Here is a 46,401-nt window from a genome sequence, read left to right as displayed (position 1 = left end):
GTTTGCAACCAATAAAAGGCGCACTTTCTATTGCTATTAAAGCCAAAGAAGAAGGTTTTAAAGGTTTTTTTCTTCCAATTCAAAATGTAAAAGAAGCTGCAATAGTTACCGGTTTAGAAGTTTACGGTGTGGAAAATGTGTTGCAGGTTATTGATTTTTTTGAAGGAAATGGCACTTTGGACCCTACAGTAATTGACACCAGAGAAGAGTTTAATAAAACACTGGATTTCATGGAATTTGATTTTTCGGATGTAAAAGGACAGGAAAGTATTAAACGCTGTATGGAAATTGCGGCGGCTGGCGGACATAATATCATCTTGATTGGCCCGCCAGGTTCAGGAAAGACGATGTTGGCGAAGCGTTTGCCAAGTATCTTGCCACCTATGACACTTCATGAAGCATTGGAAACCACTAAAATTCACAGCGTTGCAGGGAAAGTAAAAGATTCAGGATTGATGAATCAACGGCCATTTAGGAGTCCGCATCACACCGCGTCGAGCGTTTCTTTGGTTGGCGGCGGAAGTTATCCGCAACCGGGAGAAATTTCATTGGCACACAACGGTGTTTTGTTTTTGGATGAATTGCCTGAATTTAAAAGAGAAGTTTTGGAGGTAATGCGCCAACCTTTGGAAGACAGGGAAGTAACTATTTCGAGGGCAAAATTCACGATTACTTATCCATCATCGTTTATGTTAGTGGCAAGCATGAATCCAAGTCCGAGTGGTTATTTCAATGATACAGATTCTCCCGTAAGCTCGTCGCCGGCAGAAATGCAACGTTATTTGAGTAAAATTTCCGGGCCATTATTAGACAGGATTGACATTCATATTGAAGTTACGCCTGTTCCATTTGACAAACTCACTGAAACCAGAAAAGGCGAAAACAGCAACGAGATTAGAAAACGTGTCACATCAGCAAGAGAACTTCAGTCAAAGCGTTTTGCAGCCTTTGAAAACATACATTATAATGCCCAAATGAGTACGAAACAAATTCGGGAGTTTTGTCCTTTGGACGAAGCATCATTGCAACTTTTAAAAACCGCTATGGAACGTTTAAATCTGTCAGCGAGAGCTTTTGATCGAATCCTGAAAGTATCGAGAACGATTGCTGATTTAGAAAACACAACCATTGTAAATTCCAATCATATTGCGGAAGCAATTCAATATAGAAGTTTGGATAGGGATGGTTGGCTGGGTTAATTAGCGGTGCTTTTTCCAATACTTTTTGCCATAGCTGCAAAAAATTTCCTCGTAAGATTTGATGTTTTTTGTGGCAATAATGCAGACATTATTTTCATCGTCTAATGTAATTTTTGCATTGTTTTTGAATTGTGATTTTCCAAAAGCTTCCGCATCATTTGCATATTTTGCATAACAAGAAATATTCATTGAATCCATAATTGTTCCATCAATCATATTGATGAAATATTTGTCTAAATTTCTATCAACACGATTTTTTGTTTCAATCTCAGTTAAAATTTCTCCTTTAAAAATTGAAATAATTTCATCTCTATAGATTTTAATTGCCGAAAATAAACCTTTACCAGCATTGGGTATTTGGGAAGTTTCAATATAAAGATAATCTGCTTCCGATGCTTCTATTTTTAAAGGTGAATGTTGCAGTTTTAAAGTTTTACTGGTGGAGTACGAATATAAGTAAAACTATCTATTTTAGGAATTTTAATGAACCATTGTAAATTCAAATTACATTGGAAAGCATTAAATATAGAAGTTTAAATAGAGTTGGTTGGTGTTGGGTTAATTCAGCAACGCTGAAAAAGTATCGCCCTGTTTGATATCACCAGAGTTAAATCCTTTTTTAAACCAGTACATACGCTGCTCTGATGTTCCGTGGGTAAAAAGTATCCGGTTGTACTTGTCCGCTCACTTTACTTTGAATAGCGTCATCACCAACAGCATTGGCTGCACTCAACGCTTCTTCAATATCACCGGCTTCAAGGTATTTTTGATTGTAATGTGCCCAAACTCCGGCATAAAAATCAGCTTGTAATTCCAAACAAACGGATAATTTATTGGCTTCGGCTTCACTTTTTTCTGATTGCTGTTGGCGTACTTTATCAGAAGTACCAAGCAGTTTTTGAATGTGATGTCCTACTTCGTGCGCAATTACATAAGCAGTTGCAAAATCTCCACCTTCGGCGCCGAATCGTGATTTTAATTCTTTCATAAATTCCAAATCAACATATACTTTTTGATCACCGGGGCAATAAAACGGTCCGGAAGCCGATGTGGCGCCACCACAACCTGTTTCTACAGACTCAGAAAACAAAACCATTTTGGGATTTTCATATTGCATACCGTTTTCCTGAAATATTGTTCCCCACGTATCTTCTGTATATGCCAGCACTGTTTTTGCAAAATCCCCAATCTCTTTTTGTTCCGCAGTTAATGCTACGGGTTCTGCTGATTGTTGCGTTTGTTGATTTTGTATTGTATCCACAAATGGTGCGGCTTCTGGAAAAAAAGCCTTTATTAAAAAGAATACAACAGCAATGACGCCACCGCCTGCTGCTAATTTACCACCAGACATTCCTCTTCTGTCTTCTACGTTGTCACTTTGACGATTACCAATCCATTTCATAATAACAAATTTAGTTAATAGTTATCCATTTGCTTATAATTTTAACTAAAAAATCTTTATCGATTGGTTTTGGAATGTAATCATTCATTCCAAACTGTATGCATTTTTCTTTTTCGCCAAGAATAGTTCCGGCGGTTAAAGCAATTATAGGGACATTTTTAGCTTTTGGAATTTTTCTGATTTCAACAGTAGCATCATAGCCATTCATTACAGGCATTTGGATATCCATTAAAATCAAATCAGGAATAACGATTTGTATTTTTTCGAGTGATTCTTTTCCGTTTTCCAGTTCAAAAATTTGGGCATTGGGCAAAATCTGTTTCATTAAAGTTTTTGCCAAAAGCATGCTTATTTTATTGTCTTCCACTATAAAAACTATCTTTTCTTGGTTGGTGACAATCGTATCTACCGAAACAGTTTTTAAAATTACTTTTACATTTTTATCGGTTGTTTGTTGGTTTGAATAGTTAACTTCAAGTACAAAACTAAATTCACTTCCTTTTCCAAACTCACTTCCAAGTTCCAATTGGCTATTCATTAAAGTCAAAAGTTGGTTCGAAATAGTAAGTCCTAAACCAGTCCCACCAAATCGTTTGGTTGTTGATGTGTCTTCCTGAGAAAATGCTTCAAAAATTCGCAATTGGTTTTTCTTTTTTATTCCAATTCCGGTATCTTTTACCGAAAATTTCAATTTTATTGTGTTTTCACTTATAATCTCAAAAGCACAAACTGATATGTCAATTGTTCCTTCTTCTGTGAACTTTACCGCATTGCTTAACAGATTGATTAAGACTTGTTTTACTCTAATATAATCTATATCTATATATGTTGGAACGTTTTCCTCCATGATTAAATTAATCTTGAGGTTTTTTAGATTGGCTTCGTATTTTACTAAATCAACAACCTGTTTCATAATTTCGGACAGACTGACTTTTTCTATGTTGAGTTCTAATTTACCCGATTCTATTTTTGAGAAATCCAAAATATTATTGATAACTTCCATCAACGAGTTCGCTGATTGGTTGATGGTATCCATGTATTTTTTTTGGATTTCTTCTAAATTTGAGTTCATTAAAAGTTCGGTAAACCCAATGATACCGTTTAATGGCGTTCGGATTTCGTGACTCATATTTGCCAAAAATTCAGATTTTGCCTTGTTTGCAGCCTGTGCATAATTTTTTTCCTTTATGGCTTCTTCTGCCTCCATCCGTTTGGTAATATCAATGAAAATACCAACAATAAATTCTATTTTTCCATCTTTAAAAACGGGTTCTCCAAATTCTTCAACCCAAACATAGTGTCCGGCTTTATTTATTATTCTATAAACTAAATGAATTTTTTGCTTGCTTTTAAATAATTCGTCAACTTCGACTTTTACAATTTTTAAATCGTCAGGATGTACCAGATCAATGTAGAAAATTTTATTTTGAAGAAAATCATTTTTAGGGTAGCCTGTCAACTTTTCAATTTCATCGTTCAAGTATATTTTTGACCATCGCTCATCATATTCAGATAAGTGTACTGTTCCCGGAATATTATTGGCAAGAAGCCTGAATTTTTCTTCACTTTCTTTGATGATGGCTTCATTCAAATTGCGTTCTATAGCATAGGATATGTTGTTCGCCAAAGTTTGAAGTGTACTAATTTCGTCATTTGTCCATTCCCTTTCATTTTGAGTTACAATAAATCCAATCGTACCAAATAAATTTTTCTTGACAAAAACGGGTAACAATAGAATGGATTTTGTATCCAGCGATAGAAATAATTCTCTGGTAGATTCGTTTTTTATTTTTCTTACAGAAGAAAAATAGGGTTTGTTTTGCAACAAATTGTCAACAATGTCTTGAATTTGGGTGTAAGGAACTTCCAAAATCAATGGATTTAATTCTGTAAGGGATTTTGTTTCGCCAGACCATCGGTATTTTTGAATTAACGATTTGGTTTCAGGGCTGTTTTCAAAAAACGACAATTTGTCGACTTGTATAACATCACCAATGGTTCCTAAAATTCCGTGGAATATTTCATCCGTGTTTTTCGACATCAAAAACTTCTGGGTGTTTTTACTGATAACAGTCAAAATATCACTCTTATATGAAAGTTTTTTATCAGACTCTAAAAGCAACTGTGATTCTATTGCAATTGCAATCAAATCAGCAACCGACCTAGAAAAATTTATGTCTTCGCTCTCCCATTCTACTGGTTTTTCTATTTTTTCAAAGCATAGGACTCCAATAATTTTGCCGTTTATTACAAGCGGTGTATCTAATAATGATTTTATGTTATGTTTTGGAAAATAGTCATAACATAATTCCTGTGTAATAGTATTGTCATACACATTTGACGCAACAATTTGCATTCCGGTTTCTATGTTTGTAAAGTAGTTGGGATGGTTTGCTTTATCAATAAAAAAGCTTTTTTCATAACGATCACTTTCTAAATAATAAATGCTTTCGCACCGAATACCGTCTGGAAAAGATGCCCAGTAGCTCACCCGATCGATACTACAGTTTGTACTGGCTACTTTCAGAATGTTTTTTAGTATTCCGTTAAATGTATCTTTGTTAGAATAACTTTGAGAAGTTAATTTTTTTAATGTTTCGTTGTGTACCCTAACTTTTTTACTTCTGTTATAATGTTCTATTTCGAGATTTTTCACAAGGGTAACATCTCTTGCAATAGCCGAAAAACCTATGATTTCATCATTTTGGGTTTTCTTCATCGTTACTTTTTGGGAAACCCAAATAGTATCTCCGGATTTTTTAAGTAACGGAAAAACAAGGTCGGCGTATTGATTGCTTTCTTTTGGAATATCTTTATAGAAATCAACTACAAAGTCTAAATAGTCATTTCTGATAAATTTATAAAAAAGCTTATCTACAATTTCATCTTTAGAATAACCAAGGGTTTTTTCGGTAAATTGATTGATATAAGTGATATTACCATTTAAATCAATTTCATAAATCAAATCGGCGGCAGATTCGATTAGGCTTCTATACTGGTTTTCAATATTAATTTGTTCTGTCACATCCTGACCGATACCGATAACAATATCTTCGGAATACATTTTGTCTTTCCACTGAATGTGCTTGTAGTCTCCATTTTTACATTTTAATTTTCTGATGTACAATCTATCATCGACATAATCATTATGATAGGCTTCGCCAACAAATTCAGGATCTTCTGTTAAATTCCAAAAACCCATTCCCATAACTTCATCGGACGTATATCCTAAAATATACTTAATCGAATCACTACAAAAAGATACTTCTCCAACTCGGTTTGTGGTTATGATCAATGAATTTCCATTGTTTACTACGATGTTTGCAAAAAGGAATTTATTTTTTGTTTCAATTAGCGCCAAATGTCGGGCGGTGTGAATGGTAGTTGTTAATATAAAAGAACAAATAAGAATGATGGTATAATTGTGCGGAATAAGTTCAAAACCATACGAACTAATAAGAAGCATCAAGCAAGTTATCACGAACAGCCAATAATGTAAAATGTTCTTTAAGACAAAATAGGACAGGAAATAAATAATGATAAGGCTAACATAACAAATCAGTTCAAAATCCTTAAAAAATAGATAATATAGAACGAGTCCAAAATATCCGAAATAACATAATAAAAAAACTGCTTTAATATTTTTGGCAAAAAAAGATGTTCTGGTGCAAAGCAGGTAAAAAGTTATTAACGCTATTCCAATTGAAATATTGGGAACCAGGAAACTTGTTGCGCGCACCTTAAAAATCTCAAGGATAGATTCGACCAGGGGAATGGTAATTCCAAAAAAGAGAAGGTATAATTCATATTGTTGTTCTTTTGGCTCAAACTCGGAATGATTTCGCAGATTTAATTTCTTTTTCAAAGACTTACTTGTTGCGAAATAGGCACCGTAGAGTAACAATAGCAAAATGGCTATGATTATTAAATTATTTGTATTAGAGAAAGTAAAAAAATTGTTCAACGTACTTCAGATTTATGGGGTTCTTTTGTTTTTGACATTCTCAAAAATAAATAAATTTAGTTCAGCCATTTTAATATTTTCTTTAAATTATTTAATTTTCCTTTATAAGGAGCATACCTAATCGGGATATCCAACCAATTGCCTTTTTTTATAATGCCTTTCTGATGTGTGAAAGTGTCAAAACTTAATTTGCCGTGATATGCGCCAAGGCCACTATGACCAACGCCACCAAAAGGTAATTTTTTGTTGGAAAAATAAACTAAAGTATCATTGATACAACCACCCCCAAAAGAATAATTCAAGATTATTCTTTTGGCGAAAGCTTTGTTATTACTAAAAACATAAAGTGACAATGGTTTTTCGTATCTTGAAATAACGGAAGCTATATCCGCTTCACTTTCGAAGGATAAAACAGGAAGGATTGGTCCAAATATTTCCGCTGCCATTACAAGGCTATCCAAGCTCGGTTCTTCCATCAGAGTAGGAGCCAGATAAAAATCCTGACTATTGGTTTTTCCGCCAGCAATGAGGGTTTCCTTTTCTAACATTGCTGTTAGCCGGCTGTGATTTTTTTCGTTTATGATTCGAGAATAATCAGGAGAAGTTTCTGGATTTTCGCCGTACGCATCGGTAATTTCTTTTTTTAATAATTCGATGAAAGTTGCTTTTATTTTACCAGAAACTAATAAATAATCGGGCGCAATACACGTTTGTCCCGCATTGAGAAATTTACCCCAAACAATTCTTTTGGCTGCCAACTTTAGATTAGCCGTTTCATCCACAATGCATGGATTTTTTCCGCCAAGTTCCAATGTTACCGGCGTTAAATTTTCTGCAGCAGCTTTAGCCACTATTTTGCCAACAGCAACACTACCGGTAAAGAAAATATAATCCCAACGTTGTGCTAATAATTGCTGGGTAATTTCAACACCACCTTCAACACATTTTACATGATTTTCATCAAAAGTTTCGCTTATTATTTTGGCAACAATTCCAGAGGTGTTTGGTGTTAATTCAGAAGGTTTAACTACAACCTCATTTCCCGCTGCAACAGCTGCTATTAATGGACATAATGCCAATTGATACGGGTAATTCCACGGGGCAATAATCAATACTTTGCCATATGGTTCTTTATAGATATAATCGGTTGAAGGAAAATTTAAAAGAGAAGGCAAAACCAGTTGCGGTTTTGCCCATTTGTGTATATTTTTAATCGTATGATTTAGTTCTGAAACGATATATGCAGTTTCACTTAAAACCGCTTCAAATTCTGGCTTTTTGAAATCATCAAAGAGTGCTTTTATAACTTCCTTTTCATATAACTGAACACAATTCAGCAACTTTATCAGTGATTGTTTTCGGTAACTTATATCGGACTTAAAATTCATAACTCAACCAAATTGGTTCAGCAAGTTACGTTTTTAACCATTACCATTTAACTTTATTATTTATAAAAAAGCATAGCGATATCCGGTGTAAATGTCTGCTTGTTTACCATCTGCCAATGAAGTGAAAATTGAACTGGAGCCAAGGTAAAATCCAGCCAATCTAAAGCCAACACCAACATTTGTCCCTGAAATATCATCATGGGAAAGTGGAAGATAGGTTTCAAAGAATCCTAAATTAACCCTTGGTGTTACCGAAAAAATATTTCGGGCAGTAATTTGTCCGTTAGTGTCATCTTTTTTCATCCGTTGCTGTAAATATCCTGTCACATATACTTTTGGCACAATTTTAAAATCAGCATACAATGATAGCAGTGTTGGTAAATTTACTTTAAAATCTTTTTCACCCGATGTCTCCGTAAGATAACCACTGTCTAATAAAATTTGTTCTACTTCTCTCAAATTATTAACATTTTGAAACTGATTTAAATTTAAACCCGGATTTGAAAGCGTGCCTTGAGGTATACTTAACAGATAAGATGTTGAAGCATTATTATCATTTTTAAAAGTCATACTTCCTAGGTTTCTAATGGCGAGCCCGGCTTTGATTTTATACTTTGTTTTTTCATCTTTCCATTGATAAGTTACACCAATATCAGTAGCAACTCCGTGTAAGCCACCAAAAATAGATTTAGTATAATCATTAAAATTGGTAAAGCTGTTGGCTAAATTTCCGGAATAGGCAATGTTTAAATTCGCTGTTGTACTGTGAAGATATCCATCTCCAGTTGCGGTTGTAGTGATTGTTCCGTTAAATTTATCCGCACCAAAATTAGAATACGAACCAGGAAACAAGAATTTGAAAGTAACACCGGCACTTAGACTGTGTTCGCTGTTATCGAAAAGTTCTCTCGCTGCCGAAAGCCCAACTTCTCCCCACGCCGTCCCACTCATACGTTGGTTGTAATTATTGCTAATTTGGGTATTACCGATAAGCGCCAAACCACTGTTGGTAATAGCATCTCCTAAATGTGTATCAACATCAACAACGTCAAATTTAACATTAGCTTTTGTGGTAATTCCAAATCCCCATTTCATCCATTTCATGGCAAAACTTGGCCCTAAAATAGTACCATCAAAACGCATATTTACAGGTTCACTTCCTTTAAAAATCAATTCTTCAAAATTGGAACCCGAAACCAAATCGCTAAACCCAATTTTATTATTGGCAACGTCAAAGCTTAAACCCGAAACATTGATTTCGAATTTTTTTGAAAGGTTTGAAAATTCGGCTGGATTAATAATACCATTTAAAATCCCGACACGATTGGAAGTGCTAATTCCGGAAAAATGGTCTTGCGCAAATGCACTAAAACCAACCAGCAAACTAAAGGTTAAAACAATTTTTTTCATAGTAGTAATAGTTATTTGGGTTAGATTATACTATATATAAACGTAAAAATACACTTTTTAGATTATATCAAACTCCAAATTGCATCTTTTGGAGTTTGGCCGATGATTTCTATAAGTTCTTTTGAAACGGGATGAATGAATACCAATTTTCTTGCATGAAGATGAATGCCTCCGTCAGGGTTGCTACGATCGAAGCCATATTTCAAATCGCCTTTGATTGGACAACCAATAGCAGCCAATTGTGCTCTTATCTGATGATGTCTTCCTGTATGAAGATTGATTTCAAGCGCAAAATAATTGTCCAGTGTTTTGATGATTTTATATTCCAGACTGGCTTTTTTGCTTTCGGGAACTTCTTTTATATGTGCTTTGGAAGTATTGTTTTTCTCGTTTCTTTTCAGATGATGAACTAAAGTGTCGTTGTCTTTTTCAGGACGATTTTTAACAATTGCCCAATAGGTTTTTTGTGTTTCCCGATTGCTAAACATTTCATTTAATCGGGTCAATGCTTTAGAGGTTCTGGCAAAAACTACGATTCCGGTTGTTGGTCTGTCCAATCGGTGAACCACGCCCAGAAAAACTTCTCCGGGCTTGTTGTATTTTTCCTTTATAAATTCTTTTACAATTTCGGATAACGGTTTGTCTCCCGTTTTATCGCCCTGAACAATATCACCGACGCGTTTGTTTACGACTATAATGTGGTTGTCCTCATGAAGAATTTGGAGATTTTCCTTTGTAGAAACTATTTTTTCTGCCAATTTATTTAAGTCTATTATTTATCATTTGCCTTTAGCTTTCTTTCAAAAGCAGACTAATATTGTTCATTCTTATTTGGGAAATCTTTCGATTTAACATCAGCTACATAATTTCCGATAGCTTTTGTCATTTGTTCGTATAAATCCAAGTAACGGCGTAAAAATCTGGGACTGAATTCGTTATTCATTCCAAGCATGTCGTGAATTACTAATACTTGTCCGTCAACACCGCCGCCGGCACCAATTCCGATTACAGGAATAGAAATTGTTTTGGCAACTTTCTCTGCCAATGAAGCTGGAATTTTTTCCAAAACCAAAGCAAAACATCCCAGCTTTTCCAACAATTGAGCATCTTCCAGCAATTGTTCTGCTTCTGCTTCTTCTTTGGCTCTAACAGTATAAGTTCCAAATTTATATATAGATTGTGGTGTTAAACCCAAATGTCCCATAACTGGAATTCCCGCATTCAAAATACGTTTGATACTTTCTTTAATTTCGCTTCCACCTTCCATTTTTACTGCGTGTCCACCACTTTCTTTCATAATTCTGATAGCAGAACGCAAGGCTTCCTTTGGATCCGATTGGTAACTTCCGAAAGGCAAATCAACCACAACTAAAGCTCTTTCAATAGCACGAACAACACCCGAAGCATGATAAATCATCTGGTCTAAAGTAATAGGCAAAGTTGTTTCGTGGCCCGCCATGACATTACTGGCAGAATCCCCAACCAAAATCACATCAACACCTGCACTATCAACAATTTTTGCCATGGTAAAATCATATGCGGTAAGCATTGATATTTTTTCGCCATTGGCTTTCATGTCAAATAATGATTTTGTGGTAATTCTTTTGTAATCTTTTTTTGCAGTTGACATAGTTGTTGGTTTTGAAATACAAAAGTATTAAATCTATTTGGATGTTAATTATTTTTAGTTTGATTTGAATTTGAAACTAAATTTATTGAAATAACGCATTACATGATTAACTTTGCAATCTTATAAAATCATCGAAATGCCCAAAATTTTAATCATTGAAGACGAAGTTTCTATCCGAAGGGTATTGACCAAAATACTTTTAGAGGAAAGCGACACATATATAGTTGAAGAAGCTGAAGACGGGAAAATCGGTTTTGAAAAAATCAAGAACGAAGATTTCGATTTGGTACTTTGCGACATCAAAATGCCAAAAATGAACGGTGAAGAATTACTTGATGCTGTTAAGAAAATCAAGCCCGAAATTCCGGTAGTGATGATTTCCGGCCACGGAGATTTGGAAACTGCTGTGAATACAATGCGTCTTGGAGCGTTTGATTATATTTCCAAACCACCTGATTTAAATAGACTATTGAATACCGTCCGCAATGCTTTGGACAGGAAACAATTGGTAGTGGAAAATAAAATCCTAAAGAAAAAAGTTTCCAGAAACTACGAAATCATTGGTGAAAGTGAAGCTATCAATCAAATCAAACTGATGATTGAAAAAGTAGCTTTGACAGATGCCCGCGTTTTAATTACGGGACCAAACGGTACCGGGAAAGAATTAGTGGCGCATCAATTACACGAAAAAAGCGAAAGAGCAGAAGCTCCAATGATTGAAGTGAATTGTGCTGCTATTCCATCTGAATTGATAGAAAGCGAATTGTTCGGACACGTGAAAGGGGCGTTTACTTCTGCTGTGAAAGATAGAGCCGGGAAATTTGAAGCTGCAGATGGCGGAACAATTTTTCTGGACGAAATTGGAGATATGAGCCTTTCGGCGCAAGCCAAAGTATTACGTGCGTTGCAGGAAAGTTTAATTCAAAGAGTTGGTGCCGACAGAGACATAAAAATAAATGTACGAGTAGTAGCTGCAACCAATAAGGATTTGAAAAAAGAAATCGCCGAAGGAAGATTCAGAGAAGATTTGTACCACCGGTTAGCCGTAATTTTAATTAAAGTTCCATCGTTGAATGACAGGCGCGATGATATTCCGTTATTGATTGAGCATTTTACCTCAAAAATAGCAGAAGAACAAGGAAACATCACCAAATCATTCTCTGAGCAAGCCATTTCATTATTGCAGGAATACGATTGGACAGGAAATATTCGTGAACTTCGAAATGTAGTGGAGCGTCTGATAATTCTTGGTGGAAGCGAAATCTCGGAAACTGATGTAAAATTATTTGCAAGTAAATAATGAACCTAAAAAAAATAAACCCAAACCTTCAGAAAGCGCTCATTGAAAACGGTTTGTCCGAAGCCAATGAAATGCAACAGGAAACATTTTCCACCATCAAAAGTGGCGCAGATGCTGTGATTCAGTCCGCTGGCGGAACAGGAAAAACAACGACAATAGTTTTAAATGTAATACAAAAATTAGAAAAAACTTTGGACGAAATTACCAGAGCTTTAATCATTGTTGAAAACAAGGAAAAAGTATTGGAAATGGAAGAACTATTTTTAAAGTACGGAGCTTATACCGACTTGAGCATTTTGGGAGTTCATGATAAAGGCGATATTGATTATGATAAAAATGTTGTTTCGATGGGATTGGATATTTTAATTGGAACACCCAATAAAATCAACGCCATGTTTTCATCCGCAGGGTTTAACAGCAATACAATTAAATTGATGATTGTTGATGACGCCGATGTATTATTCAGAAGCCGAATGGATGCTGTTGTTCTTCGTCTGTCAAACAGTATTGAAAAAACACAGCGCTTGTTCTTTTGCTCACAAATAACCGAAAGGGTAGAATCGCTGGCTGATAAAATAATGATTGAACCCGTTTTCTTCGAAATGGAAGGGGAATAGATTCGTAATTCGTAATTTTTAATTCATAATTAAAACAATGGGCTTAATAAAAATATTTTCAGGAGAAGAAATGCTGGCCATTGGCTTAAAGGAAAAACTGGAAGATGCTGCTGTAAAGGTTGTCATCCGAAATAACAATCAGGCGAATGTGCTGCCTAGCATTCAAACGGCAAAGGCGGTCGAATTATTTATTCAGGAAATCGATTTTGGTAAAGCAAATCCTGTTATTGAGGAGTTTCGCTTAAGTATTTAAGCCCAGATGAAAGCCTTCAGAATCCAGAATGACAGTTTGGGAAATTCCTACTTCGAAGAAGGGTATCTACCCGAATATTTAAGTATAAAAAGCGAGCGCTTTATTATCCAGACGAAAATTGAAGAATATCAAAAGCATCAACATCCTGCGCCACGTGTGCAATATGTCGTAACGGTTAGAGGAAAACTCAGGTTTACCACTTCAGACGGAAAACAATTTATTATCGAGCCGGGAATAATCCTGATAGCAAAAGATATTGTTGGGGAAGGACATTCGTGGGAAATTATTGAAGGCGATGAATGGCACCGAATTTATATCGTGCCAGATCAAAATAGTAATGATGAGTTTTTGATTCTCAATGGTTAACCTCTATTTTTAATCCCGAACAACACCTCAAATTGACCATACTACCAGCCAAATTGATGGAAGATAATTGACACGTCTTTAAATTAAACTATCTTTGCCGCTTCAAAAAATGCTATATGATTACTGTTAATGACATAGCCGTTGAATTTGGCGGCACAACACTATTTAGCGAGGTAACTTTCGCCATCAATGAAACTGATAAGATTGCCCTTATGGGTAAAAACGGCGCCGGAAAATCGACACTGCTAAAGATTGTAGCCGGAGAAAACAAGCCGTCGCGTGGTTCAATTTCTGCGCCAAAGGAAGCCGTGATTGCTTATTTGCCACAGCATTTATTGGCTGCCGACAATTGTACGGTAATGGAAGAAGCTTCAAAAGCCTTTGCTGAGGTTTTCAAAATGAAAGATGAAATTGATGAAATTAATGAGCAGTTGACCATTCGCACCGATTATGAAAGCAATGCGTATATGAAGCTCATTGAGCGTGTATCGGAGCTGAGTGAGAAATACTATTCGATTGAAGAAGTGAATTATGAAGCCGAAGTAGAGAAGGTGTTGAAAGGATTAGGATTTGAAAGAGAAGATTTTAATCGTCCAACTTCTGAGTTTTCCGGAGGCTGGAGAATGCGTATCGAATTGGCCAAAATTCTTTTAAAACAACCCGATTTAATTTTGCTCGATGAGCCTACGAATCACCTGGATATGGATAGTATTCAGTGGTTGGAGGATTTTCTCATCAATCAGGCGAAAGCCGTAATGGTAATCTCCCACGACCGTACGTTTGTTGATAATATTACCAATCGTACGATAGAAGTAACGATGGGAAGAATCTACGATTACAAAGCAAAATATTCGCATTACCTGGAGTTGAGAAAAGACAGAAGGGTTCACCAGCAAAAAGCCTATGACGAGCAACAGAAATTTATTGCGGATAATCAAACTTTTATCGATCGTTTCCGTGGTACCTTTTCAAAAACAGATGCCGTTCAATCACGAGTTAGAATGTTGGAAAAGATTGTTCCGATTGAAGTGGACGAAATTGATACTTCGGCACTTAAACTAAAATTTCCGCCATCAGTCCGCTCAGGACAATACCCTGTCATTGTTCGTGATTTGCAGAAATCCTATGGCGATCATTTGATTTTTAAGGATGCAAATATGGTTATTGAACGTGGTCAGAAAGTTGCTTTCGTGGGGAAAAACGGTGAAGGAAAATCAACAATGATTAAAGCCATCATGAAGGAAATAGGAATCGATAGTGGAAATGTTGAGGTAGGACACAATTCCCAGATTGGTTACTTTGCACAAAATCAGGCATCATTACTAGATGAAAACGCAACCATTTTTGAAACGATTGATAATATTGCCGTTGGTGATGTTCGAACGCAAATCAAGAATATTTTAGGTGCTTTTATGTTCCATGGCGATGATATTCAGAAGAAAGTAAAAGTGCTTTCAGGTGGAGAGAAAACGCGTCTTGCCATGATAAAGTTATTACTGGAACCGGTTAATCTATTGATACTGGATGAGCCGTCCAATCATTTGGACATGAAGACAAAAGATATTATTAAAGAGGCTTTGAAAGATTTTGACGGAACCTTAATTTTGGTTTCGCACGACAGGGATTTCCTTGACGGATTGGCAACCAAGGTATTCGAATTTGGAAACAAACGCGTTAAGGAACATTTTGAAGACCTCAAAGGTTTCCTTGAACATAAAAAGATGGAAAGCTTAAAGGAAATTGAAAAGTAATTTACAACGCAACAATAAGTTTATAAATAGTTGATGACAATTCTTCGGTGTCATTATCCTCGCAAAGCAGCAATTCAATTAGGGTTGCTGTTTTTTTATACAATGCCAATCCTTCAAACTTTTGTTTGTCAGTGATTTGAATTGCACTTTTAAGTTCCATTGTTTTCAAATCGATGGTTCCAATAATGCTTCCCGTAATTTCGCCGTCGTTGTAGGTTGACGTTGTATTTTCGGCTGCAGCCAAAAAGTAAATGGTTTCATCGATCAAAATTGCATCGGTAAAAGTACATTCGATGCCATTAATCTGTGGAAGTGCAATTATTTTAAATTGAACAGTTTTACTTTTTCTGTTATAACAAAAAATACCATTTGGCGTATTCGAGCTATTTCCGCGTTGAAAGAAATAGATTGTTTCATCTGTAATAATTACGCCTTCAATATTCAGATCATTGTCGGCAATCGAAATCGATTCAATAAGTCTTTTGTAAATTTTGGATAAATCTTTTTCCTTTATTTCGTTGTTTAACAGATTAAAGGAAACTCTTGTATTTCTTTTTTTGGTTGAACCGGAACCAAATATATAAAGTTTATTATCGAATAATGTTATGGCTTCAAAATCGGGTTTGTCCTTTTTAGCAAGAATTTCCAAACGGTTTTCAAAAAGCTTTATCTTTTCGTATGCTTTTTTAGTAAGGTTATAATGATAAAGTAATGTGCTATTATCTGAAATGATAAACAGTGAATTGTTTTGGCAGACGATACCCGATGCAGCGCCAATTCCATCGATTTCCAGGAATGGTATAAGTTGAAATTTTTCCATAGTTTTACAAATATAAATACTTACGTTATGAAAAGCATAAATCCTGATGATTTTAGAGTGTCAGATAAAATTAAATTGTCAAAAATACCAACTGAATTAAACATTGATGCCGATGATGATGAAAAAGAAGAAATGCTGGAAAAGGTTCAAAAGAAACTGAGTAAGTTACAAGATGTAATGTATGCACACAATCGCTATAGTGTTTTGATTTGCCTGCAGGGAATGGACACGAGTGGGAAAGACAGCCTGATTCGAGAAGTTTTCAAGGAATTCAATTCACGTGGCGTAGTGGTTCATAGTTTTAAGACGCCAAATTCAGCCGAGCTCGAACACGATTACTTATGGCGTCATTATTTAGCGTTGCCCGAAAAAGGAAAGTTTACCGTTTTTAACAGAACGCATTACGAGAACGTTTTGGTAACGCGGGTTCATCCCGAATATATTATGTTTGAGAATATCCCGGGGATTGAAAAAGTGGAAGATATCACACCAAATTTCTGGGAAAACCGAATGGCGCAAATCAATAATTTTGAAAAGCATATTTCTCAAAATGGAACCGTTGTTTTAAAGTTTTTCTTGCATATGAGCAAGGAAGAGCAGCGCAAGCGATTGTTAAAACGATTGGAAAGCGGCGAGGATAACTGGAAGTTTTCTATCGGTGATTTAAAGGAGCGTGAATGTTGGGATGATTACATAAAGTATTATGAAGAGGCGATCAATAATACCTCTAAAGAAAATGCGCCTTGGTTTGTAATTCCGGCCGACGACAAAGAAATGACACGTTATATTGTAGCCAAAATAATTTGGGAAGAAATGCAGAAACTGACAGATATTAAAGAACCTGAATTAGACCCAAAAGTGAAAGCCAATATTGATTTGTATAAAGAGCAATTAAGTAAATAATAAAAAAGGCACTAATTTTTCAGTGCCTTTTTATAAAGTATTATTAGACTATTTTACAATTATTTTTTGAGTGAATCGTTGATTGCTGCTACTAGTTATTTTAACAATATAAACACCAGAGTTATGAATAGGATTGATAGTAACATCATTAATGTTTTCTGCTAAAGATATTGTTTTGCTCTCAATTTTTCTACCTTGAATATCATAGATGCTCAATAAAGCATTTTCTAATGTAATACCAGATTTAATATTTAAAACACCATTGCTAATTTCACTAGTTGAAACAACAAAATTAGTTTTTTCAAAAGTCTCATTTGCTAATGTTGGAAAAATTAATCCTGTCCAAGAACCGGATACACTTATTAAGCCAACTCTACCAGTTGGTAGACCAAGAGAAGCATTTTGTCTTATACACATTCTGTCAATACTTCCTATTGCATCTGTACCAGTTATAGTTGCCATATCTGGAGTAGCAGGCTCTCCAAGACTTAATACAGGGTCAACATATAGCCTAACGGCATCATCAGTTGTTCCAGCTGCTCTTGTGTATTTTAATATTATTAAATGATTTGTATTATAACTAATAGCTTGAGAAAAATAAAAAACAGAACCACTCGCCTTGCTAATTCCTACATAAAATCCACCACCAAAAGATTGTAAAGTAATTCTAAAAGCAACATTAGAATTGCTTCCACTCATAACTCTGAAAAAATCTGTTGGAGATGTGCTAACTGCATTTGAAATGTTTAGTACCATTCCAACATACAAATTTGTTGAGTTTGATGCTGTAAAAGCAGTGCCACATCCATCCTTGTCAGGTGAAATTTGAATTGAATTTGGAGAAGAACCATATTGATTGTAACTTATTGCGGTTGATAAGACTTGAGCATTTGTACAAATTGCACCTGTACAATTTCCTAAACCACCTGGATTAGAAGAATTATTTGTCCAAGTTCCTTGGCCACTCAATTGAGTTCCTGTAGTGTAAGTATTAAAATAATCTCTAAAAATATTTTGAGATTGTGAAAAACCGAAAAAGAATAAAGAAATTATTAGTAGTACTTTTTTCATGACCTTTTTTTGCAAAGATAACGTAATTTTAAAATAAATATATTCAATTCATTATAGATAATTTTAAACTCATTATTTTTGCACACTTAAAAAAAATCACCGTGAATTTATCTTTATACACCAAAGAGTTCTCGTATAACTTACGATTGGCATATCCCGTAATCATTGGAATGCTTGGCCATACTTTAATAGGTATTGTAGATAATATCATGGTCGGGAAATTGGGAAGCACCGAGTTGGCCGCCGTTTCTTTGGGTAACAGTATGATTTTTGTTGCGATGTCACTAGGCATTGGATTTTCAACGGCGATAACGACAATTGTTGCCGAAGCTGTTGCTGAAAAAGATACTTCAAAAATCCGTTCTGCTTTTCATCACGGATTGTTTTTGTGTGTTATTCTAGGCTTTTCCCTTTTTGGATTAGTGGTTTTGGCAAAGCCAATAATGGAATTATTACACCAACCCAAGGAAGTAATTGCACTCGCCAAACCTTTTGTTGACTGGGTTGCTTTTTCGTTGGTTCCACTTATCATTTATCAGGGATACAAACAGTTTGCTGATGGTTTGTCAATGACTAAAGTATCAATGTATGCGATTGTCATGGCAAATATTTTACACGTAATCATTAATTATTGTTTGATTTATGGCGTTTGGATTTTTCCAAAAATGGGAATACTTGGCGCTGCATTGGGAACGGTGATTTCAAGGATTGCAATGGTAGTTTTTATGCATATCATTTTATCAAGAAAAAAACAACTCAAACAGTATTTCCACGATTTTAGTTTTGATGAAATCAAGAAAGGAATGATTAAAAAAATTGTCAACCTTGGCTTTCCATCAGCCATGCAGATGCTATTTGAAGTGGTGTTGTTCACAGCCGGAATCTGGCTTTGCGGCAATATTGGAAAAACAAGTCAGGCAGCCAATCAAATAGCATTAAGTCTGGCATCAATGACCTTTATGGTTGCTATGGGTTTGAGCGTGGTTTCTATGATTAGGATTAGTAATCAAAAAGGATTAAACGATTATAGACAACTGATTATCGTCGCACGCTCGATATTTTTATTGGCAATACTTATTGAAATTCTATTTGCCATAATGTTTGTTTCGTTGCATCAAATTTTGCCGTATTTGTTTCTGAATATGGAAAACCAATCCCAATTGTTAGACAATCAGGAGGTAATTGCTATTTCGGCGAAATTGCTTTTGATTGCGGCTTTTTTTCAGATTTCTGACGGAATTCAGGTCGTTGTTCTGGGCGCTTTACGAGGCTTGCAGGATGTGAAGATTCCAATGTATATTACTTTTGTAGCGTATTGGATTATTGGGTTTCCCATTTCATTTTATCTTGGAGAATATACTTCGTTAAAAGCTGTAGGTGTCTGGATTGGATTATTGGCAGGCTTGACCGCTGCAGCAGTTTTTCTGTTCATCCGATTTCATTACCTGACTAAAAAATTGTTTTCAGAAAATACTTCCCAATAATTTGTAACTTCCAATTGCCTGTTGCGTATAATCACCGTATAATTTAAAAACTTAAAAAATGATACTATCACTTATTCTTGGTGTTATCTTAATTATTATCGGCTTTACATTAAAAAACCACGAAAATCCCTTGTCAAAATTTGCAAACCTCTTTAGGATTTTTGGATTTGCAGTCATTCTTATCGGTTTATTATCTTCAGTATTCAAACAAATTGACGCAGGAAAAGTAGGCGTCAAATCGCTTTACGGAAACGTGCAGCCAGACATTTTAGAAAGTGGTTTGCATGTTATTAATCCACTTTTAGACATCACTGTTTTCGACGTTCAAACCCAAAACTACACCATGTCAGCCATTCATAATGAAGGCGCACAGGAAGGCGATGATGCCATCAGGGTTTTGTCAAATGATGGTTTGGAAGTCGTAATCGATTTAACGGTTTTGTATAGAGTGTTGCCAACAGAAGCACCAAAGATTTTAAAAGGAATCGGACAGGATTATACCGATAAAATTGTGCGTCCAGTAACCAGAACACGTATTCGGGACAACGCTGTTTATTACGATGCAGTGGCGCTGTATTCCACCAAAAGAAATGAATTTCAACAGCGAATTTTCAAATCAATTGAGGAAGATTTCAAAAAAAGAGGTTTGGTTTTAGAGCAACTTTTAATTAGAAATATTAATCTTCCCACATCAGTAAAAGCGTCTATCGAAAGTAAAATTAATGCCGAACAGGATGCCCAAAAGATGACATTCGTTTTGCAGAAAGAAAAACAGGAAGCGGAACGTAAACGAGTAGAAGCACAAGGTATTGCTGATTACCAACGAATTATTTCATCCGGCTTGACCGATAAACAATTACAATACGAACAAATAAAAGCACAAAAAGAAATAGCCACGTCGTCTAATACCAAAATTATCTTTATGGGCAAAGGAAGCGCTCCCGTAATTTTGTCTGATAAATAACTTTTTAGATAATAGATGTCAGACGAAGAGATGAGCGACTTTGAAATTAATTCTTTACTTTTGTCTATTATCTTTTAGTCTATCATCTATTATCTTCTCTAAATCCAAACTATGGAATTACCAAAATTTTTACTAGCAGACAACTCTGATTTACAAGAGGATATTTTTGTTATTCATCTTGATTTTCCTCGTTTTATTATCAATTTAAAAGATGATGAAGTTGAATTTCTTGAAGATTTAGAAGGCGAAGACGAAACCGAATTGGAAAGCGAAATGGAACATCTAATTACTTTGGCGGGCGAATTCTATGACAGGGAAATGGAACGTTACGAAGAGTAACGCCAGTCTAATATATTATTTAACAGCTGTTTGAATTTTCAACAGCTGTTTTTTTGTGAATTGAAATGAAGGTTGCTATTAAGAAATAAACTAATTTTAAGCCATTATTAAATCCTTCAACATTTAAAATTATGAGAACTTTTACTAAATCAATTTTTGCGGCTATTTTAATTCTGGTATGTTTAGTTTCTCTACAAGCTCAGGAATCCCAAAAACTAAACTCAATTAATAATGGTATGCCCAATCGAATTTCGATGAATGTTACAGTGGGGAAACAAACACAAGGAGCCACATTTGGGGATAAAGTTAAAAACGGAAATATAAATGTAAGTTTAGTTGATGACGGTTGTGTAATTTTATTTCCAACGGGTGAAGGATACAGAGTCAGTAGTACTAACAATAGTATAGTAGCATTGTCTGAGGATGAGGCACAAACTTTTGGCGAAAAAGTAAATCAGGGTTTGCATGCGGCTGGAGGTATGTTAGCGCAGCGAACTGCTAAATTGGGTGGCGCTATACCAGGAGGTGAGATACTCTCAGCTGCAGTTTCCAGTGTTGGTAATTTAGCTGGTGGTACAGGAGGTGGCGCTGCTGCCGCTTCGTATGCAAGAACGAAAAGCAAAGTGTATAAAATTCAGGATACTGCTGCCGATACTACAATGCAATTAAATGACGGGGAATATGAATTGCGTTTCATAATGCTAAAAGATACTCTGAAAACTCAAGTACGTGTGGGTTTCAGTATAGAAGATGGCATATTTAAAATGAGACATGATACCGTTAAGAATTCGGTGGGCAATATTAGATAGTGTTGGTGTCAGCTACTAAAGGGAAATTTCATTATTAACTGCTAGGTTTTATTCTTATAAAAGGATTTTTCGCAATTAATCAGATAGTTATGAATTTATTAATTACTTTGGTTCAGTATTTAACAAGTATAAAAATGAAAAAAAATCTATTTTATTACGTTCAGGTCTCTTTTTTATTGCTTTTGTCCTTCACAATGAATGGTCAGGAATCTATTAATGCTTCAGGACAAAATGCAGTAGGAACAGGTGGTTTGGTGAGCTATTCTGTTGGGCAAATTGTTTATACTACAAATTCTGGAACGAATGGAACAGTTGCCCAAGGCGTTCAGCAACCTTATGAAATTTCAGTAGTTTTAGGTATCGAAAACCCAGAAATAAATCTTCTAATGACCGTTTCTCCTAATCCCACTACTGATTTTGTAACTCTAAAAATTGATCATTACGAATTTGAGTCATTGACCTATCAACTGTATGACCTTAACGGAAAACAGTTTCTTACGGGTCAGACTACTACAACTGAAACACCAATTTCAACAGGACATTTGCCATCTGCCATCTATTTTCTTAAAATAACCGACAAGAACAAGACAATAAAAACATTCAAAATTTTAAAAAACTAAGCTTATGAAACCAACTTTACATTCTTTTAGCAAACAGCTTCTTATATCGATAATGTTTCTCTCCATGAGTGCTATTTTTGGACAGGCACCTCAGAAAATGAGTTACCAAGCTGTAATCAGAAATAGCAGCAGCGTGCTAGTTGTTTCAGCACCAGTTGGTATGCGACTCAGCATTTTGCAGGGTTCGTCTTCGGGTTCGTCTGTATATACTGAAACACAAACAGTAAGTACAAATGCTAATGGTTTAGTTAGTCTTGAAATTGGAACAGGAAGCGTTGTTTCTGGCAACTTTGCTACCATCAACTGGGCAAACGGTCCTTATTTCATTAAAACAGAAACCGATCCAACAGGTGGAACATCTTATACAATCACAGGAACTTCACAGTTAAGTAGTGTCCCTTACGCATTGTTTTCGGCAGGAAGTGCTAATGGAGAAACTCCCGGAACTACTGTAGGTGATATGAAATATTGGAATGGTACTGCTTGGACAATGATTCCTATTGGCACTCCCGGACAGTTTTTACAAATTAATAATAGCAATATTCCAACATGGATAGGAGGATCTTTCCCGACATTAACAACAATTTCTAATCCATCGCAAACTTATTTTGATCCCAATCCAGCTGGATTTTGGGGAAATGTTACTAACATAGGTATAACCAGTTCTGGTGGTTCTCTAATCAGTAGTTATGGCGTTTGTTGGAACACAGCTATAAACCCAACTGTTGGAGGAAATTATTCTTTAATACCTTCATCAACTGGCCTGGGAAATTTTTATACTCAACTTACAGGTTTAGCACCAAATACAACTTATCATGTTAGGGCATTTGTAATTAATAGTACAGGGGTAACGTATGGTAATGATGTTGTTTACACCACTTTTAATCCTACTTTAGCAGCTCTAACAACTACTGCAATAACTTCAATTACTGGAGGAACGGCTAGTTCAGGTGGAACTATAAGTAGTGATGGAGGTAGTGCTATCACACAAAAAGGAATATGTTGGAGTACTTCAACATCACCTACAATTGCTGATAACATTACTACAAACGGTGGAGGTAGCGCAACCTATTCAAGCCTGGTTTCAGGGCTCTTAACCAATACAACTTATTATGTTAGAGCTTATGCAACCAGTATTGCCGGAACTGCATATGGAAATCAAATTAGTTTCACGACCACTTCAACACTTTCTATTGGTAGCTTTTACCAAGGAGGTGTGATTGGTTATTTCTTGCAACCTGGCGACCCTGGCTACAGTTCTTCGGTTCAACACGGAATAATAATTTCACAGAATAATATAGGAACAGCTGACTTCGGGTGTTACAATGTAACTTACCCAAATCCATTTGGTACTGCAATTGGTGATGGAATAAACAATACTACAAATATTGTGGCTGGTTGTTCTACACCGGGTATTGCAGCAGAGGTTTGTTTGAATTTAGTTTTAAATACTTATTCTGATTGGTTTTTACCTTGCACAGGAGAGTGGACAGCTGTCAACACAAATTATTTATTATTACCGCTGGATACAGGAGGTTATTATTTAACTTCTAATACCAATGGCTCTTTGAATCAAAACGTTTTAATTTATTATGTAGGAGGAGGTTTTGGAAGTGGAGTTGGAGCTTTCCCTTATAAGGCATTTCGAATATTTTAAGATTTTAAATATTTTTCTAACAAAATCATAGCAGCGGCAAAAGGTGAAACTTCATCATTTGCAACTGCTTTTTTATTTGCTTCTAATAGTTCTATAATTTCAGGATGGTGATAGAAGTTGGATTTCAACTGCTCGTTGATGGTTTCCATCATCCAGTATTGGTTTTGCTCTTTGCGTTTTTTTTCAAAATAGTGATTGTTTTTTACCAATTCAAAATAATTGGAAATCGTTTCCCAGACAGCATCAATTCCGTCTTTGGTAATTGAACTGCATGTTGCTGTTGTTGGAATCCAGCCCGATATTTTTGCTGGGAACATATGTAGCGCGCGATTGAATTCGGTCTTTGCTAATTTCGCCTTATTGATATTATCACCATCGGCCTTATTGATTACAATCGCATCCGCCATTTCCATAATACCACGTTTGATTCCCTGTAATTCATCTCCGGCACCGGAAATTTTAAGCAATAAAAAGAAATCAACCATCGAATGCACTGCGGTTTCACTTTGTCCCACGCCAACCGTTTCAATAATGATAGTATCAAATCCTGCTGCTTCGCAAAGGATAATGGTTTCTCTGGTTTTTCGCGCTACACCACCCAATGTTTCTCCCGAAGCAGATGGTCGGATATAAGCGTTTTCGTCTTTTACCAATTCCTCCATTCGGGTTTTGTCACCCAAAATACTACCATGTGAAATAGTACTGCTTGGGTCAATTGCTAACACCGCCACTTTTTTGCCCAAGGAAGTCAGGTATTTTCCAAAAGCTTCTATAAAAGTTGATTTTCCAACACCCGGAACACCAGTAATTCCTATTCGTACCGATTTATTAGCACAAGGCAAACAACCATTAATTATTTCATTGGCTTTCGCCAAATGATTGGCATTCGTACTTTCAACCAATGTTATTCCCCTACTCAAAGCTACTTTATCATGCGCTAAAATCCCGGAGATTAATTCAGCCGCGGAAGGTTGTAGTTTCCTGCTTTTGGAAATTTTCTCCAATGAAGAAGCGCTGAAACTTTCCGGTTGCGAAATACCTTCTTTTTCGTTTAGTGCCGATTTTTTGTTTTGCTTTTCGTTCAAGGGAAAATCATTTGGGTAAATTTAGTAAAATATTGTTAGCCAATAATTCTTTTCCATTTTTTTGCCGTTCCTTTGTATAACCAAATTTTACCTCGAATGGATAACATTCTGTTAGTTTTTCTTTGTCTGATAATGGGTTTGGGAATGCAACGATTGGCCGCTTTTCCGAAAAATGGACACTTAGCACTTAACCAATTCGTAATTTATATTGCTTTGCCGGCGCTGGCTTTGTATTATATTCCTAAAGTTTCGATTTCTCCCGATTTGTTGTATCCGTTAGGCATTGCCTGGATTGGATTTATGCTGTCATTTGCTTTTTTCTATACAATCGGAAAGAAATTAGGCTGGCCCAATAGATTGATTGGATGCTTGACAATAACTGCGGGTTTGGGGAATACTTCCTTTGTTGGTTTTCCGATAATTCAGGCGCTTTATGGGGAAGAAGGTTTGAAAACAGCAATCATTGTCGATCAGCCAGGTTCATTTGTGGTCATGGCGACGCTGGGAATTATTACAGCCGGAATTTTTGCCAAAGGCGATGCAAATCCAAACGAAATTGTTAAAAAGATTTTGCTGTTTCCCCCTTTTATTGCTTTTGTTATTGCGGCTGTTATGAACGTTTTAAAAGTTGATTTTAATGAACATTTTGAAACTGTTTTTCAAAAACTGGGCGCAACGGTAACACCGGTGGCTTTGGTGGCCGTGGGGCTGCAATTAAAAATCGACAAACGAAGTCAACACTGGAAATTTCTTCGGTTAGGATTGTTTTTTAAATTAATTATCACACCCGCTATTTTCTTTTTGCTTTACAAAATTATATTGGGAGGCAAAGGTCTGGCAGTAGATGTTTCCGTAATGGAATCGGCAATGGCGCCAATGATTACGGGAGCAATTTTAGCCTCAAATTACGGATTGAAACCAAAATTAAGCAGCATGATGGTTGGAATTGGTATACCGCTATCTTTCCTGACACTGGCTTTTTGGTATTTTATTTTAAACACATTTTAAATGGAAACGACTATTGACACGACTTCACAAAGTAAGGAATTGTTGCAAAAAACTATATATACCATACTTTTTTCGATAAGTTTTGCCCATTTGCTGAACGATTTGATTCAAGCTATAATACCTTCGGTTTACCCAATCTTAAAGCAAAATTATCACCTTTCATTTTCACAGATTGGATTGATTACTTTTGCTTTTCAATTGTCAGCCTCGTTACTTCAACCTTTCGTTGGTTATTATACAGACAAATATCCAAAACCTTTTTCCCAGATTTACGGCATGTTGTTTTCCATGGCGGGAATTGTTTCCTTGTCGTTTGCCGATAATTTCTATTGGATTTTACTTTCCGTAGTTTTGATTGGCATTGGTTCTTCTATTTTTCATCCTGAATCAGCGCGGATTTCAAACATGGCATCAGGCGGGAAAAGAGGTTTGGCACAATCTATATTTCAGGTTGGCGGTAATTTTGGAACCGCACTTGGACCACTATTGGTAGCTTTAATCGTAGTTCCAAATTCCCAAAAGTACATTCTTTGGTTTGTAATAGCGGCTGTAATTGCGCTTGGGATTATCAGCAAAATTGCTTTTTGGTATCGCGATCATTTGATTTTCAGGAAGAATAAGAAAACGGTATTTATAGATTATCACAATTTGTCAAAAAGCAAAGTGAAATGGGCAATAGCGGTGTTGTTAATCGTGATTTTCTCCAAGTTTTTTTATACGGCAAGTTTATCAACATATTATACTTTTTATATTATGGATAAATTCCATCTTAGTATAAAACAGGCACAGTTTCATATGTTTATTTACCTGATTGCGTATGCACTTGGAACCATTCTCGGCGGACCTTTAGGCGATAAAATCGGACGCAAGCATGTAATCTGGCTTTCTGTTTTTGGCGCTACGCCATTTGCATTGATGTTGCCGTATGTCAATTTATTTTGGACAGATGTTCTGATGATTACCATCGGAATAATAATGTCATCCGCTTTCCCTGCAATATTAGTTTATGCCCAGGAATTAGTACCAAAAAAACTCGGAATGGTTTCAGGATTGTTCTATGGTTTTGCTTTCGGAATGGGCGCTTTAGGTTCTGCTCTGCTTGGTAAACTTGCAGATTTTACATCCATTCAATATGTCTATCATGTTTGTTCCTATCTTCCCTTAATCGGAATTATTTGCTATTTTCTTCCTAATTTGAAGAAGAAATAAAAGTTGTAATTACTATATTTACTTTCAATTTTTAGCTTATGTCACTTAGTCCTGAAATACTTCAAAAATTATCTAAAATAGTAGGGGATTCTTTTATTTTCACTGACAAAGAAATCCTTAATCATTATGGTCACGACGAAACTGAAGATTATGTTTTTCCGCCAAGCGTAGTTGTAAAACCAGCCAACGCACAAGAGATTTCCGCCATCTTGAAAATTGCAAATGAATTTAAAATCCCAACTACACCTATTGGAGCCAGAACAGGTCTGAGTGGCGGCGCTTTATCAATTTATGAAGGAATTGGTCTGTCAATGGAACGCCTTGATAAAATATTGGAAATAGATGAACTAAATCTGCAGGTTACTGTTGAACCAGCGGTTATCACCCAAGTTTTGCGCGAAGCTGTTGCAGAAAAAGGATTGTTCTATCCAGTCGACCCAAGTAGTATGGGAAGTTGCTGGATTGGAGGCAATATTGCTGAAAATGCCGGTGGAGCAAGAGCGGTGAAATATGGTGTGACCAAAGATTATGTGCTTAATTTAGAAGTGGTTTTGCCTAATGGTGAAATCATCTGGACAGGAGCAAACACTTTAAAAAACTCTACGGGCTACAATCTGACACAATTGATGGTTGGCAGCGAAGGTACGTTAGGAGTTATCACAAAAGCTGTTTTAAAGTTGTTGCCCAAAAACAATCATAACGTTCTGATGTTAGTTCCTTTTTTTGATGCTGCTCAGGCATGCGAAGCGGTTTCTGCTATTTTCCGAGCCGGAATTGTTCCAAGCGCTTTAGAGTTTATGGAGCGTGAAGCGATTGATTGGACATTGCGATTGGTAGAAGGTATCAGCGTGGATGTCAAACCCGAACATCAGGCGCATTTGTTAATTGAAGTCGATGGCAATTATCCTGAAATCCTGATGTTGGAAGCCGAGAAAATCATGACCGTTGTTGAACAGTTTGATATTGATGAAGTTCTATTTGCCGATACCGAAGATCAGAAAGCCGCTTTATGGAAAATGCGCCGTTCTGTAGCTGAAGCGGTTAAATCTAATTCAATTTATAAAGAAGAGGACACCGTTGTACCAAGATATATGCTTCCTGAATTATTATCGGGAATCAAGAAAATAGGAGAGAAGTATGGATTCAAATCTGTGTGTTATGGTCATGCCGGAGATGGAAATTTGCACGTTAATATAATTAAAGGAAATATGACGGACGACAACTGGGAAACTCAGGTTCCGTTGGGAATTCGCCAAATATTTGAATTGACGGTTTCATTAAAAGGAACGCTTTCCGGTGAACACGGAATTGGTTATGTACAAAAGAACTTTATGGATATTGCTTTCTCCAAAGCGCATTTGGAGTTAATGGAAAGTATTAAGCGTGTCTTTGATCACAATAACATTCTCAATCCCGGGAAGATATTTCCGGATGAACTTTAACTACAATTTTTAACCACTAAGTTCACTAAGAATGCACAAAGCTCACAAGGGATAATGTCTTTGTGAGCTTTGTGATTTTACACTTCGTGTCTTTGTGGTTAAAAAATCAATCTCTTTTTGGAGTTTGTTTCTTATCGCGCTTTTCAGCTTTCTTTTCTTTTGCCGTCTTCAGAGGTTCTTTTTTTGCGGCTTTCTGAACGTCTTTTCCTTTTGCCATGATATCTATTTTGATTAGTTGGTGATAGTGTGATAAAGGTAAATACTATTTTTTATAAACCCAATTCTTTTTTCACGTTTTCACCAAAAATTGTTTTAAAATAATCCAACTGATTAACATCATCCATGTTGAAAAACCGCCATTCATTGTTGGTTGTTTCGTCGATGACTGCTATATACGTTGTAATTCTTCTAACGTTAAAGCTGTTTCTTTGTGGTTCGAAAGTTACTTCTTTGGTTTTGTTGACTTGCTTTAACCAAATGGCTTTTTCTGCAGCCGTTTCTGCCGTTAATTTGGTTTCAAAAAAATAGCGCATCGGATTTCGAAATGTAATTACACAAAACGATTTTCCTTCTCTTTTCCTAATTATTCCATTTTGAAAAGGTAAAGTTTCTAATTGTTCACGCAAACGGTAGTCATCGTTTCCATAATATTTATCAAGCTTTTCGAGCATCAAATCTTTGCCAATAATCTTTACTATTTCTGGATGTAATAATGAGACAATAGTTTCAAAATCCATAAGGTAATTGGCTTCATAAAATTTTTTGGCAGCTACTTTCAAACTTTCAGATGATTGCGAAAAACCGGTAATGCTGAAGAGAAGTAAGAGAATTGAGAATTGCTTTTTCATTTCATTTTAATTAGATATTCAAATATAAAAAATCCCCAACAGTTTTAACTAATTGAGGATTGTATTTATATCGGGATTTATTTTACAATTCTTCAAGCTGAATCCGTTTTTTATATTGTTTGATTTGTTTGAAATAGGTAGGAGTCAGTCCGGTCACTTTTTTAAATTGGGTTGACAAATGAGAAAGGCTGCTGTATTCCATTAAAAAACTTATTTCAGTAAGTGATAATTCATCATACAAAAGCAATTCTTTCACCCGTTCTATTTTATTTAGAATGATATAATTCACGATGGTTGTTCCTGTAACTTCTGAAAAAAGGTTCGCAAGATGGGTATAATTATAGTCTAATTCTTTGCTTAGATATTCTGAAAAATTAACTTTTGGATGTTTTTCGGAGTAATGAACCAGTTCAATAATGACATTTTTGGTTCTTTCGATAAGCATCGATTTTTTATCATCCATCAATTCCAACCCTTTTTTTAGCAGGCCTTTACGGAGCAGTTCTCTCTCCTCACCGTGAAGGTTTTTTTTGAGCACAACTTCGCCTAAATCTATTGTAGTGTGCTCTAATTTTAATTTGTCTAATTCCTCTTTCACTGCCAGTTTGCAACGAAGTGAAACCATATATTTAATATGTATTTTCAAGGTAAATCAATATTGGGTTATAAAAGAAAACAGCTTTCGAAATCAACAGTTTTTCTGTCTTAAATTCCGTTAAAGGTACTCTAATTTAGTGCGCAAAGGTAGTTTACTTTATAATTATTTTTTTATATAATTTTAAACTGAATTTATATATTTCACAGTTTTAATAACTACAAAAAAATCCCCAATGGTTTGTACCATAGAGGATTGTATAAAGATAGTATTAGATTTATTAATGAACCAAAACCCACTCACCGGAAGCCACCATACTTTCTGCTTTTTTGAATTTCATGGTCTCCGTTTTACCACTCATCACATGTTTAATGGTGACAGTATCGTTGCGGTTAATTTTTGGAGTTTCGCGAACAATTGTTTCGGTTATTTGCGGACGCTGTTGCATTTGACCTGCTTCACGATTCGCACTTTCACTACTTTGGATTTCATCCTTGCTCTCTGTATAATTTTGTTTCTCACGCACTTGTCGCGCTTCCTTAATGTTGTTGTTTTGCTGTGGCAAATCGCCTTTAAATAAGAACGAAATCACTTCTTTATTGACGCCATCAAGCATTGTTCGGAACAAGTTAAAAGCTTCTAATTTATAAATAAGCAACGGATCTTTTTGTTCGTGAACAGCCAATTGAACAGACTGTTTCAATTCGTCCATTTTACGCAAATGCTTTTTCCAAGCTTCATCCACAATCGCTAACGTAATATTTTTTTCAAAGTCAGCCACTAATTGTGTGCCTTGAGAATCATATGCTTTTTTTAAATCGGTAACAACGTTCAACGTTTTGATACCATCAGAAAATGGAACGATGATTCGCTCAAAAGTATTTCCTTCTTTTTTATAAACGTCGGTAATTATCGGCAAGGCTTCTCGGGCACTTCTTTCGGTTTTTTCGGTATAATAGGCCAAACCTGCCTTATACACTTTACCTGTGATTTCCATTTCTGATAATTTCTCAAATTCGGTAACAGAGATTGGAGAAGTTATTGAAAAGTAACGAATCAATTCAAATTCGAAGTTTTTGAAATCGTTCCTGCCTTTATTCTCGCTTACGATTAATTCGCAAGTATCGTACATCATGTTGGCAATGTCCAGTTTCAGACGTTCTCCGTGCAAAGCATGACGGCGACGTTTGTAAACCACTTCACGTTGCGCGTTCATTACATCATCATATTCAAGCAAACGTTTACGTGTACCGAAGTTGTTTTCCTCTACTTTTTTCTGAGCACGCTCAATAGATTTTGTCATCATAGAATGTTGAATAACTTCGCCTTCCTTTAATCCCATTCTGTCCATGATTTTCGCCACTCGGTCTGAACCAAACAAACGCATCAGGTTATCTTCCAGTGACACATAAAACTGGGAACTTCCGGGATCACCCTGACGACCGGCACGACCACGCAACTGACGGTCAACACGTCGTGAATCATGGCGTTCTGTACCAACTATAGCCAAACCTCCCGCAGCTTTTACTTCTGGAGTTAACTTAATATCGGTTCCACGACCAGCCATGTTGGTTGCAATTGTAACGACGCCTGGCTTTCCTGCTTCCTCTACAATTTGTGCTTCTTGTTTGTGCATTTTTGCATTCAATACATTGTGGTTTACACCCCGTATTTTCAGCATTCGACTCAATAATTCTGAAATTTCGACAGAGGTTGTCCCAATCAAAACAGGTCTTCCGGCTTGTGATAATTGGGTTACATCTTCAATAACAGCATTGAATTTTTCACGAACTGAGCGGTAAATCAAATCTTCCTTATCATGGCGTGACATTCCGCGGTTGGTTGGAATTTCAACAACATCTAATTTGTAGATTTCCCAAAGCTCACCAGCTTCTGTTACTGCGGTTCCTGTCATACCAGCTAATTTGCTGTACATACGGAAGTAGTTCTGTAACGTAATTGTAGCAAAAGTCTGGGTTGCTGCTTCAATCGTAACCTGCTCTTTGGCTTCAATCGCTTGGTGCAATCCGTCAGAATAACGACGACCGTCCATGATACGACCCGTTTGTTCATCTACAATCAAAATTTTGTTGTCCATGATGACGTATTCTACATCTTTTTCAAAAAGCGTATAGGCTTTCAATAACTGTGTAAGCGTGTGGATTCTTTCTGATTTGATTCCGAAATCCTGAAATAATTTTTCTTTGGCTTCAGCCTCTTTGTCTTTTTCAAGATTTTGTTTTTCGATGTTTGCAATTTCGGTTCCAATATCCGGAAGAACGAAGAATGTTGCATTGGTATCTTTAGAAAGAAATTGAATTCCGTTGTCCGAAAGTTCAACCTGATTATTTTTCTCTTCGATTACAAAATACAATGCCTCATCAACTTCCGGCATCTTGCGATTGTTGTCTGACATGTATTCGTTTTCTGTTTTTTGAAGCAGTTGTTTTACCCCTTCTTCACTCAAGAATTTGATTAAAGCTTTATTTTTTGGCAACGACCGGTATGCTCTTAATAATTGAAATCCGGCATCTTTCATGTTTCCTTCTTTGAAGATACGTTTGGCTTCGGTCAAAAATCCGTTTGCCAATTGACGCTGTAGATTGTAAAGGTTTTCGATTTTTGGTTTCAATTCAGTGAATTCGTGACGATCGCCATCAGGAACCGGACCGGAAATAATCAACGGGGTTCTCGCGTCGTCAATTAATACAGAATCCACCTCATCTACAATCGCATAGTTGTGTTTTCTTTGCACCAAATCCTCAGGAGAATGTGCCATATTATCTCTCAGGTAATCAAAACCAAATTCGTTATTGGTTCCATAAGTAATATCAGCTTCGTATGCTTTTCTTCTTGCATCAGAGTTTGGCGAATGATTATCAATACAGTCAACGGTTAATCCATGGAACTCAAATAATGGAGCTTTCCATGTGCTGTCACGCTTTGCTAAGTAGTCATTCACGGTTACCAAGTGAACACCGTTTCCGGTCAAAGCATTTAAGTAGAGCGGAAGCGTGGCTACCAAAGTTTTACCTTCACCTGTTTGCATTTCGGCAATTTTACCTTCGTGGAGGACGATTCCGCCAATCAACTGAACGTCGTAATGAATCATGTCCCAGGTGATTTCTTTTCCGGCGGCATTCCATTGGTTTGCCCAATTGGTTTGGTCGCCAACCAAAGTAATATAAGGCTTTGTAGCCGAAAGCTCTCTGTCTTTCTCTGTTGAGGTAACAGTAATTGTTGAGTTTTCTTTGAAACGACGTGCAGTTTCCTTTATTACGGCAAAAGCATCAGGAAGGATTTCCAACAATACTTTTTCTGAAATTTCATAAGCTTCTTTTTCCAAAGCATCAATAGCGTTGTAGATATCTTCCCTTAAATCAATATCGGCTGTGTTTTCAGCTTCTTGCTTTTTAGCTTCAATTTCCGCATCCTGTTTGGCACGCGCTTGTTTTATGGTTTCTTTAAACTCGTTTGTTTTAGCTCTTAACTGATTATGGGAAAGTGAGGCTAACGAAGATTCTAACGCTTTTATTTTGGTTATATAGGGTTGTGTAGCTTTGACATCTTTTTGAGATTTGTCGCCTACAAAAGTTTTGATAATGCTATTTATGAAACTCATAATTGGGTTGGTATTTTATATTTTTAACGGTGCGCAAATTTAAACAAAAAAAAAGCCCTCAATGGACTTTTCTCTTTTGTGTGTTTTTATTTTTTAATATTCATCCTCGTTCCAAAGGTAATCTTCGTCTGTTGGATAATCTGGCCAAATTTCTTCCATAGATTCGTATATTTCACCTTCATCTTCTATAGATTGTAAATTCTCAACTACTTCAAGAGGAGCGCCGGTTCTGATGGCGTAATCTATAAGTTCGTCTTTGGTTGCTGGCCAAGGTGCATCACTTAAATACGATGCTAATTCTAATGTCCAATACATCTTCTATCGATTTTTAATTTAATGCAAAAATAAATTTATTACTGAAAAAGTCAAGTTTTTTTTCATTTATTTTTAAATATGTTTAAGAACGTCTTTTTGCAATTGGTCAGTATTCCTTTTTTAGTGTTAAGTTACGCTGTTTAATAAGAGTTTCTTCACACCTAAAATTTTCTGAATAGTGCTAACTGAATAGTGAACACTATTTCCTCGGTATCCATTGCACTTCATCAGCTTGCAGCTCCGAAGACAACTTCCGTGCCAAGACAAAAAGGTAGTCAGAAAGTCGGTTTAAATATTTTATTGCTATTTCGGCTACGGTTTCTGTATGGCTTAAATGCACGGCTAAACGCTCGGCCCTGCGGCAAACACAACGGGCAATGTGACAATATGACACAGTTGTATGCCCACCAGGTAAAACAAAATGTGTCATTTGTGGTAATGAATCCTCCATTGAATCAATTTCTTTTTCAAGAAGTTCAATGTCGCTTTCGACAATCCCTAGGTTTTGCAACCGTTTTTCCCCATTTTTAAGTATTTCTTTTTCCGCAGGAGTCGCTAGTATGGCACCAACTGTGAATAATCTATCCTGAATTTCGATTAGAATGTCTTTGTAATGCTGATTTATTTCCTGGTCGCGAATCAATCCAATATAGGAGTTTAATTCATCAACAGTGCCGTAGCTTTCAATTCGTGCGTGGTCTTTTGGAACGCGGGTTCCACCAAATAATGCTGTAGTTCCTTTGTCGCCGGTTTTGGTATAGACTTTCATGATGAATTTTAAATATTATATTTTAGATTTTAAATATCCAAAGTAAAATTGGAGACCAAAGATAACAAAAATCAAATGGATTGCGGTTTAGCCCCGATAGAAGCGGCATCTCGTCTTTTGGGACGAGGTATAGCGGATAGCGGGAAAATGGATTACAGATAAAGCCCTAACCATTCGCTCCTATAAATGATCAACATTTGGATTATCACTTTCTATCATTCCGTCTTTTAAACGAATGACCCTGTGAGCATATTTTGCAATGTCTTCTTCGTGGGTAACTACGATGACCGTATTTCCGTTTTTATGAATTTCGTTGAAAAGATTCATGATTTCAATCGAAGTTTTGCTATCAAGATTTCCGGTAGGTTCATCGGCTAAGATAATCGAAGGTTTGTTGACCAACGCTCTGGCAATTGCGACACGCTGGCGTTGTCCGCCGGAAAGTTGGTTGGGCTGATGATCCATTCTGTCGGAAAGATTTACCTGTGTTAAAACTTCCGTGGCACGTTGGTTTCTTTCAGACTTGGAATAGCCCGCATAAATCATTGGCAATGCTACGTTATCAAGTGCGGTTGTCCGTGGCAAAAGATTAAAAGTTTGAAAAACAAAACCAATTTCTTTGTTTCGGATCTCGGCTAACTCATCATCGTGCATTTTGCTGACATCATTTCCGTTTAAAATATACGTTCCCGATGTTGGCGTATCCAAACAACCCAATAAATTCATCAAAGTTGATTTTCCGGAACCTGATGGTCCCATTAAAGCCACATATTCTCCTTTATTAATTTGTAAATCAATGCCTTTTAAAACATTTATAGTTTCATTTCCGAGTTGAAAATCACGTTTTAACTTTTTAATGTCGATTAATGGATTTGCCATTTTTTAATAATGTATTTTGGTAAAAGTATAAAAAATTAAATTATAAGATGTCTCACCATAAGTAGGCACAACTGTCAAGATGTTACAGTTTTTATGTAGGAATTCTGTAAATCCTTTTTAAAAATATGTAACATTTTAAGAATAAAATGGGAGTAATTTTACCATAAATTAATTAATAACTAATAATCAATATCATGAAAAAAAATGTATTTTCTGTCGGAATTCTGGCAGTTACGTTTTTAGCCTTTACATCCTGCAAGGATGATAAGCAGGCTAAATCAGAAGAAACTATCAATAATTATGTAACCTATGTCGACTCGGTTGGTAATGTATCAGAAGATGATGCAAAAGCAAATTGGGATGCTATTGATGCCGGATACCAAACCAGAGTTACCGTTGTGGATAATTCAACGACTGATAATGAAGAGCTTAAACAAAAGTTAGCTGAGAGCAAAGCAAAATACGAAGCTTTAAGAGCAAAATATCATGCAGACATGCAACCGGAAAAAGAAGTTGTAGCTACAACAAATCCAAATCAATTAGTGAGAGACAGATTTTTTGGTGAAGGAAAAGTTGGTGAAGACATGAATTTTGCGTGGGTAAATAAAGACAATATTTTGAAAGTGTATCAGGATTTTTACGATTCCTATAAAGCTAATAAAGAGGATTTCAGCCGTGAAGATTATGATGAAGTTAAATTACTTTATGAAGCATTGGATAGCAGAAAAAACACCGTTGAAAAAGAAGGATTATCTTCTGAAGACAATAATAAAATAGCTTCTATAAAATTCAAATTTTCTCCAATGTTTAAAATGAACAGAATTGGCGCAAAAGCAAGAGAAAACAAAGAAGCGAAAGAATAAAAAATAAAAAGTTGGTTTTTAATGAAGAGATGGTAATCAGGGATGGTTGCCATCTCTTTTTTTATGTCCTAATGACAAAATGCTCTTTTGGTTGCTCTTTACGAAAGAAAACAAATCCCCATTGAAACGTATCAATTGTTATGCTTACTTTCGGATGTTGCTTTATGGTTTTCCAGGCTTCCTCCATATTCTGAGACCAATGAATATCATCAAAAATCCAAACGCTTTCGTTAGTGATTGTTGGCAACAATAATTCAAAATACTCTAAAGTTGCTTGTTTGGAATGATTGCCGTCAAAGTAGATAAGTTGGAAGTTGGAAGTTTGAAGTTGTAAACTTTTTGAAAATTCACCAACTACTGTCTCAATATTTTTTAAATTAAATTTTTCAAATTGTTTTTTTGCAATTGCGCTTGTTTTGGGACAACCTTCAAGCGTAGTGATTTTAGCTTTTGTACCAAGGCTGCCCAATGAAATGGCAGAAGTTGCCAGGCCCAAAGAAGTTCCAATTTCTAATATATTCACAGGCTGAAAATAATTGGTAATCTTAAAGAGCAATTTTGCTCGTTTTGAAGTAATTCCAGCATTTTTGGCTATTTTATTTATTGTCCGTGTATTGCTTTTAAAAACCTTTGAACCTGCTCCAAAGTCTGTAACTTCAATAGTGTTTTTGTTTTGTAAAAGTGACTTTCGATAGTTTTTAAGAATGGTATATTCAGGATACTTTTTCTTGTCATAGAAGCATTTGGTAACCAAGTTAAAAACAAACGGAGAATGTACTCCGTGCTGGTTTGTGGAGTTAAATAGAAAGTTTAAATATGACTTAACTTGAAATAACATTACTCCATTTTTGAAGAAAGTTCAAACCAACGCGCTTCTTTTTCTTCCAGTTTTTTAATGATAACTTCCAGTTCTTTGGCTTTCTTGGTAATATCAGCATCCGCAACTTTGCCTTCTGAAAACAGATTCTCGATTTGCTTTTTCTCGTATTCAAAGTCCTTGATTTCACGCTCAATCTTACTGAATTCTTTTTGTTCATTAAAATTCAATCCTGTTGAAGCATTATTGTTTTGCTTCCAATTTACTTTTTCAGTGCTTACGCTCGATAAATTTTTTGGCTCAGCCGAATCTTCATAAGCCCTGAAATCGGAATAATTTCCCGGAAAATCCTCAATTTGGCCTTCGCCTCTAAAGATGAATAAGTGATCCACAATCTTATCCATAAAATACCTGTCATGCGAAACAACCAATAAACATCCGGGATAATCCAAAAGGAAACTTTCCAACACATTTAAAGTAACTATATCAAGGTCGTTCGTAGGTTCATCGAGAATTAAAAAGTTCGGATTCTGAATCAAAACCGTACATAAATACAATCGTTTCAATTCGCCACCGCTCAGTTTTTCAACAAAATCATATTGTTTTTTGGGATCAAAAAGAAAACGCTCCAACAATTGCGAAGCCGAAATAATTTTTCCTTTTGTAAGCGGAATGTATTCACCGTATTCCTTAATAATATCAATAACTTTCTGCCCCGGTTTCGGATTAATGCCACTTTGAGTGTAATACCCAATTTTAATAGTGTCGCCAATAATGACTTTACCTGATTCAGGCAACATTGTTTTAGTCAAAATATTTAGGAAAGTTGATTTTCCTGTACCATTTTTACCAATGATACCAATGCGTTCACCACGTTGAAAATCATACGTGAAGTTATCAAGAATGACTTTTTCCTTAAATTTTTTATTTATTTTGTGTAGCTCAATAATCTTGCTGCCCATGCGTTCCATATTGATTTCAAGCTCCACAACATTTTCTTTCCTGCGGCTTTCGGCAACGGCTTTTATTTGGTAAAAATCATCCTGACGCGATTTCGATTTGGTAGTTCTCGCTTTTGGTTGACGGCGCATCCATGCTAATTCTTTTACGAAAAGATTCTGTGCTTTGTCAATCGTCGAATTTTCCATTGCAATCCGCTCTTCTTTCTTTTGCAAGTAATACGAATAATTGCCTTTGTATTGGTACAATTTTCCGTTGTCTAATTCAATGATTTCATTACAAACGCGTTCCAAAAAGAAGCGATCGTGAGTCACCATAAATAGTGTAATATTTTCTTTGGCAAAATAACTTTCAAGCCATTCAATCATCTCTAAATCCAGGTGATTCGTTGGCTCATCTAAAATCAATAAATCAGGTCGATTGATAAGAATAATAGCCAAAGACAAACGTTTTTTTTGTCCACCGGAAAGGCTTTTTACCCTCAGTTTTAAATCGTCAAGTTTTAATTTTGATAAAATTTGTTTGAATTGAGTTTCAAAATCCCACGCATTATGGCGGTCCATTTCATCAAAAGCCAATTGGTATTTTTCCTCGTCTTCCGGATTTTCAAGTGCTTTTTCGTATTGTTCAATTACATGCAGAATTTCATTATCCGAAGCAAAAATACTTTCCTCTATCGTTAGTTCGTCCTGCAGATTACTTTTCTGGGAAAGAAAGGCCATTTTCAAACCTTTTCGAAGTACAACTTGCCCTGTGTCTGGCTCGTCTTCACCATTGATAATGTTCATGATACAGGTTTTTCCTGAACCATTTTTGGCAATGAAGGCAATTTTTTGGTCTTTGTTAATGCCAAAAGAAATGTCATTAAACAAGGTTCTTTCGCCAAACGATTTTGATATATTTTCTACTGAAAGGTAATTCACGGTTAACAATTTTTTGCAAAAGTAAGTCATTGCGAGGGACGAAGCAATCTTTTATTTGAGCGAATGGTCAGTGTTTTTTACATCTCCATTTTCCCGCTTTTCGCATTACATGGTATTTGCTACAATTGGGGCTAATTTAAATTCTTAGTGTTCAAATTAAAATTTAACGAAAATTTAACAATAAAATTTTTTTTAAAATTTTTTTAATAATGTTTTTTTTCTTGTTAAATAAGCTTATATATTTACTCATACAGCTTATAAAAATTCTTACAAATTTAAGTTTAATTAAATGGATAATAATATTCCGCAAAAAATGCCAAATTGGAGAATTCAAAGACTCATTTGATAAATGATTTTATATTGTTAAAGCCCATTTCAGTAAAAGAGTTACAACTCTATCGAAGTGTTATCATAGATTGGATTTTTAATCATCATAAAAAAAACGAACTTGTTTTTAAAGCTATTCAATTTTTACAAGAATTTGAAGCTAATAAGCATAGATTTCCCAATTTCACTAGTTGTGTTTGTGTAATTAACGCCTTTGATTTAGGGTTTAGATTGAATGATTTTTTTGTTCCAGTAAATCAAAAGTTTGAAGCTATACATCAGTTTTTTAAAACTCAATACCAAACGGATGATGTTTTGAAAAGTGTAAACCTTACTAAAGTGTTTTTTTTAGACCAGTTTATTTTAGGATTTAGTTTTCAAATGCAAAAAACGAAAGAAGAGCATTTCTTTTGGAATATGAAGTTAGACGAGCAATTGCTTTTGTTGGACAAAATTACTTTCGATGCACCAATTCCATTGACAGTTGATAGTCTTTTGGATAAAATTAATTATAATGGTATTGAAAGTTTAACAATTGAGGAAATGAATTTTTTAAGTAACCAATAAATATTATACATGAGAGTTAACAGACCGCCAGATAGGTATTGTGGACATTTACATTTAAGGTACAAAGGAAGAAATTACACTTTTTTTCAAGCACGAAGTTTGTCCAAAACAGTAATTATAGAAATAGATTATGATTTAAAAGAAGAATTTGTAGTTTCGTTAACCACATTTGATGGAACAGAAATTAAGTTTAGTATGATTTCTTCTAATTTATACATGAAAGTGAATGGCAAGTACGAACTGCAAGAAACGGAAAGCTTTTGCAGTTTTCAACTTTTATTAACTGATAAAATAATGGTGTTGGAAGGATTTATAAGTTACAATAAGAATTTTGAAGGTCCTTTTTCTTTTAAAGAAGATTTCGAGGCAACAATAACTGTAAATGAAAATCCTTCGCTACTACAAACTTGGATAAAACACGAACAAATAATTATAACTAACTAAAATTTGAAATTATGGAAAAAACTATTAAAGGTTTAAAAACTATTGGATTTATTAAAGTTGGAAATTGGAAGCTCAACCAAGATAGTAAAATTTATTTTGATATTGAAGCTGAATATTTAAACATAGAAAATCTTTTATATGCTTTTGTGGAAGATAAAACAGTTAGATATATTGGAATTACAGAAAAGTCATTAAAGAGTAGAATGATTAATTACAAAAATGGTTATGAAGAAAGTAAGACATCAGGGATAACAAATAAAAAAGTCAACAAATCAATCAAAAATTTGTTGATTTGCAAAAAGGAAGTTTGTATTTATATTTTGAAAAAAGATGCTGATTGTGATTTTTTTGGATTAACTATAAGCCTTGCAACTGGTATAGAAAAAAGCTTGATAAAAGCTTTTGATTTCAATAATAATTTATGGAATAGTAGAGGGACAATTACAGGAGGTTCAAAAAGTAAGCAAATAGACATAAAAGTTAGCTCTTATTTAGAAATAAACCAATCAGTTCTTAAACTAGGGAAAGAAGCATATAATAAAGGTGTTATTATTTTTAAAAATGATCTAGATTATTTATTGCCATTAGAATCAGATGATATGGATATAATCTATAAAAACAAAGTTTTTCCGGGTTATTTCACAAGATCTTTTTCAAATAAAAAAACAAATGGATATTTAGAATTGAAAAAAATATTTAGAGATGATTTTAAAATAAATGATTTGATTTTGGTTACACTTTTAAGTACTAATGAAGTTAAAATAGAAAAATATGTATAAAATCCAAGAAGCCACCACAGCACACCTTCAAGAAATAGTTACCCTTTGGACAAAACTCATGAACATTCATAAAGAATTGGATGCCCATTATTTTTCGGAGACGGATAATTCAAAAAACGAGTATAAGACAGAAATAGAATGGTTTATCAATCATGACTCGAATAGAGTATATGTTGCTTTGATTGATAATGAAGTAATCGGATTTGCCACAGCTCAATTAATTTTTTTCTCCAATAGTCATTACAATATGAATTCTCATTGCAGTATTGGTGACATTATGATTGAAGAAAAGTACCAACATTTAGGCATTGGCAAAGCATTTTTGGAAGAAGTAAAGTTATGGGCGCAATCCGTTAACATTAAAACTATCCAGTTGCATGTATTTTCAAAGAATGAAAAAGCACTTGGTTTCTTCAAAAATCAAGGCTTTGAAGATTTATTTGCAATTTTAGAATTGAAGATATAATACTGAAATTATGGTTCGTAAAATCTATTTTAATTGGTTGCTAGTTTTAGCTTCATTTGTAACACATGGACAAGAAGTTAAGGCTGTAATATTTGAAAATGAAAAGATAAAAGTAACTTTTCATAATGGAGCATTTGAGCAAAAAATCAATTATGAAAAATTTGATATTGAAAAATACGATACCATTTTTACGCGCATTTTCCGTAACAAAAAAACATTTCTTGGAAAAGAAATCAATAGAAATTTGAATTTTAAAGATTTAGAAAAAAAATATTTAAAAAAGGCTTTTGAGTTAGAAAATAAGGTATTCCATGATATAAAACTAGAGAAAGAAAATTTTAAGATAGTACACGAAGTTCTAAATAATGAGGTCTGTTTTTATTATTACTATTCTGGAGTTTATAATTACAAGGTTCTGAGATATCAAAAAACAAAAAAGAAAAGGGATTTTGATAGTTGGATGTACTATGGAAATAAACCATTTTGGTTTGAACTTATTATAAATGGGAGGGTTGTAGCTTGGAAGAAATGTCATTAAACAAGGTTCTTTCGCCAAACGATTTTGATATATTTTCTACTGAAAGGTAATTCACGGTTAACAATTTTTTGCAAAAGTAGATTATATTTGTCAAATGCAAGTATCGGTTATCATCCTTAATTACAATGTACGCTACTTTTTGGAGTTGTGTGTTTTAAGCGTCGAAAAAGCGATTCAGAACTTGAATGCCGAAATTATTGTTATTGATAATAATTCTTCCGACGACAGTTGCGAAATGATGAAACAGCGTTTTCCAAATATTAAACTCATCGAAAACAAAGAGAATTCAGGTTTCCCAAAAGGGAATAACATTGCGGTTAAGGAAGCCAAAGGCGAATACATCTGCATCCTAAATCCCGATACCGTTGTTGCCGAAGATACGTTTGAAAAAATATTGGCTTTCGCCAAAAGTAAAACAGATTTAGGAATCATAGGCTGCAAACTCATTGATGGAACCGGCAATTTTCTTCCTGAAAGCAAACGTGGAATTCCAACGCCGTGGGTTGCTTTTACCAAAATTTTTGGCTTGTATAAATTGTTTCCGAAATCAGTATTGTTTAATAAATATTACGCTCAGCATTTAGACCAGAATCAAACAGGAAAAGTCGATATTCTGGTTGGAGCTTTTATGGTTATGAAGCGCGAATTGTATAATCACTTAGAAGGTTTTGATGAAAACTGTTTTATGTATGCTGATGATATCGATTTGTCTTACCGGGCACTTTTGCTGCACAAACAAAACTATTACTTCCATGAAACAACTGTGATACATTACAAAGGAGAAAGCACTGTTAAAGATGCAACCTATATGAATCACTTTAGGGATTTTCTCAATTTCTTCTATAAAAAACACTTCAAACAATCGCTGTTTTTTAATCTTATGGCACGATTGGGCGCTTTTTATTTTTCGATTGTCAAACTTTTCCAAGGAAAGCCAAAAGCGAAAATTCCGCCAAATCAATATATCCTAATCTCGGATAATGAAAATATAAGAGAAAGATTAGAGGCCAAACTTCAAAAAAACACCGCAAGAACGATTTTGGAAAACGGAAAAATAGTATTTTCGCAAACGTTTTCGAAACAGAAAAATAGGGAAGTAATTCTGGACACAAATTATCTGAGTTTTAAGGACGTCATTTCTTTTTTTGAGAAAAACAAAAACAAGTCGTTTACTTTAAAACTATTACCGATACAAAGCAATTTCATCATTGGAAGCAACAGCAGTAACGATAGAGGAGAAGTAATTAATTTGTAGAAAAACACGTTAATCGCTTTTTCTTTCCCTAATTTTGCAAACGAAATTGAAAAACACAACTTTAGTTTACACATATGGCAAAGTTTGAATTGAAATTACCTAAAATGGGTGAAAGTGTTGCGGAAGCAACCATTACAAATTGGTTAAAAAACGTAGGCGAAAAAATCGATGCCGATGAAGCTGTTTTAGAAATCGCTACTGATAAAGTAGATAGCGAAGTGCCAAGTGAAGTTTCAGGAACTTTAACCGAAATATTATTTCAGGTAAATGATGTGGTGAAAGTGGGACAGACTATTGCTATTATAGAAACTGAAGGTGGAAATTTACCAGTTGAAAGTAGCGCTGTCACATCGAGCTCAATCGAGATTCCCGTCGTGGCGGAAGTTGCTAAAACGGCTGCTCTACCGACAAGTGTCATTTCCGAGAAGTCAGAAATCAAATCATCGGACAAATTCTTTTCACCATTAGTAAAAAACATTGCAACAGCAGAAGGAATTTCTGTTGCCGAATTGGAAACTATTACTGGTTCCGGAAAAGATGGCAGAGTAACTAAAGAAGATATTTTAAATTATATCAAAACCAGAGGAAGCCAACCAGTTGCTGCAACCCCAGCTGTTTCTCAACCAGCAGTTACACATTCATCTAATGCAGTTCCCGTTTCGGTAAATGGCGGTGACGAGATTGTAGAAATGGACCGTATGCGTAAGCTGATTTCAGGTTATATGGTCGCTTCATTGCAAACATCGGCGCACGTACAATCATTCATTGAAGTTGATGTTACGAATATTGTAAAATGGAGAGACCGCGTTAAAAATGCATTTGAAAAACGAGAAGGCGAAAAACTAACGTTCACGCCAATCTTTATGGAAGCCGTGGCGAAAGCATTGAAAGATTTTCCCGGAATGAACATTTCGGTAGACGGTGATTTTATCATCAAGCGTAAAAATATTAATCTTGGAATGGCTGCAGCTTTACCAAATGGAAACTTAATCGTTCCCGTAATTAAAAATGCGGACCAACTCAACTTAGTGGGAATGGCAAAAGCGGTAAACGATTTAGGAAACCGTGCAAAAATGGGGAAACTAAAACCGGACGATACACAAGGCGGAACGTATACTGTGACCAATGTTGGAACTTTTGGTTCTGTATTTGGAACACCAATTATCAACCAGCCACAAGTTGGAATATTGGCACTCGGAGCCATCAGAAAAGTGCCTGCAGTTATTGAAACTCCGGAAGGTGATTTTATAGGAATCCGTCAAAAAATGTTCCTATCACATTCGTATGACCACAGAGTTGTAGATGGTGCATTAGGCGGAAGCTTTGTAAAACGCGTTGCTGAATATCTGGAAGCATTTGACGTGAATAGAGAATATTAAACATTAAATATTGAAATACAAAAACCCTGACTACTCGTCAGGGTTTTTTACTATATCGCCATCAACAATCATTGTCGATTTATTTGCAAACCTGCACTCACCTTTCTTAAAAATACTATTGTTGGTCAGGACCACTTCATAGGTATAAACGCCTTTTGGCAACTCATAAAAATACTCTTTGCTGCCTTTTTGAATTACTAATTCTTTCCGGATTTCATCACCGTCTTCGGTTTGCCGTGAGATAATAAAAGTAATTTTATCTTCCAATTTGTTTTTTATGCAGACGCTTTCCACCACAGTGCTATTGACATTTTTTGGTTTGGAACTGAAAATGGTAATTAAACCGCCAAACAGCAGTTCACCGCCTTTAATTGCATTTGAAATGTCAGATTGCGGGAATGCCATAATTGGACACAACAACAGTAACATTACTACTGATTTGAATTTGGAGCTAGCTTTACTTTTTGAGATTGGTTTCATGATAAAGTTTTTAAGATTAAGTAAAGCTGCCCATAAAATATATTTTGTTTAAAATGATAGTGTAAAGTTGGCACTCATTTAGAAAAAATCCTAAAGGAAAACTTTTCAAATTCATAATATTTCTTTTAAACTTCAAAAGAAAATTGTTAAATAAAAAAATTAATAACACTATTAATGAACAATAAAGTTTTAAATATCACGTTATTACTATAAGTGTTTCTGATATTGACACTAATAACTCAACCAACTTATTAACTAATGACAACCGGAACCAAAATTCGCCACTTCAGGGAGAAAAAAAGATTGTCTCAGGAAGAATTGGCGCACCTTGTAGGCGTTAGTCAGGTCACCATCGGAAACTGGGAACAGGGAAAAAGCATCAGGCACGAGTTTATCAGAAAATTGGCTACTGCACTTGAGGTTTCTACCGATTTTTTATTGGAAGATATCCAAAATGCTACCTTACAGGTCAAGCCAAATACTGAAATTTTCGAAAACAATTTCGAAATTACAATCAAAGAGCCCAATCATTTGTTTGAGGATTTAAACAAAAAAATGGATTTTATCATCAATAGGTTTGGTGGCGCAAAATAGTTGTGATGGTAAATCTTTCACCGGCAACTTCAACTTTTGAACACATCTTTTACGCAATAAAAATATAGTTAATTTGTAAATTATAATAGAATTTGTGTAATAATTTAAATTTCAAAAAGTGTACATTTGTTAGTAAATTAAAATTTAATCATTAACCCGTTGGGTGTAATTAAATAATTTGATTTTTAATATTGTTTATTGGTCTATCAAATATGAATTTATTGATATATTGAACCAAAGTTAATGCTGTTATTTTAGCTAAAATTCTTGTTTTAAATCCTTCAAAAGAT

At 35.2% G+C, this 46,401-nt stretch carries 43 protein-coding genes and 2 pseudogenes; 25 read left to right on the top strand and 20 right to left on the bottom strand.

The genetic code is table 11. The annotated features are described in order from the left end of the window. Nucleotides 1-1,199: YifB family Mg chelatase-like AAA ATPase (locus Q0Q99_RS00505; RefSeq protein ID WP_293889844.1), on the top strand; the 1,199-nt coding region annotated here is incomplete at its 5' end. On the opposite strand, the gene Q0Q99_RS00500 is transcribed toward Q0Q99_RS00505, so the two are convergent. From Q0Q99_RS00500 to panB, 7 genes and pseudogenes are all read right to left on the bottom strand, one after another. Further along, nucleotides 1,200-1,556 carry an SET domain-containing protein-lysine N-methyltransferase gene (locus tag Q0Q99_RS00500; RefSeq protein ID WP_293889846.1) on the bottom strand — a complete coding sequence of 119 codons (357 nt, stop codon included), beginning with the start codon at nucleotides 1,554-1,556 and terminating at the stop codon, nucleotides 1,200-1,202. Nucleotides 1,557-1,757: 201 nt separating this feature from the next. Further along, a pseudogene (locus Q0Q99_RS00495) lies at nucleotides 1,758-2,601 on the bottom strand (neutral zinc metallopeptidase). A gap of 10 nt (nucleotides 2,602-2,611) precedes the next feature. Continuing rightward, nucleotides 2,612-6,466 carry a PAS domain S-box protein gene (locus Q0Q99_RS00490; protein WP_293889842.1) on the bottom strand — a complete coding sequence of 1,285 codons (3,855 nt, stop codon included), beginning with the start codon at nucleotides 6,464-6,466 and terminating at the stop codon, nucleotides 2,612-2,614. Between the two features lie 155 nt (nucleotides 6,467-6,621). Continuing rightward, complete coding sequence (locus Q0Q99_RS00485) at nucleotides 6,622-7,953, bottom strand: aldehyde dehydrogenase (protein ID WP_293889840.1); 1,332 nt, start codon at nucleotides 7,951-7,953, stop codon at nucleotides 6,622-6,624. Between the two features lie 60 nt (nucleotides 7,954-8,013). Next, nucleotides 8,014-9,363, bottom strand: a complete 1,350-nt coding sequence (locus Q0Q99_RS00480; RefSeq protein ID WP_293889838.1) for a hypothetical protein — start codon at nucleotides 9,361-9,363, stop codon at nucleotides 8,014-8,016. A 62-nt stretch (nucleotides 9,364-9,425) separates the two neighbouring features. Next, on the bottom strand, nucleotides 9,426-10,121 hold the full coding sequence (locus Q0Q99_RS00475) for an RluA family pseudouridine synthase (protein WP_293889836.1): 696 nt from the start codon (nucleotides 10,119-10,121) through the stop codon (nucleotides 9,426-9,428). A 53-nt stretch (nucleotides 10,122-10,174) separates the two neighbouring features. Beyond that, complete coding sequence (gene panB, locus Q0Q99_RS00470; protein ID WP_293889834.1) at nucleotides 10,175-10,993, bottom strand: 3-methyl-2-oxobutanoate hydroxymethyltransferase; 819 nt, start codon at nucleotides 10,991-10,993, stop codon at nucleotides 10,175-10,177. 136 nt (nucleotides 10,994-11,129) lie between these two features. On the opposite strand from panB, the gene Q0Q99_RS00465 reads away from it, so the two are divergent. The 5 genes from Q0Q99_RS00465 (at nucleotide 11,130) to Q0Q99_RS00445 (ending at nucleotide 15,280) form a co-directional block, all read left to right on the top strand. Next, on the top strand, nucleotides 11,130-12,293 hold the full coding sequence (locus Q0Q99_RS00465) for a sigma-54 dependent transcriptional regulator (protein ID WP_293889832.1): 1,164 nt from the start codon (nucleotides 11,130-11,132) through the stop codon (nucleotides 12,291-12,293). Then, nucleotides 12,293-12,910 carry a DEAD/DEAH box helicase gene (locus tag Q0Q99_RS00460; protein ID WP_293889830.1) on the top strand — a complete coding sequence of 206 codons (618 nt, stop codon included), beginning with the start codon at nucleotides 12,293-12,295 and terminating at the stop codon, nucleotides 12,908-12,910. The genes Q0Q99_RS00465 and Q0Q99_RS00460 overlap by 1 nt, the downstream gene beginning before the upstream one ends. Nucleotides 12,911-12,947: 37 nt before the next feature. Then, nucleotides 12,948-13,163 (top strand): DUF2007 domain-containing protein, encoded by a 216-nt coding sequence (locus Q0Q99_RS00455; RefSeq protein ID WP_293889828.1) that lies wholly within the window; start codon nucleotides 12,948-12,950, stop codon nucleotides 13,161-13,163. Nucleotides 13,164-13,169: 6 nt separating this feature from the next. Continuing rightward, nucleotides 13,170-13,529, top strand: coding sequence for a hypothetical protein (locus tag Q0Q99_RS00450; RefSeq protein WP_293889826.1), 360 nt, complete (start codon nucleotides 13,170-13,172; stop codon nucleotides 13,527-13,529). A gap of 116 nt (nucleotides 13,530-13,645) precedes the next feature. Then, nucleotides 13,646-15,280: an ABC-F family ATP-binding cassette domain-containing protein gene (locus Q0Q99_RS00445; protein ID WP_293889824.1), complete on the top strand. Its 1,635-nt coding sequence runs from the start codon at nucleotides 13,646-13,648 to the stop codon at nucleotides 15,278-15,280. Nucleotide 15,281: 1 nt separating this feature from the next. On the opposite strand, the gene Q0Q99_RS00440 is transcribed toward Q0Q99_RS00445, so the two are convergent. Beyond that, entirely contained in the window at nucleotides 15,282-16,100 is an 819-nt protein-coding gene (locus Q0Q99_RS00440; RefSeq protein ID WP_293889822.1) for a hypothetical protein, read from the bottom strand. Between the two features lie 27 nt (nucleotides 16,101-16,127). On the opposite strand from Q0Q99_RS00440, the gene Q0Q99_RS00435 reads away from it, so the two are divergent. Continuing rightward, the gene (locus tag Q0Q99_RS00435) at nucleotides 16,128-17,003 is read left to right on the top strand and encodes a PPK2 family polyphosphate kinase (RefSeq protein ID WP_293889820.1); all 876 of its coding nucleotides are present in this window, start codon (nucleotides 16,128-16,130) and stop codon (nucleotides 17,001-17,003) included. 48 nt (nucleotides 17,004-17,051) lie between these two features. On the opposite strand, the gene Q0Q99_RS00430 is transcribed toward Q0Q99_RS00435, so the two are convergent. Beyond that, nucleotides 17,052-18,074 (bottom strand): T9SS type A sorting domain-containing protein, encoded by a 1,023-nt coding sequence (locus tag Q0Q99_RS00430; RefSeq protein ID WP_293889818.1) that lies wholly within the window; start codon nucleotides 18,072-18,074, stop codon nucleotides 17,052-17,054. A gap of 101 nt (nucleotides 18,075-18,175) precedes the next feature. On the opposite strand from Q0Q99_RS00430, the gene Q0Q99_RS00425 reads away from it, so the two are divergent. The 6 genes from Q0Q99_RS00425 (at nucleotide 18,176) to Q0Q99_RS00400 (ending at nucleotide 23,947) form a co-directional block, all read left to right on the top strand. Further along, the gene (locus Q0Q99_RS00425; protein WP_293889816.1) at nucleotides 18,176-19,558 is read left to right on the top strand and encodes an MATE family efflux transporter; all 1,383 of its coding nucleotides are present in this window, start codon (nucleotides 18,176-18,178) and stop codon (nucleotides 19,556-19,558) included. Nucleotides 19,559-19,616: 58 nt separating this feature from the next. Further along, entirely contained in the window at nucleotides 19,617-20,522 is a 906-nt protein-coding gene (locus Q0Q99_RS00420) for a prohibitin family protein (protein WP_293889814.1), read from the top strand. A 111-nt stretch (nucleotides 20,523-20,633) separates the two neighbouring features. Then, the gene (locus Q0Q99_RS00415; RefSeq protein ID WP_293889812.1) at nucleotides 20,634-20,861 is read left to right on the top strand and encodes a hypothetical protein; all 228 of its coding nucleotides are present in this window, start codon (nucleotides 20,634-20,636) and stop codon (nucleotides 20,859-20,861) included. 131 nt (nucleotides 20,862-20,992) lie between these two features. Further along, complete coding sequence (locus tag Q0Q99_RS00410; RefSeq protein WP_293889810.1) at nucleotides 20,993-21,670, top strand: hypothetical protein; 678 nt, start codon at nucleotides 20,993-20,995, stop codon at nucleotides 21,668-21,670. Between the two features lie 134 nt (nucleotides 21,671-21,804). Beyond that, nucleotides 21,805-22,290, top strand: a complete 486-nt coding sequence (locus Q0Q99_RS00405; RefSeq protein ID WP_293889808.1) for a T9SS type A sorting domain-containing protein — start codon at nucleotides 21,805-21,807, stop codon at nucleotides 22,288-22,290. Between the two features lie 4 nt (nucleotides 22,291-22,294). Further along, nucleotides 22,295-23,947, top strand: a complete 1,653-nt coding sequence (locus Q0Q99_RS00400; RefSeq protein ID WP_293889806.1) for a hypothetical protein — start codon at nucleotides 22,295-22,297, stop codon at nucleotides 23,945-23,947. Here Q0Q99_RS00400 and meaB read toward each other — a convergent pair. Continuing rightward, nucleotides 23,944-25,032, bottom strand: a complete 1,089-nt coding sequence (gene meaB, locus Q0Q99_RS00395) for a methylmalonyl Co-A mutase-associated GTPase MeaB (protein WP_293889804.1) — start codon at nucleotides 25,030-25,032, stop codon at nucleotides 23,944-23,946. The two genes, Q0Q99_RS00400 and meaB, sit on opposite strands and share 4 nt — an antisense overlap. A gap of 96 nt (nucleotides 25,033-25,128) precedes the next feature. On the opposite strand from meaB, the gene Q0Q99_RS00390 reads away from it, so the two are divergent. From Q0Q99_RS00390 to Q0Q99_RS00380, 3 genes are read left to right on the top strand one after another with little or no spacing between them, the layout of a single operon-like run. Further along, nucleotides 25,129-26,040 carry an AEC family transporter gene (locus Q0Q99_RS00390; RefSeq protein ID WP_293889802.1) on the top strand — a complete coding sequence of 304 codons (912 nt, stop codon included), beginning with the start codon at nucleotides 25,129-25,131 and terminating at the stop codon, nucleotides 26,038-26,040. After that, entirely contained in the window at nucleotides 26,041-27,249 is a 1,209-nt protein-coding gene (locus Q0Q99_RS00385; protein WP_293889800.1) for an MFS transporter, read from the top strand. It begins immediately after the preceding gene. 38 nt (nucleotides 27,250-27,287) lie between these two features. After that, nucleotides 27,288-28,691, top strand: a complete 1,404-nt coding sequence (locus Q0Q99_RS00380; RefSeq protein WP_293889798.1) for an FAD-linked oxidase C-terminal domain-containing protein — start codon at nucleotides 27,288-27,290, stop codon at nucleotides 28,689-28,691. Between the two features lie 269 nt (nucleotides 28,692-28,960). Here the strand turns inward: Q0Q99_RS00380 and Q0Q99_RS00375 are convergent, their stop codons facing one another. The 6 genes from Q0Q99_RS00375 to Q0Q99_RS00350 all read right to left on the bottom strand — a co-directional run bounded on the left by Q0Q99_RS00375 (nucleotide 28,961) and on the right by Q0Q99_RS00350 (nucleotide 35,719). After that, nucleotides 28,961-29,539, bottom strand: coding sequence for a hypothetical protein (locus tag Q0Q99_RS00375; protein WP_293889796.1), 579 nt, complete (start codon nucleotides 29,537-29,539; stop codon nucleotides 28,961-28,963). A gap of 82 nt (nucleotides 29,540-29,621) precedes the next feature. Next, complete coding sequence (locus Q0Q99_RS00370; RefSeq protein ID WP_293889794.1) at nucleotides 29,622-30,185, bottom strand: AraC family transcriptional regulator; 564 nt, start codon at nucleotides 30,183-30,185, stop codon at nucleotides 29,622-29,624. 229 nt (nucleotides 30,186-30,414) lie between these two features. Beyond that, nucleotides 30,415-33,756, bottom strand: coding sequence for a preprotein translocase subunit SecA (gene secA / locus Q0Q99_RS00365; RefSeq protein ID WP_293889792.1), 3,342 nt, complete (start codon nucleotides 33,754-33,756; stop codon nucleotides 30,415-30,417). A gap of 93 nt (nucleotides 33,757-33,849) precedes the next feature. Continuing rightward, a complete protein-coding gene (locus tag Q0Q99_RS00360; protein WP_002986941.1) occupies nucleotides 33,850-34,071 on the bottom strand; it encodes a DUF2795 domain-containing protein in 222 nt (73 codons plus the stop codon). Between the two features lie 199 nt (nucleotides 34,072-34,270). Next, nucleotides 34,271-34,840, bottom strand: coding sequence for a cob(I)yrinic acid a,c-diamide adenosyltransferase (locus Q0Q99_RS00355; RefSeq protein ID WP_293889790.1), 570 nt, complete (start codon nucleotides 34,838-34,840; stop codon nucleotides 34,271-34,273). A 180-nt stretch (nucleotides 34,841-35,020) separates the two neighbouring features. Continuing rightward, nucleotides 35,021-35,719, bottom strand: coding sequence for an ABC transporter ATP-binding protein (locus Q0Q99_RS00350; RefSeq protein ID WP_293889788.1), 699 nt, complete (start codon nucleotides 35,717-35,719; stop codon nucleotides 35,021-35,023). Nucleotides 35,720-35,913: 194 nt separating this feature from the next. On the opposite strand from Q0Q99_RS00350, the gene Q0Q99_RS00345 reads away from it, so the two are divergent. After that, nucleotides 35,914-36,582, top strand: a complete 669-nt coding sequence (locus tag Q0Q99_RS00345; RefSeq protein WP_293889786.1) for a hypothetical protein — start codon at nucleotides 35,914-35,916, stop codon at nucleotides 36,580-36,582. A gap of 61 nt (nucleotides 36,583-36,643) precedes the next feature. Here the strand turns inward: Q0Q99_RS00345 and Q0Q99_RS00340 are convergent, their stop codons facing one another. Together Q0Q99_RS00340 and Q0Q99_RS00335 are read right to left on the bottom strand one after the other, a co-directional pair. Next, nucleotides 36,644-37,420: an O-methyltransferase gene (locus tag Q0Q99_RS00340; protein ID WP_293889784.1), complete on the bottom strand. Its 777-nt coding sequence runs from the start codon at nucleotides 37,418-37,420 to the stop codon at nucleotides 36,644-36,646. Beyond that, nucleotides 37,420-39,282 carry an ABC-F family ATP-binding cassette domain-containing protein gene (locus Q0Q99_RS00335; protein WP_293889782.1) on the bottom strand — a complete coding sequence of 621 codons (1,863 nt, stop codon included), beginning with the start codon at nucleotides 39,280-39,282 and terminating at the stop codon, nucleotides 37,420-37,422. Before Q0Q99_RS00335 ends, Q0Q99_RS00340 begins: the two co-directional genes overlap by 1 nt. Before the next feature lie 342 nt (nucleotides 39,283-39,624). Between Q0Q99_RS00335 and Q0Q99_RS00330 the strand changes: the two genes are divergently transcribed. The 7 genes from Q0Q99_RS00330 (at nucleotide 39,625) to Q0Q99_RS00300 (ending at nucleotide 45,037) form a co-directional block, all read left to right on the top strand. Then, nucleotides 39,625-40,176 (top strand): hypothetical protein, encoded by a 552-nt coding sequence (locus Q0Q99_RS00330; protein ID WP_293889780.1) that lies wholly within the window; start codon nucleotides 39,625-39,627, stop codon nucleotides 40,174-40,176. 9 nt (nucleotides 40,177-40,185) lie between these two features. Then, on the top strand, nucleotides 40,186-40,620 hold the full coding sequence (locus Q0Q99_RS00325; RefSeq protein WP_293889778.1) for a hypothetical protein: 435 nt from the start codon (nucleotides 40,186-40,188) through the stop codon (nucleotides 40,618-40,620). Between the two features lie 11 nt (nucleotides 40,621-40,631). Next, nucleotides 40,632-41,399 carry a hypothetical protein gene (locus Q0Q99_RS00320; protein WP_293889776.1) on the top strand — a complete coding sequence of 256 codons (768 nt, stop codon included), beginning with the start codon at nucleotides 40,632-40,634 and terminating at the stop codon, nucleotides 41,397-41,399. Next, entirely contained in the window at nucleotides 41,392-41,865 is a 474-nt protein-coding gene (locus Q0Q99_RS00315) for a GNAT family N-acetyltransferase (RefSeq protein WP_293889774.1), read from the top strand. The genes Q0Q99_RS00320 and Q0Q99_RS00315 overlap by 8 nt, the downstream gene beginning before the upstream one ends. A 10-nt stretch (nucleotides 41,866-41,875) precedes the next feature. Then, entirely contained in the window at nucleotides 41,876-42,403 is a 528-nt protein-coding gene (locus Q0Q99_RS00310; RefSeq protein ID WP_293889772.1) for a hypothetical protein, read from the top strand. A 94-nt stretch (nucleotides 42,404-42,497) separates the two neighbouring features. After that, nucleotides 42,498-43,658, top strand: a complete 1,161-nt coding sequence (locus Q0Q99_RS00305) for a glycosyltransferase family 2 protein (RefSeq protein ID WP_293889770.1) — start codon at nucleotides 42,498-42,500, stop codon at nucleotides 43,656-43,658. Between the two features lie 74 nt (nucleotides 43,659-43,732). Further along, complete coding sequence (locus tag Q0Q99_RS00300; RefSeq protein ID WP_293889768.1) at nucleotides 43,733-45,037, top strand: dihydrolipoamide acetyltransferase family protein; 1,305 nt, start codon at nucleotides 43,733-43,735, stop codon at nucleotides 45,035-45,037. 30 nt (nucleotides 45,038-45,067) lie between these two features. On the opposite strand, the gene Q0Q99_RS00295 is transcribed toward Q0Q99_RS00300, so the two are convergent. Continuing rightward, nucleotides 45,068-45,517 (bottom strand): hypothetical protein, encoded by a 450-nt coding sequence (locus tag Q0Q99_RS00295; protein ID WP_293889766.1) that lies wholly within the window; start codon nucleotides 45,515-45,517, stop codon nucleotides 45,068-45,070. Between the two features lie 258 nt (nucleotides 45,518-45,775). Between Q0Q99_RS00295 and Q0Q99_RS00290 the strand changes: the two genes are divergently transcribed. Further along, entirely contained in the window at nucleotides 45,776-46,111 is a 336-nt protein-coding gene (locus Q0Q99_RS00290) for a helix-turn-helix transcriptional regulator (protein ID WP_293889764.1), read from the top strand. A 169-nt stretch (nucleotides 46,112-46,280) separates the two neighbouring features. Here the strand turns inward: Q0Q99_RS00290 and Q0Q99_RS00285 are convergent. After that, a pseudogene (locus Q0Q99_RS00285) lies at nucleotides 46,281-46,401 on the bottom strand (IS982 family transposase); the annotation flags it as partial.

It is taken from the genome of Flavobacterium sp., from assembly GCF_025352425.1.
Taxonomy (GTDB): Bacteria; Bacteroidota; Bacteroidia; order Flavobacteriales; family Flavobacteriaceae; genus Flavobacterium.
This window is presented reverse-complemented; position numbering and strand designations above follow the sequence as displayed.

Excerpts from the sequence above, each read along its gene's own strand:
- Q0Q99_RS00485 (WP_293889840.1), bottom strand. The coding sequence starts at position 7,953 with ATGAATTTTAAGTCCGATATAAGTTACCGAAAACAATCACTGATAAAG.
- Q0Q99_RS00480 (WP_293889838.1), bottom strand. The coding sequence starts at position 9,363 with ATGAAAAAAATTGTTTTAACCTTTAGTTTGCTGGTTGGTTTTAGTGCA.
- panB (WP_293889834.1), bottom strand. The coding sequence starts at position 10,993 with ATGTCAACTGCAAAAAAAGATTACAAAAGAATTACCACAAAATCATTA.
- Q0Q99_RS00465 (WP_293889832.1), top strand. The coding sequence starts at position 11,130 with ATGCCCAAAATTTTAATCATTGAAGACGAAGTTTCTATCCGAAGGGTA.
- Q0Q99_RS00460 (WP_293889830.1), top strand. The coding sequence starts at position 12,293 with ATGAACCTAAAAAAAATAAACCCAAACCTTCAGAAAGCGCTCATTGAA.
- Q0Q99_RS00455 (WP_293889828.1), top strand. The coding sequence starts at position 12,948 with ATGGGCTTAATAAAAATATTTTCAGGAGAAGAAATGCTGGCCATTGGC.
- Q0Q99_RS00450 (WP_293889826.1), top strand. The coding sequence starts at position 13,170 with ATGAAAGCCTTCAGAATCCAGAATGACAGTTTGGGAAATTCCTACTTC.
- Q0Q99_RS00445 (WP_293889824.1), top strand. The coding sequence starts at position 13,646 with ATGATTACTGTTAATGACATAGCCGTTGAATTTGGCGGCACAACACTA.
- Q0Q99_RS00440 (WP_293889822.1), bottom strand. The coding sequence starts at position 16,100 with ATGGAAAAATTTCAACTTATACCATTCCTGGAAATCGATGGAATTGGC.
- Q0Q99_RS00435 (WP_293889820.1), top strand. The coding sequence starts at position 16,128 with ATGAAAAGCATAAATCCTGATGATTTTAGAGTGTCAGATAAAATTAAA.
- Q0Q99_RS00430 (WP_293889818.1), bottom strand. The coding sequence starts at position 18,074 with ATGAAAAAAGTACTACTAATAATTTCTTTATTCTTTTTCGGTTTTTCA.
- Q0Q99_RS00420 (WP_293889814.1), top strand. The coding sequence starts at position 19,617 with ATGATACTATCACTTATTCTTGGTGTTATCTTAATTATTATCGGCTTT.
- Q0Q99_RS00415 (WP_293889812.1), top strand. The coding sequence starts at position 20,634 with ATGGAATTACCAAAATTTTTACTAGCAGACAACTCTGATTTACAAGAG.
- Q0Q99_RS00410 (WP_293889810.1), top strand. The coding sequence starts at position 20,993 with ATGAGAACTTTTACTAAATCAATTTTTGCGGCTATTTTAATTCTGGTA.
- Q0Q99_RS00405 (WP_293889808.1), top strand. The coding sequence starts at position 21,805 with ATGAAAAAAAATCTATTTTATTACGTTCAGGTCTCTTTTTTATTGCTT.
- Q0Q99_RS00400 (WP_293889806.1), top strand. The coding sequence starts at position 22,295 with ATGAAACCAACTTTACATTCTTTTAGCAAACAGCTTCTTATATCGATA.
- Q0Q99_RS00390 (WP_293889802.1), top strand. The coding sequence starts at position 25,129 with ATGGATAACATTCTGTTAGTTTTTCTTTGTCTGATAATGGGTTTGGGA.
- Q0Q99_RS00385 (WP_293889800.1), top strand. The coding sequence starts at position 26,041 with ATGGAAACGACTATTGACACGACTTCACAAAGTAAGGAATTGTTGCAA.
- Q0Q99_RS00380 (WP_293889798.1), top strand. The coding sequence starts at position 27,288 with ATGTCACTTAGTCCTGAAATACTTCAAAAATTATCTAAAATAGTAGGG.
- Q0Q99_RS00375 (WP_293889796.1), bottom strand. The coding sequence starts at position 29,539 with ATGAAAAAGCAATTCTCAATTCTCTTACTTCTCTTCAGCATTACCGGT.
- secA (WP_293889792.1), bottom strand. The coding sequence starts at position 33,756 with ATGAGTTTCATAAATAGCATTATCAAAACTTTTGTAGGCGACAAATCT.
- Q0Q99_RS00360 (WP_002986941.1), bottom strand. The coding sequence starts at position 34,071 with ATGTATTGGACATTAGAATTAGCATCGTATTTAAGTGATGCACCTTGG.
- Q0Q99_RS00355 (WP_293889790.1), bottom strand. The coding sequence starts at position 34,840 with ATGAAAGTCTATACCAAAACCGGCGACAAAGGAACTACAGCATTATTT.
- Q0Q99_RS00350 (WP_293889788.1), bottom strand. The coding sequence starts at position 35,719 with ATGGCAAATCCATTAATCGACATTAAAAAGTTAAAACGTGATTTTCAA.
- Q0Q99_RS00345 (WP_293889786.1), top strand. The coding sequence starts at position 35,914 with ATGAAAAAAAATGTATTTTCTGTCGGAATTCTGGCAGTTACGTTTTTA.
- Q0Q99_RS00340 (WP_293889784.1), bottom strand. The coding sequence starts at position 37,420 with ATGTTATTTCAAGTTAAGTCATATTTAAACTTTCTATTTAACTCCACA.
- Q0Q99_RS00325 (WP_293889778.1), top strand. The coding sequence starts at position 40,186 with ATGAGAGTTAACAGACCGCCAGATAGGTATTGTGGACATTTACATTTA.
- Q0Q99_RS00320 (WP_293889776.1), top strand. The coding sequence starts at position 40,632 with ATGGAAAAAACTATTAAAGGTTTAAAAACTATTGGATTTATTAAAGTT.
- Q0Q99_RS00315 (WP_293889774.1), top strand. The coding sequence starts at position 41,392 with ATGTATAAAATCCAAGAAGCCACCACAGCACACCTTCAAGAAATAGTT.
- Q0Q99_RS00310 (WP_293889772.1), top strand. The coding sequence starts at position 41,876 with ATGGTTCGTAAAATCTATTTTAATTGGTTGCTAGTTTTAGCTTCATTT.
- Q0Q99_RS00305 (WP_293889770.1), top strand. The coding sequence starts at position 42,498 with ATGCAAGTATCGGTTATCATCCTTAATTACAATGTACGCTACTTTTTG.
- Q0Q99_RS00300 (WP_293889768.1), top strand. The coding sequence starts at position 43,733 with ATGGCAAAGTTTGAATTGAAATTACCTAAAATGGGTGAAAGTGTTGCG.
- Q0Q99_RS00295 (WP_293889766.1), bottom strand. The coding sequence starts at position 45,517 with ATGAAACCAATCTCAAAAAGTAAAGCTAGCTCCAAATTCAAATCAGTA.
- Q0Q99_RS00290 (WP_293889764.1), top strand. The coding sequence starts at position 45,776 with ATGACAACCGGAACCAAAATTCGCCACTTCAGGGAGAAAAAAAGATTG.